The 54,468-nt window shown below is 69.6% G+C and carries 58 protein-coding genes and 2 tRNA genes (2 of these 60 running past the window's edge); 35 read left to right on the forward strand and 25 right to left on the reverse strand.

The window, feature by feature from the left end; genetic code table 11:
- Positions 1 to 80, forward strand: partial view of a GbsR/MarR family transcriptional regulator gene (locus tag ACFVTX_RS14660; RefSeq protein ID WP_386901337.1) — the final stretch only. The gene continues 397 nt to the left of window position 1, outside the view; 80 of the gene's 477 nt are visible here — the last part of the coding sequence; its start codon lies off the left edge, out of view; it ends in the stop codon at positions 78 to 80.
- On the opposite strand, the gene ACFVTX_RS14665 is transcribed toward ACFVTX_RS14660, so the two are convergent.
- Positions 77 to 622, reverse strand: coding sequence for a DUF6611 family protein (locus ACFVTX_RS14665; protein WP_386901338.1), 546 nt, complete (start codon positions 620 to 622; stop codon positions 77 to 79). The two genes, ACFVTX_RS14660 and ACFVTX_RS14665, sit on opposite strands and share 4 nt — an antisense overlap.
- Positions 623 to 763: 141 nt before the next feature.
- On the opposite strand from ACFVTX_RS14665, the gene ACFVTX_RS14670 reads away from it, so the two are divergent.
- The 9 genes from ACFVTX_RS14670 to ACFVTX_RS14710 all read left to right on the forward strand — a co-directional run bounded on the left by ACFVTX_RS14670 (position 764) and on the right by ACFVTX_RS14710 (position 10,268).
- Entirely contained in the window at positions 764 to 1,117 is a 354-nt protein-coding gene (locus tag ACFVTX_RS14670; RefSeq protein ID WP_386901340.1) for an ArsR/SmtB family transcription factor, read from the forward strand.
- Positions 1,114 to 1,785: a cation transporter gene (locus ACFVTX_RS14675; protein WP_386901342.1), complete on the forward strand. Its 672-nt coding sequence runs from the start codon at positions 1,114 to 1,116 to the stop codon at positions 1,783 to 1,785. Before ACFVTX_RS14670 ends, ACFVTX_RS14675 begins: the two co-directional genes overlap by 4 nt.
- Positions 1,782 to 2,135 carry a thioredoxin family protein gene (locus ACFVTX_RS14680; protein ID WP_386901344.1) on the forward strand — a complete coding sequence of 118 codons (354 nt, stop codon included), beginning with the start codon at positions 1,782 to 1,784 and terminating at the stop codon, positions 2,133 to 2,135. Before ACFVTX_RS14675 ends, ACFVTX_RS14680 begins: the two co-directional genes overlap by 4 nt.
- A 216-nt stretch (positions 2,136 to 2,351) precedes the next feature.
- A complete protein-coding gene (locus tag ACFVTX_RS14685; RefSeq protein WP_022889412.1) occupies positions 2,352 to 2,441 on the forward strand; it encodes a potassium-transporting ATPase subunit F in 90 nt (29 codons plus the stop codon).
- 17 nt (positions 2,442 to 2,458) lie between these two features.
- Positions 2,459 to 4,132 (forward strand): potassium-transporting ATPase subunit KdpA, encoded by a 1,674-nt coding sequence (gene kdpA, locus ACFVTX_RS14690; protein ID WP_386901346.1) that lies wholly within the window; start codon positions 2,459 to 2,461, stop codon positions 4,130 to 4,132.
- A 1-nt stretch (position 4,133) separates the two neighbouring features.
- Positions 4,134 to 6,326, forward strand: coding sequence for a potassium-transporting ATPase subunit KdpB (gene kdpB, locus ACFVTX_RS14695; protein ID WP_386901348.1), 2,193 nt, complete (start codon positions 4,134 to 4,136; stop codon positions 6,324 to 6,326).
- A gap of 69 nt (positions 6,327 to 6,395) precedes the next feature.
- Positions 6,396 to 7,001, forward strand: coding sequence for a potassium-transporting ATPase subunit KdpC (kdpC, locus tag ACFVTX_RS14700; protein WP_386901350.1), 606 nt, complete (start codon positions 6,396 to 6,398; stop codon positions 6,999 to 7,001).
- 91 nt (positions 7,002 to 7,092) lie between these two features.
- Positions 7,093 to 9,576, forward strand: a complete 2,484-nt coding sequence (locus ACFVTX_RS14705) for an ATP-binding protein (RefSeq protein ID WP_386901352.1) — start codon at positions 7,093 to 7,095, stop codon at positions 9,574 to 9,576.
- Positions 9,573 to 10,268 carry a response regulator transcription factor gene (locus ACFVTX_RS14710; RefSeq protein WP_386901354.1) on the forward strand — a complete coding sequence of 232 codons (696 nt, stop codon included), beginning with the start codon at positions 9,573 to 9,575 and terminating at the stop codon, positions 10,266 to 10,268. Before ACFVTX_RS14705 ends, ACFVTX_RS14710 begins: the two co-directional genes overlap by 4 nt.
- Before the next feature lie 43 nt (positions 10,269 to 10,311).
- On the opposite strand, the gene ACFVTX_RS14715 is transcribed toward ACFVTX_RS14710, so the two are convergent.
- Positions 10,312 to 10,866, reverse strand: a complete 555-nt coding sequence (locus ACFVTX_RS14715; protein ID WP_386901356.1) for a DUF402 domain-containing protein — start codon at positions 10,864 to 10,866, stop codon at positions 10,312 to 10,314.
- Between the two features lie 174 nt (positions 10,867 to 11,040).
- Here ACFVTX_RS14715 and ACFVTX_RS14720 point away from each other — a divergent pair, with 174 nt between their 5' ends.
- On the forward strand, positions 11,041 to 11,721 hold the full coding sequence (locus ACFVTX_RS14720; RefSeq protein WP_386901357.1) for a flavin reductase family protein: 681 nt from the start codon (positions 11,041 to 11,043) through the stop codon (positions 11,719 to 11,721).
- A 54-nt stretch (positions 11,722 to 11,775) separates the two neighbouring features.
- On the opposite strand, the gene ACFVTX_RS14725 is transcribed toward ACFVTX_RS14720, so the two are convergent.
- Positions 11,776 to 13,449, reverse strand: a complete 1,674-nt coding sequence (locus ACFVTX_RS14725; RefSeq protein WP_386901359.1) for a DHA2 family efflux MFS transporter permease subunit — start codon at positions 13,447 to 13,449, stop codon at positions 11,776 to 11,778.
- Positions 13,450 to 13,589: 140 nt separating this feature from the next.
- On the opposite strand from ACFVTX_RS14725, the gene rlmC reads away from it, so the two are divergent.
- Entirely contained in the window at positions 13,590 to 14,744 is a 1,155-nt protein-coding gene (gene rlmC / locus ACFVTX_RS14730; RefSeq protein ID WP_386901361.1) for a 23S rRNA (uracil(747)-C(5))-methyltransferase RlmC, read from the forward strand.
- 74 nt (positions 14,745 to 14,818) lie between these two features.
- On the opposite strand, the gene ACFVTX_RS14735 is transcribed toward rlmC, so the two are convergent.
- The 10 genes from ACFVTX_RS14735 to ACFVTX_RS14780 all read right to left on the reverse strand — a co-directional run bounded on the left by ACFVTX_RS14735 (position 14,819) and on the right by ACFVTX_RS14780 (position 24,683).
- Entirely contained in the window at positions 14,819 to 15,859 is a 1,041-nt protein-coding gene (locus ACFVTX_RS14735) for an agmatine/peptidylarginine deiminase (RefSeq protein ID WP_386901363.1), read from the reverse strand.
- A 207-nt stretch (positions 15,860 to 16,066) separates the two neighbouring features.
- Positions 16,067 to 16,672, reverse strand: a complete 606-nt coding sequence (locus ACFVTX_RS14740; protein ID WP_386901365.1) for a TetR/AcrR family transcriptional regulator — start codon at positions 16,670 to 16,672, stop codon at positions 16,067 to 16,069.
- 24 nt (positions 16,673 to 16,696) lie between these two features.
- Positions 16,697 to 17,512 carry an ATP-binding cassette domain-containing protein gene (locus ACFVTX_RS14745; RefSeq protein ID WP_386901367.1) on the reverse strand — a complete coding sequence of 272 codons (816 nt, stop codon included), beginning with the start codon at positions 17,510 to 17,512 and terminating at the stop codon, positions 16,697 to 16,699.
- Positions 17,509 to 18,528 (reverse strand): ABC transporter ATP-binding protein, encoded by a 1,020-nt coding sequence (locus ACFVTX_RS14750; RefSeq protein WP_386901369.1) that lies wholly within the window; start codon positions 18,526 to 18,528, stop codon positions 17,509 to 17,511. The genes ACFVTX_RS14745 and ACFVTX_RS14750 overlap by 4 nt, the downstream gene beginning before the upstream one ends.
- Positions 18,513 to 19,427, reverse strand: coding sequence for an ABC transporter permease (locus ACFVTX_RS14755; RefSeq protein ID WP_386901371.1), 915 nt, complete (start codon positions 19,425 to 19,427; stop codon positions 18,513 to 18,515). Before ACFVTX_RS14755 ends, ACFVTX_RS14750 begins: the two co-directional genes overlap by 16 nt.
- Entirely contained in the window at positions 19,424 to 20,368 is a 945-nt protein-coding gene (locus tag ACFVTX_RS14760; RefSeq protein ID WP_386901373.1) for an ABC transporter permease, read from the reverse strand. Before ACFVTX_RS14760 ends, ACFVTX_RS14755 begins: the two co-directional genes overlap by 4 nt.
- A 2-nt stretch (positions 20,369 to 20,370) precedes the next feature.
- A complete protein-coding gene (locus ACFVTX_RS14765; protein ID WP_386901375.1) occupies positions 20,371 to 21,894 on the reverse strand; it encodes an ABC transporter substrate-binding protein in 1,524 nt (507 codons plus the stop codon).
- 349 nt (positions 21,895 to 22,243) lie between these two features.
- Entirely contained in the window at positions 22,244 to 23,158 is a 915-nt protein-coding gene (locus tag ACFVTX_RS14770) for a DUF4436 domain-containing protein (RefSeq protein WP_386901377.1), read from the reverse strand.
- Between the two features lie 42 nt (positions 23,159 to 23,200).
- Complete coding sequence (locus ACFVTX_RS14775) at positions 23,201 to 24,355, reverse strand: agmatine deiminase family protein (RefSeq protein WP_386901379.1); 1,155 nt, start codon at positions 24,353 to 24,355, stop codon at positions 23,201 to 23,203.
- 205 nt (positions 24,356 to 24,560) lie between these two features.
- Positions 24,561 to 24,683, reverse strand: a complete 123-nt coding sequence (locus ACFVTX_RS14780; protein WP_386901381.1) for a hypothetical protein — start codon at positions 24,681 to 24,683, stop codon at positions 24,561 to 24,563.
- 149 nt (positions 24,684 to 24,832) lie between these two features.
- On the opposite strand from ACFVTX_RS14780, the gene ACFVTX_RS14785 reads away from it, so the two are divergent.
- Positions 24,833 to 25,063, forward strand: a complete 231-nt coding sequence (locus ACFVTX_RS14785; RefSeq protein WP_386901382.1) for a hypothetical protein — start codon at positions 24,833 to 24,835, stop codon at positions 25,061 to 25,063.
- A gap of 31 nt (positions 25,064 to 25,094) precedes the next feature.
- Here the strand turns inward: ACFVTX_RS14785 and ACFVTX_RS14790 are convergent, their stop codons facing one another.
- The 4 genes from ACFVTX_RS14790 to proC all read right to left on the reverse strand — a co-directional run bounded on the left by ACFVTX_RS14790 (position 25,095) and on the right by proC (position 29,110).
- On the reverse strand, positions 25,095 to 26,366 hold the full coding sequence (locus tag ACFVTX_RS14790; protein WP_386901384.1) for a DUF6596 domain-containing protein: 1,272 nt from the start codon (positions 26,364 to 26,366) through the stop codon (positions 25,095 to 25,097).
- The gene (locus ACFVTX_RS14795; protein WP_386901386.1) at positions 26,363 to 26,752 is read right to left on the reverse strand and encodes a YciI family protein; all 390 of its coding nucleotides are present in this window, start codon (positions 26,750 to 26,752) and stop codon (positions 26,363 to 26,365) included. Before ACFVTX_RS14795 ends, ACFVTX_RS14790 begins: the two co-directional genes overlap by 4 nt.
- Before the next feature lie 172 nt (positions 26,753 to 26,924).
- Positions 26,925 to 28,250, reverse strand: a complete 1,326-nt coding sequence (locus ACFVTX_RS14800; RefSeq protein ID WP_386901388.1) for a beta-N-acetylhexosaminidase — start codon at positions 28,248 to 28,250, stop codon at positions 26,925 to 26,927.
- Complete coding sequence (proC, locus tag ACFVTX_RS14805) at positions 28,247 to 29,110, reverse strand: pyrroline-5-carboxylate reductase (RefSeq protein ID WP_386901390.1); 864 nt, start codon at positions 29,108 to 29,110, stop codon at positions 28,247 to 28,249. The genes ACFVTX_RS14800 and proC overlap by 4 nt, the downstream gene beginning before the upstream one ends.
- Before the next feature lie 91 nt (positions 29,111 to 29,201).
- On the opposite strand from proC, the gene ACFVTX_RS14810 reads away from it, so the two are divergent.
- A complete protein-coding gene (locus ACFVTX_RS14810; protein ID WP_386901392.1) occupies positions 29,202 to 30,164 on the forward strand; it encodes a cation diffusion facilitator family transporter in 963 nt (320 codons plus the stop codon).
- Between the two features lie 79 nt (positions 30,165 to 30,243).
- Here the strand turns inward: ACFVTX_RS14810 and ACFVTX_RS14815 are convergent, their stop codons facing one another.
- Positions 30,244 to 31,029: an SDR family NAD(P)-dependent oxidoreductase gene (locus ACFVTX_RS14815; protein WP_386901394.1), complete on the reverse strand. Its 786-nt coding sequence runs from the start codon at positions 31,027 to 31,029 to the stop codon at positions 30,244 to 30,246.
- 112 nt (positions 31,030 to 31,141) lie between these two features.
- On the opposite strand from ACFVTX_RS14815, the gene ACFVTX_RS14820 reads away from it, so the two are divergent.
- Entirely contained in the window at positions 31,142 to 31,783 is a 642-nt protein-coding gene (locus ACFVTX_RS14820) for a TetR/AcrR family transcriptional regulator (protein ID WP_386901395.1), read from the forward strand.
- Between the two features lie 3 nt (positions 31,784 to 31,786).
- On the opposite strand, the gene ACFVTX_RS14825 is transcribed toward ACFVTX_RS14820, so the two are convergent.
- Entirely contained in the window at positions 31,787 to 32,263 is a 477-nt protein-coding gene (locus tag ACFVTX_RS14825) for a nucleoside deaminase (RefSeq protein WP_386901397.1), read from the reverse strand.
- A gap of 43 nt (positions 32,264 to 32,306) precedes the next feature.
- Here ACFVTX_RS14825 and upp point away from each other — a divergent pair, with 43 nt between their 5' ends.
- From upp to ACFVTX_RS14860, 7 genes are all read left to right on the forward strand, one after another.
- Positions 32,307 to 32,939 carry a uracil phosphoribosyltransferase gene (gene upp, locus ACFVTX_RS14830; RefSeq protein WP_386901398.1) on the forward strand — a complete coding sequence of 211 codons (633 nt, stop codon included), beginning with the start codon at positions 32,307 to 32,309 and terminating at the stop codon, positions 32,937 to 32,939.
- A 500-nt stretch (positions 32,940 to 33,439) separates the two neighbouring features.
- Complete coding sequence (locus tag ACFVTX_RS14835) at positions 33,440 to 34,243, forward strand: winged helix-turn-helix domain-containing protein (protein WP_386901400.1); 804 nt, start codon at positions 33,440 to 33,442, stop codon at positions 34,241 to 34,243.
- 257 nt (positions 34,244 to 34,500) lie between these two features.
- Complete coding sequence (locus ACFVTX_RS14840; protein WP_386901402.1) at positions 34,501 to 34,944, forward strand: MarR family winged helix-turn-helix transcriptional regulator; 444 nt, start codon at positions 34,501 to 34,503, stop codon at positions 34,942 to 34,944.
- 137 nt (positions 34,945 to 35,081) lie between these two features.
- Positions 35,082 to 36,533, forward strand: coding sequence for an anaerobic C4-dicarboxylate transporter family protein (locus tag ACFVTX_RS14845; RefSeq protein WP_386901404.1), 1,452 nt, complete (start codon positions 35,082 to 35,084; stop codon positions 36,531 to 36,533).
- Positions 36,534 to 36,613: 80 nt separating this feature from the next.
- Positions 36,614 to 37,963: a M20/M25/M40 family metallo-hydrolase gene (locus ACFVTX_RS14850; RefSeq protein ID WP_386901405.1), complete on the forward strand. Its 1,350-nt coding sequence runs from the start codon at positions 36,614 to 36,616 to the stop codon at positions 37,961 to 37,963.
- A gap of 34 nt (positions 37,964 to 37,997) precedes the next feature.
- Positions 37,998 to 39,035 (forward strand): glutaminase A, encoded by a 1,038-nt coding sequence (gene glsA, locus ACFVTX_RS14855; RefSeq protein ID WP_386901407.1) that lies wholly within the window; start codon positions 37,998 to 38,000, stop codon positions 39,033 to 39,035.
- The gene (locus tag ACFVTX_RS14860; RefSeq protein ID WP_386901409.1) at positions 39,032 to 40,705 is read left to right on the forward strand and encodes an MFS transporter; all 1,674 of its coding nucleotides are present in this window, start codon (positions 39,032 to 39,034) and stop codon (positions 40,703 to 40,705) included. The genes glsA and ACFVTX_RS14860 overlap by 4 nt, the downstream gene beginning before the upstream one ends.
- Before the next feature lie 291 nt (positions 40,706 to 40,996).
- On the opposite strand, the gene ACFVTX_RS14865 is transcribed toward ACFVTX_RS14860, so the two are convergent.
- Positions 40,997 to 41,323 (reverse strand): GNAT family N-acetyltransferase, encoded by a 327-nt coding sequence (locus tag ACFVTX_RS14865; protein WP_386901411.1) that lies wholly within the window; start codon positions 41,321 to 41,323, stop codon positions 40,997 to 40,999.
- 281 nt (positions 41,324 to 41,604) lie between these two features.
- Between ACFVTX_RS14865 and ACFVTX_RS14870 the strand changes: the two genes are divergently transcribed.
- Positions 41,605 to 42,399 (forward strand): hypothetical protein, encoded by a 795-nt coding sequence (locus ACFVTX_RS14870; RefSeq protein ID WP_386901413.1) that lies wholly within the window; start codon positions 41,605 to 41,607, stop codon positions 42,397 to 42,399.
- Between the two features lie 373 nt (positions 42,400 to 42,772).
- On the opposite strand, the gene ACFVTX_RS14875 is transcribed toward ACFVTX_RS14870, so the two are convergent.
- Positions 42,773 to 42,843 (reverse strand) — tRNA-Ser (locus tag ACFVTX_RS14875).
- Positions 42,844 to 42,964: 121 nt separating this feature from the next.
- Here ACFVTX_RS14875 and ACFVTX_RS14880 point away from each other — a divergent pair.
- The 5 genes from ACFVTX_RS14880 (at position 42,965) to ACFVTX_RS14900 (ending at position 47,338) form a co-directional block, all read left to right on the forward strand.
- Positions 42,965 to 43,639 (forward strand): hypothetical protein, encoded by a 675-nt coding sequence (locus ACFVTX_RS14880; protein ID WP_386901415.1) that lies wholly within the window; start codon positions 42,965 to 42,967, stop codon positions 43,637 to 43,639.
- Between the two features lie 105 nt (positions 43,640 to 43,744).
- Entirely contained in the window at positions 43,745 to 44,044 is a 300-nt protein-coding gene (locus ACFVTX_RS14885; protein ID WP_386901417.1) for a hypothetical protein, read from the forward strand.
- A 324-nt stretch (positions 44,045 to 44,368) separates the two neighbouring features.
- Positions 44,369 to 45,340, forward strand: coding sequence for an ABC-three component system protein (locus ACFVTX_RS14890; RefSeq protein WP_386901419.1), 972 nt, complete (start codon positions 44,369 to 44,371; stop codon positions 45,338 to 45,340).
- Complete coding sequence (locus ACFVTX_RS14895; RefSeq protein ID WP_386901421.1) at positions 45,309 to 45,548, forward strand: ABC-three component system middle component 8; 240 nt, start codon at positions 45,309 to 45,311, stop codon at positions 45,546 to 45,548. The genes ACFVTX_RS14890 and ACFVTX_RS14895 overlap by 32 nt, the downstream gene beginning before the upstream one ends.
- 32 nt (positions 45,549 to 45,580) lie before the next feature.
- A complete protein-coding gene (locus ACFVTX_RS14900; RefSeq protein ID WP_386901422.1) occupies positions 45,581 to 47,338 on the forward strand; it encodes a DUF2326 domain-containing protein in 1,758 nt (585 codons plus the stop codon).
- A gap of 7 nt (positions 47,339 to 47,345) precedes the next feature.
- Here ACFVTX_RS14900 and ACFVTX_RS14905 read toward each other — a convergent pair whose 3' ends face one another.
- Positions 47,346 to 48,233, reverse strand: coding sequence for a hypothetical protein (locus ACFVTX_RS14905; RefSeq protein WP_386901424.1), 888 nt, complete (start codon positions 48,231 to 48,233; stop codon positions 47,346 to 47,348).
- A 113-nt stretch (positions 48,234 to 48,346) separates the two neighbouring features.
- Between ACFVTX_RS14905 and ACFVTX_RS14910 the strand changes: the two genes are divergently transcribed.
- The 7 genes from ACFVTX_RS14910 to ACFVTX_RS14940 are packed head-to-tail and all read left to right on the forward strand — an operon-like array spanning position 48,347 to position 53,632.
- Positions 48,347 to 48,745, forward strand: a complete 399-nt coding sequence (locus ACFVTX_RS14910) for a plasmid replication, integration and excision activator (protein WP_386901426.1) — start codon at positions 48,347 to 48,349, stop codon at positions 48,743 to 48,745.
- Positions 48,745 to 50,148 (forward strand): FtsK/SpoIIIE domain-containing protein, encoded by a 1,404-nt coding sequence (locus ACFVTX_RS14915; RefSeq protein ID WP_386901427.1) that lies wholly within the window; start codon positions 48,745 to 48,747, stop codon positions 50,146 to 50,148. The genes ACFVTX_RS14910 and ACFVTX_RS14915 overlap by 1 nt, the downstream gene beginning before the upstream one ends.
- Positions 50,145 to 50,540 carry a hypothetical protein gene (locus ACFVTX_RS14920; RefSeq protein ID WP_386901429.1) on the forward strand — a complete coding sequence of 132 codons (396 nt, stop codon included), beginning with the start codon at positions 50,145 to 50,147 and terminating at the stop codon, positions 50,538 to 50,540. The genes ACFVTX_RS14915 and ACFVTX_RS14920 overlap by 4 nt, the downstream gene beginning before the upstream one ends.
- 1 nt (position 50,541) lies before the next feature.
- A complete protein-coding gene (locus ACFVTX_RS14925; protein WP_386901431.1) occupies positions 50,542 to 51,951 on the forward strand; it encodes a replication initiator in 1,410 nt (469 codons plus the stop codon).
- A 4-nt stretch (positions 51,952 to 51,955) separates the two neighbouring features.
- Positions 51,956 to 52,141, forward strand: a complete 186-nt coding sequence (locus ACFVTX_RS14930; RefSeq protein ID WP_386901433.1) for a helix-turn-helix domain-containing protein — start codon at positions 51,956 to 51,958, stop codon at positions 52,139 to 52,141.
- Positions 52,138 to 53,304: a tyrosine-type recombinase/integrase gene (locus ACFVTX_RS14935; protein WP_386901434.1), complete on the forward strand. Its 1,167-nt coding sequence runs from the start codon at positions 52,138 to 52,140 to the stop codon at positions 53,302 to 53,304. Before ACFVTX_RS14930 ends, ACFVTX_RS14935 begins: the two co-directional genes overlap by 4 nt.
- Complete coding sequence (locus ACFVTX_RS14940) at positions 53,297 to 53,632, forward strand: hypothetical protein (protein ID WP_386901436.1); 336 nt, start codon at positions 53,297 to 53,299, stop codon at positions 53,630 to 53,632. The genes ACFVTX_RS14935 and ACFVTX_RS14940 overlap by 8 nt, the downstream gene beginning before the upstream one ends.
- A 168-nt stretch (positions 53,633 to 53,800) precedes the next feature.
- Here the strand turns inward: ACFVTX_RS14940 and ACFVTX_RS14945 are convergent.
- The 3 genes from ACFVTX_RS14945 to ACFVTX_RS14955 all read right to left on the reverse strand — a co-directional run.
- Positions 53,801 to 53,873 (reverse strand) — tRNA-Arg (locus ACFVTX_RS14945).
- A 93-nt stretch (positions 53,874 to 53,966) separates the two neighbouring features.
- Positions 53,967 to 54,365 carry an MmcQ/YjbR family DNA-binding protein gene (locus ACFVTX_RS14950; RefSeq protein WP_386901437.1) on the reverse strand — a complete coding sequence of 133 codons (399 nt, stop codon included), beginning with the start codon at positions 54,363 to 54,365 and terminating at the stop codon, positions 53,967 to 53,969.
- Between the two features lie 72 nt (positions 54,366 to 54,437).
- Positions 54,438 to 54,468, reverse strand: partial view of a carbohydrate ABC transporter permease gene (locus ACFVTX_RS14955; RefSeq protein WP_386901767.1) — the 3' portion only. The gene runs 881 nt beyond the window's last position; only the last 31 of its 912 coding nucleotides appear in the window; the start codon falls outside the window, past its right edge — the gene reads right to left on this strand; its stop codon occupies positions 54,438 to 54,440.

The following is a 54,468-nucleotide window of genomic DNA, read 5'->3' on the forward strand; positions in this document are numbered from 1 at the left end:
CGTTCTTCCGCTTCATCGAGGGCAAGATGCCCGAGCTCCTCGCCGAATGGGAGGCGCTGCGGGCCGGGGGCGGCGGCTAGCCGATCCCGAGGCGGCGGATCGCCTCGTCGTGGGCGAGGTGCCAGCGGTGCTGGAACTCGAGCTCGTCGATGCGGCCCTGCGCAAGCTGGGTCTCGGCGGTGTTCATCGTCGCGGCGAGGCGGTTGACCGCGGCACGGCGGGCGAGCAGCTGCTCGTCGACACTGCCGGGAGGCAGTTCGGTCGCGAGCTCCACGACGCCCCGACGGATCCGGCGAGCGCGGAATCCGAGCCCGACGAACAGCACGGCGATCAGCCCGAGCGTCGCCGCGAACGCGGCGCCGATCGGCATGGCGGTGCTGAACCCGGCGAGCCCCATCCAGAAGAGCACCACCGAGAACATCGGAGCCGAGCGCCATGCGCGAAGCCACCGCCGTTCGTGCGTCGAGGAGCCCGGCGGGTAGATCGCGACGGTGCGCACGACGACGCCGTACCGGCCGACGACGGCCGAGGTGGTCCCCCAGCGATGTCGCCCGTCGCGCAGCGCGCACCATTCGCGCCGGCACGCGGCCTGCAGGTTCGGGATCAGGACGGTCTGTGTCATGGATCCGGTTCTACGCCGGACGGAAACTCCACGCGTCGGGTCTCACCGTCTCCAGACGACCGGCGTCCGAATCCATACGCGTTCCTCATGTCATGCCCCCCGGGACTGCAATTGATACAGCAACCGCTGTATCGTTGTATCGTGCTCACCTCCGCCTCCCGACTCGACGTCATGCACCGGCTCGGTCGCGCAATGGCCGACCCCTCCCGCTCGCGCATCCTCCTCTCGCTGCTCGACGGCCCCGCCTACCCGGCCGCGCTCGCCGAGTCGCTGGAGCTGACGCGGCAGAACGTCTCGAACCACCTCGCGTGCCTCCGCGACTGCGGCATCGTCGTCGCCGAGCCCGAAGGCCGGCAGAACCGCTACGAGATCGCCGACCCGCACCTGACGGCCGCACTCGAGAAGCTCGTCAGCGTCACGCTCGCGGTCGACGAATCGGCCGGATGCCTCGACCCGTCGTGTCCCGTGCCGGGCTGCTGCGAGGCATCCGCATGACGACCTCGCTGACCGACGACCGCCGCGCGGTGCTGCACCGCCGGATCCGCCTCATCGTCGGCATCACCATCGGCTACAACCTCATCGAGGCGGGCGTGTCGATCGCCGCGGGCGCCGCGGCCTCCTCGGTCGCGCTCCTCGGGTTCGGCCTCGACTCCCTCGTCGAGGTGCTCTCGGCGGCGGCCGTCGCGTGGCAGTTCACCCGGCGCGAGCCCGAGAGGTACGAGCAGCCCGTGCTGCGGGTGATCGCGTTCGCGTTCTTCGCCCTCGCCGCGTACGTGAGCATCAACGCGATCCTCAGCCTCGCCGGCGTGCTGCCCGAGGCCGAGCACTCGACCCTCGGGCTCGTGATCACCGCGCTGAGCGTCGTCATCATGCCCTTCCTCTCGTTCGCCGAGCGCCGCACGGGCCGCGAACTCGGTTCGGCGACCGCCGTCGCCGACAGCAAGCAGACGCTCATCTGCACGTACCTCTCGGCGGCCGTGCTCGTCGGGCTCGTGCTGAACTCGCTCCTCGGGTGGGCCTGGGCCGACTCGATCGCGGCGCTCGTCATCGCCGTCTTCGCCGTGCGCGAGGGGCTCGAGGCATGGAAGGGCGACACCTGCGCCACGCCCATCGGGATGCTCCTCGAAGAACCCGAGGACCACGACCACGACCACGACCGATGAACGTCGAGCTCCTCTACATCGCGGGCTGCCCGGGCTGGCGGGTCGCCGACGAGCGCACCCGCCGAGCACTCGACGCGCTCGGCCTCCGCGACGTCGTCGTGCGGCACCGCGTCGTCGCCACCGCCGCCGAAGCCGGGGAGTCGGGCTTCGCGGGGTCGCCGACGATCCTCATCGACGGCGCCGACGCCTTCGCGAGCACCGAACGCGTGACCGAGCTGTCGTGCCGGCTCTACCCGACGCCCGAGGGGCTGCGCGGTTCGCCGACGGTCGAGCAGATCGGCGAGGCGCTCCGCGCGCGGCGCCCTGAGCTGTCACACGGCGGCATACGCGGCCGGATGAGGGCGCCGTGAGGATGCCGCGGGGCGGGCGTTAGGGGTCCGTGAGGATCGGCCACGTGGCATCCCGGCGGGTGTTGCATCGGAGACGCAGCGAGCCGCTGCCCGCCGCCGCGCCCGCGTCGACGGCCTCCGAATCCCTGGAGTCCCCGTGCTCGACCTCGTCTACGTCATCGGCATCATCGCCGTGTTCGTACTCGTCGGCCTCATCGCGAGAGGGGTCGAGAAGCTGTGATCTTCTTCGAACTCCTCGCCGCCGCGTTGGGTGTCGCCGCAGTGGTGTACCTGGTGGTCGCCCTCGTGAAACCCGAGCGCTTCTGATGGCCGGGACCGCTGGAATGGAACCGCTGTTCGCCGTCATGCAGGCGGCCACCCTCGCCCTGATCCTCGCGCTGCTGTACCGCCCCCTCGGCGACTACATGGCGCGCCTCTACTCGAGCGAGCGCGACTGGAGGCTCGAGCGGGGGCTCTACCGGCTCATCGGCGTCGACCCGCGCGCCGAGCAGTCGTGGCCCGCGTACCTGCGCGGGGTGCTCGCGTTCTCGGTCGTCGGCGTGCTGTTCGTGTACGTGCTGCAGCGCGCCCAGGCGGTGCTGCCGTACTCGCTCGGACTGCCGGCCGTGCCGGAGGGGCTGTCGTTCAACACGGCCGCGTCCTTCGTCGCGAACACGAACTGGCAGTCGTACTCCCCCGAGCTCACGGTGGGCTACACGGTGCAGCTCGCCGGCCTCGCCGTGCAGAACTTCGTGTCGGCCGCCGTCGGCATCGCCGTCGCCATCACCCTCGTGCGCGGCTTCGCACGCCGCGGTTCGTCGACGATCGGCAACTTCTGGGTCGACCTGTTCCGCGGCTCGTTCCGGCTGCTGCTCCCCCTGTCGGTGATCGGCGCGATCGTGCTCGTCATCGGCGGCGTGGTGCAGAACTTCAACGGGTTCACCGAGGTGACGACGCTCGCGGGCAACACGCAGAACCTGCCCGGCGGCCCGGTCGCCTCGCAGGAGGTCATCAAGCTGCTCGGCACGAACGGCGGCGGGTTCTTCAACGCGAACTCGGCCCACCCGTTCGAGAACCCGACCGCCTGGACGAACCTCTTCCAGAACGTGCTCATGCTCGCCATCCCGTTCGCGCTCCCCCGCACCTTCGGCAAGATGGTCGGCTCGAACAAGCAGGGCTACGCCATCCTCGCCGTCATGGCGACGCTCTACGTGATCTCGCTCACGGCGCTCAGCGCGCTTGAGGCCGCCGGCAACGGCACCGCGCCCGAGCTCGCGGGCGGCGCGATGGAGGGCAAGGAGCAGCGCTTCGGCATCTTCGGGTCCGCCCTGTTCGGGACGACGTCGACGCTCACCTCCACGGGTGCGGTCAACTCGATGCACGACTCGTACACCGCGCTCGGCGGCATGATGCCGATGCTCAACATGATGCTCGGCGAGGTCGCTCCCGGCGGCGTCGGCTCGGGTCTCTACGGCATGCTCGTGCTCGCGGTCATCGCGGTGTTCATCGCGGGCCTGCTCGTCGGCCGCACGCCCGAGTACCTCGGCAAGAAGATCGGGCCGCGCGAGATCAAGCTCGCGAGCCTCTACATTCTCGTCACGCCGACGCTCGTGCTCGCGGGAACCGCGCTGAGCTTCGCGATCCCCGGCGTCCGCGAAGACGTCACGACGACCTCGATCTGGAACCCCGGCATCCACGGCATGAGCGAAGTGCTCTACGCGTTCACGAGCGCGTCGAACAACAACGGCTCGGCGTTCGCCGGACTCACGGCGAACACCCCGTGGTTCAACACGGCGCTCGGCGTCGCGATGCTGCTCGGCCGGTTCATCCCGATCGCCCTCGTCCTCGCGCTCGCCGGCAGCCTCGCCGCGCAGGACAAGGTCCCGTCGACCGCCGGCACCCTGCCCACCCACCGGCCGCAGTTCGTCGGCCTCCTCGTGGGGGTCACGGTCATCGTGACCGCGCTCACCTACTTCCCCGTCCTCACGCTTGGCCCGTTGGCCGAAGGGTTGAACTGACATGTCGATCACCACAGCAACACACGAGCCGGATGCCACGGCGCCCGCGCCGCGGGATCCCCACCCGGGCTCGTCGAAGTCGGGCGGCACCAAGCGCTCGGCGAGCGCCTTCGGGCCTGCGCAGCTCGTCCAGGCGGTGCCCGGCGCGTTCCGCAAGCTCGACCCCAGGCAGATGTGGCGCAACCCCGTCATGTTCATCGTCGAGGTCGGCGCCGCGCTCACGACGGTGCTCGCGGTCGCCGAGCCGTTCCTCGGCGGGCCCGGCACCTCCGGCGGCACCGACGTCCCGGTGAGCTTCACCTGGGGCATCGCGGTCTGGCTCTGGCTGACCGTGCTCTTCGCGAACCTCGCCGAGTCGGTCGCCGAGGGCCGCGGCAAGGCGCAGGCCGACACCCTGCGCCAGACCCGCAGCTCGACGGTCGCGCACCTCGTCGTGAACTACGACGAGGTGTCGGACGCCCTCGCGGAGCGCACGCCGCTCACCGAGCTGTCCTCGGCCGAGCTGAAGCTCGGCGACCTCGTCGTCGTGACCGCGGGCCAGCTGATCCCGGGCGACGGCGACATCGTCCAGGGCATCGCCTCCGTCGACGAGTCGGCGATCACGGGCGAGTCGGCCCCGGTCGTGCGCGAGTCGGGCGGCGATCGCTCGGCGGTCACCGGCGGCACCCGGGTGCTCTCCGACCGCATCGTGGTGCGCATCACCTCGAAGCCGGGCGAGACCTTCGTCGACCGCATGATCGCGCTCGTCGAGGGCGCGTCCCGCCAGAAGACGCCGAACGAGATCGCGCTCAACATCCTGCTCGCGAGCCTCTCGATCGTCTTCGTCGTGGTCGCCCTCACGCTGAACCCGATCGCGTCGTACGCGGCGACGCCCGCGTCGATCCCGGTGCTCGTCGCGCTGCTCGTCTGCCTCATCCCGACGACGATCGGCGCGCTGCTCTCGGCGATCGGTATCGCCGGCATGGACCGGCTCGTGCAGCGCAACGTGCTCGCGATGTCGGGCCGTGCGGTCGAGGCGGCCGGCGACGTCACCACGCTGCTCCTCGACAAGACGGGCACGATCACGTACGGCAACCGCCGCGCGAGCGAGTTCGTGCCGATGCCGGGCGTCGCCGAGCACGAGCTCGTGCGCGCCGCGGCTCGTGCCTCGCTCGCCGACCCGACGCCCGAGGGTGCTTCGATCGTCGAGCTGGCGGGCACCCGCGGCATCCGTTTCGACGAGGCGCCGGCCGGCGAGATCGTGCCGTTCACCGCGCAGACCCGGATGTCGGGGCTCGACCTGCCCGACGGGTCGAGCATCCGCAAGGGCGCCGCCTCGGCGGTCATCGCCTGGGTCGAGGCCTCCGGCCGCATCCCCTCGTCGACGCTCGCCGAGCTCGAGGAGCGCGTCGAGGCGATCTCGACCGGCGGCGGCACGCCCCTCGTCGTGGCGTCGAAGGACGCTGCGGGCGAGGCGTGCCTGCTCGGCGTCGTCCACCTGAAGGACGTCGTCAAGGACGGCCTCACCGAGCGGTTCGCCGAGCTGCGCGCCATGGGCATCCGCACCGTGATGATCACGGGCGACAACCCGCTCACGGCGAAGGCCATCGCGGCCGAGGCCGGCGTCGACGACTACCTCGCCGAGGCCACCCCCGAAGACAAGATGGCGCTCATCAAGCGCGAGCAGGCGGGCGGCAACCTCGTCGCCATGACGGGCGACGGCACGAACGACGCCCCCGCGCTCGCGCAGGCCGACGTCGGCGTCGCGATGAACACGGGCACGTCGGCCGCGAAGGAGGCCGGCAACATGGTCGACCTCGACAGCGATCCGACGAAGCTCATCGAGATCGTGCGCATCGGCAAGCAGCTGCTCATCACGCGCGGCGCGCTCACGACGTTCTCGATCGCGAACGACATCGCGAAGTACTTCGCGATCATCCCGGCGATGTTCGCGGGGATCTTCCCGGGGCTGGCGGTGCTGAACATCATGCAGCTGCACTCGCCGGCCTCGGCGATCATGTCGGCGATCATCTTCAACGCGATCATCATCGTCGTCCTGATCCCGCTCGCGCTCCGCGGCGTGAAGTACAAGGCCGGCGGTGCGTCGTCGATCCTCAGCCGAAACCTGCTGGTCTACGGCCTCGGCGGCATCATCGCGCCCTTCATCGGCATCAAGCTGATCGACCTCGTCGTCAGCCTCATCCCCGGGTTCTAGGGGTTTCGAGACGCGTCCTCCTTCGTCGGGCGCTCCTCAACCAGCTGATTCGAAAGGAAACACATCACCATGAGCACGACTCGTACGACGGTGCGCACCCACTGGGTCGCAGTCCGCGCGATGCTCCTCTTCACCCTGGTGCTCGGGGTGGCCTACACGCTCGTCATCACCGGCATCGGCCAGCTCGCCGCGCCGGCGCAGGCGAACGGCTCGACGGTGCGCGATGCCGAAGGCGAGGTCGTCGGCTCGGCCCTGATCGGCCAGTCCTTCTCCGACGCCGACGGCAACGCGCTCCCCGAGTGGTTCCAGCCCCGGCCGTCGGCGGCCGGCGACGGCTACGACGGCGGCGCCTCGAGCGGCAGCAACCAGGGCCCCGAGAACGCCGACCTCATCGCGGCGATCGACGAGCGCCACGCGGCCATCGCCGAAGCCGACGGCGCCGCCGCCCACGAGGTGCCCGCCGACGCGGTGACCGCCTCGGCTTCGGGACTCGACCCGCACATCAGCCCTGACTACGCCCGGCTGCAGGTGGCGCGCGTCGCCGCAGAGCGAGGCCTCCCCGAGGCAGAGGTCGCCGAGCTCGTCCAATCGTTCGTGCAGGGTCGCGACCTCGGGTACCTCGGCGAGGAGACGGTCAACGTCCTCCGCCTGAACCTGGCCCTCGCCGAACTCTGAGCGAGAAGGAGCACCGGGATGCGCCGGGGTGCCCGACTTCTCGCGAGGTCGGGCACCCCGGTGCGTCGGCGTGAGATGGGAGACTGACGAGATGAGACGCGGACGGTTGCGGGTGCTGCTCGGCGCTGCCCCCGGAGTCGGCAAGACCTACACGATGCTCGAGGAGGGCAAACGGCTCGTCGGCGAGGGCCGCGACGTCGTCGTCGGCTTCGTCGAGACGCATGGGCGACGAGCGACCGCCGCGATGACGCTCGGTCTCGAGATCGTCCCCCGCCGTGCAGTCGTGCACCGCGGGATGACGATCGACGAGATGGACCTCGACGCGGTGCTCGCCCGCAAACCCGAGATCGCGCTCGTCGACGAGCTCGCGCACACGAACGCGCCCGGCTCGCGGCACGCGAAGCGCTGGCAGGACGTCGAGGAGCTGCTCGCGGCCGGCATCGACGTCATCTCCACCGTCAACACGCAGCACATCGAGTCGCTCGGCGACGTCGTGCTGCAGATCACCGGTGCCGAGCAGCGCGAGACGATCCCCGACCGGGTCCTGCGCGCCGCCGACCAGATCGAGGTCGTCGACCTCGCCCCGCAGGCGCTGCGCGATCGGCTCGCGGGCGGGCTCGTCTACCCCGCCGAACGCATCGACGCGGCGCTCTCCAACTACTTCCGCCTCGGCAATCTGACCGCGCTTCGCGAGCTCGCACTGCTCTGGCTCGCCGACGAGGTCGACCAGGCGCTCAAGAAGTACCGCGCCGAGCACGGCATCGACCGCAAGTGGGAGGCGCGCGAGCGCGTCGTCGTCGCCCTCACCGGCGGCCCCGAGGGCGAGACCCTGCTGCGTCGTGGCGCCCGCATCGCCGCGCGCGCCTCCGGGGGCGAGCTCATCGCGGTGCACGTCACGAATCCCGACGGGATGCGGGCGCGGCATCCCGGTGCGCTCGACCGGCAGCGCACCCTCGTCGAGCAGCTCGGCGGCACCTTCCACCAGGTCGTCGGCGAAGACGTGCCGCGGGCGCTCGTCGAGTTCGCGAAGGCGGCGGATGCCACGCAGCTGGTCATCGGCGTGAGCCGCCGCTCCCGTCTCGCGGCGGCCTTCTCGGGTCCCGGGATCGGGGCGACGGTCATCCGCGAGTCCGGCGACATCGACGTGCACATCGTGACGCACGCGGCTGCGGGTTCGGGGTTCTCGCTGCCCCGGCCGGGCGGCGCGCTGAGCCGCAAGCGCCTCGTCTGGGCGTTCGCCCTGGCGCTCGTCGCCGGCCCGGCGCTCAGCTGGCTGCTCACGCGGTTCCACACCGAGACCTCGATCACCAGCGACGTGCTCGCCTACCAGCTCCTCGTCATCGTCGTGACGCTCATCGGCGGCATCTGGCCGGGCCTGTTCGCGGCGGTGCTGTCGGGGCTCACCCTCAACTTCCTCTTCGTCGAACCGCTGTACACGCTCACGATCGCCGACGCCCGCCAGCTGCTCGCGCTCGTCTTCTACGTGGCCAACGCGCTGCTCGTGGCCTACGTCGTCGACCAGGCCGCTCGCCGCACCCGCGAGGCCCGGCGTGCGGCCGCGGAGTCGCAGCTGCTCGCGACCCTCGCCGGCAGCGTGCTGCGCGGCGAGGATGCGCTGCAGGCCATGGTGACCCGCACCCGCGAGGCCTTCGGGCTCACCGGGGTGCGCCTCCTCGTCGACGGCGAAACCCGGGTCGCCGACGGCGAACCGGCGCGCGACGACCGGGTGACCGAGGTGCCGATCGGTGCGCACGGTGTGCTCGAGCTGCACGGGGCCGACCTCGAGGCATCCGAACGCCGCCTGCTGCAGGTCATCGCGACGCAGCTCGACCAGGCCATCGAGCACGGTGCGCTCGCCCGCGCGGCCGAAGCCGCAGTGGGCCTCGCCGAGACCGACCGGGTGCGCTCGGCGCTGCTCGCCGCCGTCGGCCACGACCTGCGCCGCCCGCTCACCTCGGCGTCGGCCGCCGTGAGCGCGCTGCGCTCCCCCGATCTCGAGCTGCCTGCCGGCGAACGCGAGGAGCTGCTCGCCACCGCCGCAGAGAGCCTCGACTCGCTCGCCGAACTCGTCACGAACCTGCTCGACGTCAGCCGTGTGCAGGCGGGGGCGCTCGCGGTCACGCTCGCGGCGACCGAGGTCGCCGATGTCGTGTTCCCCGCCCTCGACGAGCTCGGCCTTGGACCGGGTGAGATCGAGCTCGACCTCGCCGACGAGCTGCGGCCGGTGCTCGCGGATGCGGTGTTGCTGCAGCGGGTCGTGGTGAACCTGCTCGCGAACGCGGTGCGTCACACGCCCGACGGCGAGCGCGTGCGACTCGCCGCCTCGACGTTCCAGGGGCGCGTCGAACTCCGCGTCGTCGACCGGGGACCCGGCATCCCGGCCGAACGACGCGACGAGGTGTTCACCCCGTTCCAGCGGCTCGGCGACACCGACAACGACACCGGCCTCGGGCTCGGCCTCGCCCTCTCGAAGGGGTTCGTCGAGGGGATGGACGGCACACTGGAAGTCGACGACACCCCCGGTGGCGGCCTCACGATGGTCGTCACCCTGCCGGCCGCCGAGGAGGCGCGATGAGGATCCTGCTCGCCGACGACGACAGCCAGCTGCAGCGCGCGTTGCGCATCACCCTGGGCGCGCGCGGCTACGAGGTCGTGTCGGCGCACGACGGCGCCGAGGCGATCGACCTCGCGGCGAGCGCCCACCCCGACCTCGTGCTGCTCGATCTCGGCATGCCGAAGGTCGACGGCCTCGACGTGATCCGGGCGGTCCGGGCCTGGTCGAGCGTGCCGATCCTCGTGCTCTCGGGCCGCACCGACTCGGCCGAGAAGGTCGAGGCGCTCGACGCCGGCGCCGACGACTACGTCACGAAGCCCTTCGCGATGGACGAGCTGCTCGCCCGCATCCGGGCCCGCTCGCGCCGTCCGGCCGGCGACGAGGACACGGCGGCCGTGCATCGCATCGGGGAGCTCGAGGTCGACCTCGCCGCGCGCGTCGTGCGACCCGTCGCGTCGGCGGGCGGCGGCCGCGAGGCATCCGTTCGCCTGACCCCGACCGAGTGGCGACTGCTCGAGCTCTTCCTCAAGCACCCGGGGCGCCTCCTCACCCGCGAGATGCTGCTGAGCGAGGTGTGGGGGCCGTTCCACGCGAACGACGCCGGCTACCTGCGGCTCTACGTCGCGCAGCTGCGGCGCAAGCTCGAGCCGGTGCCCGCAGAGCCCCGCCACTTCGTCAACGAACCGGGCATGGGCTACCGCTTCGAACCGTGACCGGCGGCGGCGCGCAGCGCCGACGGGCTGGCCGGGCTCGGCTTCAGGCGTCGAGCGCGGCGAGCTGCTCGAACCAGTGCGCCGCGGTCGTGCCGTCGAACGGGGCCCGCCCCTGCCGCACCGCGGCGAGCACCGCCTCGGCGTCGGCGCGCACGCGTGCGACGAGCTCTGCGGGGTACGAGAAGGCCACGGCGTGCGCGGCGAACTCGTCCTCGTCGTCGATGAACGCCGGCACGCCGTCGCGCGCGATGACGTCGAGATCGAGGTCGACGTACGAGACCGTCCAGCCCGAGGCATCCGCCCGCCATTCGGGCACGGTTGCGAGGTCGACGTAGATGCCGAGCCCGCGCGGATGCCCGAGGTTGAATGCCGGCAGCCATCCCGACGGGCCGACGAGCGTGAGCGACGGCCAGTCGGCCGTGAACTCGTTGCCCGGCCGTGCGAAGCGCGTGCCCGGCGGGAAGCCGATCCAGTCGCCGTGCTCGTCGGCGCCCAGCCAACGGCCGTCGAACGCCCAGTGCGGCGACTCGCCCCACTTGAGGGCGCGCATTCGAACGGGCTCGCCCGGGAGGATGCGGCGGGTCGGGAGGTCGCTCATCCGACCACCGTAGTCCGGGGCGCCTGCCGGCCGGCCTGCACGGTCCCGCCCGGGGATGCCTCGGGGATGCACCGAGGATGCACGCGGATGCGCCGTACGCGATGTCCGGAATCCGCCGGAGGCGCACCGGGCTCCCGGCGAGGCTGGAAGCCCCAGACCAGGAAGGCGACCCACGTGGGAACTCTGACCTCGCTCGACGCGCACACGCGCGGCACCCGGCACACGCCGATCTCACCCGCGATCCTCTACTTCGGCACCCAGGTTTCGCTGCTGTCGACGGTCGACGATTCGGGGCACCCGAACCTCGCCCCGAACTCCTCGGTGTGGTGGCTCGGCCAGACCGCGATGCTCGGCGTCGCCGCCCGCAGCCAGACCGGCCGCAACCTCATGTCCAGCGGCGAGGCCGTGATCAACCTGCCTTCGGTCGACCACGTCGACGCCGTCGACCGGCTCGCCCTCACGACCGGCCGCGACCCGGTGCCCGAGCGCAAGGCTGGGGCGGGCTACCGGCACGTGCGCGACAAGTTCGCCGCGGCCGGCCTCCGACCCCTGCCCGCCGAGACGGTCGCGCCTCCGCGTGTGGCCGAGTTCCCGGTGCACCTGGAGGGCCGCGTGGTCGCGATCCATCCGATGGGCGGGGCGCCGTCGGCGGCAGAGGCGAGCCTCCTCGCGGTCGAACTGGGCATCACCCGCGTGCACGTGGTCGACGCGCTGCGCATGGCGGGCCACTCCGACCGCATCGACCCGACGCGCTGGCGCCCGCTCATCATGAACTTCCAGCGCTTCTTCGGGCTCGGCGACGAGGCCATGCCCTCGCGCCTCGCGAGCATCGACGAGGAGTGGTACCGCGGCTGAGGCGCCGCCGCTGGAGACGGGAATGGTCAGGCCCTTTCGGGCACGGTCAGTCGGTCAGGCCCGATCGGGCGCGTCGACGTCGGGAGCGGCCGCCGCGCCGCGCACGCCCCGCGAGCGCGCCCGCAGCTGCACGGCGAATCCCGCGCCGAGCAGGAGGAACCCGGACGCGGCGAGGAGCGCCCAGCGCGAGGCATCCGCGAGCCCGAGCGACAGCGCGTCGGCGACCGCCGGACCCTGCTCGCCCAGCTGCCCCTCGGTGCCCTGCGCGCGCAGCGCGGGGATGTTCGCGCCCGCCGACTGCTCGGTCGCGTCGATCACCTGCTGCTCGGCGGCCGCGGGCAGGCCCTGCTGCCCGTCGAGCTGCGCGGGCAGCGCGACGGCGAGCCCCGCGGCGAGCACCGCGCCGATGATCGCGGTGCCGAGGGCCGAGCCCACCTGCCGCACGGTGCTCTGCGTCGCCGACCCCTGCCCGGACTGCTCGGGCGGGATGTCGGCGAGGACGGTCCCGGTGAGCTGCGCCGAGGCGAGCCCGAGCCCGAGCCCATACAGCGCGAGCACCGCGGCGAGCCACCAGCCCGACATCTCGGGGCCGAGCAGGAGGGCGGCGATCACGGCGCCGGCGAACTCGATCGCGAGGCCGAGGAGCACGACGTTCGGCGCGCCGAACCGCTCGGAGAGGTGCCGCGCGGAGGCGCCGGACACGAAGGCGCCGAGCCCCATCGCGGCGAGCACGAAGCCCGCGGTGAGGGTCGAGAGGCCGAGCGCGTTGACGATGAACAGCGGCAGCACGAACAGGATGCCGAACTCGCCGACGGCGACGCAGAGGGCGACGAGGTTGCCCCAGGTGAACGTCGGCACGGAGAAGAGGCGCACGTCGAGGATCGCGGAGCGACCGTTGCGGGCGCGGTGCCGCTCCCACAGCACGAAGAGGGTGAGCGAGACGACGCCGACGGCGAGCGCGATCGGCACGGGCGAGACGGGCCAGTCGGCCGGCCACGTCCACCCGAAGATCTCGAAGGGCTGCTCGGGTGCCCACCAGCCGAGCGAACCGCCCTCGATGAGGCCGAACACGAGTGCGCCGAAACCGATCGCGGAGAGCAGGAGCCCGTCGATGTCGAGACCGGGGCTCGTGACGTGCGCGCGGGTCTCGTCGACGGTGAAGATCGCCATGACGATGATCAGGATGCCGAACGGCAGGTTCACGAGGAAGATCCACGGCCAGCCGAACGACTCGGTGAGCCAGCCGCCGAGGAGCGGCCCGAGGGCCGCGACGCCCGAGATGACGGCGCCCCAGACGCCGAATGCGACGGCCCGGTCGCGCCCGCGGAAGGTCGCGTTGACGGTCGACAGGGTCGCCGGGAGGATGAACGCGCCGCCGATGCCCTGCACGAGCCGGGCGAGGATGAGCGAGTCGCCGTTGGAGGCGAGCGCCGCGAACAGGCTGCCGACGAGGAACACGACGATGCCCGCGAACATCGCCCCGCGCCGCCCGAGCCGGTCTCCGAGGCGGCCCGCCGTGAGCAGCAGCGCCGCGAACACGACCGAGTAGATGCCGTTGACCCACTGCGCCTCGCTGAAGTCGAGGTCGAGTTCGGTGATGAGGGTCGGCAGTGCGACGCCGACGATGGTGCCGTCGAGCACGATCATCGAGAGGGCGGCGGCGAGGACGCCGAGCCCCACCCAGCGCCGTGCGCCGGTCTTGCCCTGCGCCGCTTCGGTCTCCGTCATCGCGTTCCCCCTTCGCGGGTCCAGCCTGCCTGCCTGCCCGGCCGGCCGGCGATGCCCCACCTGCCAACGATATTGGCGCAGGTGGTCACGACGAATCCATCGAACGGCGGAATCGGCTGCAGCCGCCTACGCTTGAAGCCGTGGACTGCGCGTACTTCGACGCGGGGCGCTGCACCTCGTGCGCCCTCATGGGTCGGCCGTACCCCGAGCAGCTCGCGGGCAAGCAGGCGCACGCCGAGGCGCTGCTCGCCCCGTTCGACGTGCCCGTGTGGATGCCCGCGGTCGCGAGCCGCGAGGACGGCTACCGCAACAAGGCGAAGATGGTCGTCGGCGGCACGGTGGATGCCCCGACGATCGGCATCCTCGACGCCGACGGGCACGGCGTCGACCTCGAGGCGTGCGGCATCTGCTCGCCCGGGCATCGGGCCGCCTTCCCCGTGCTGGCGCGGTTCATCACCCTCGCCGGCCTCACTCCGTACGACGTACGCCGTCGCACGGGCGAGCTCAAGCACCTCATCGTCACCGAGTCGCCCGACGGCGAACTCATGATCCGCTTCGTGCTGCGCTCGACCGAACCGGTGCCGCGCCTGCGCAAGCACCTGCCGACGCTCCTCGCCGAGCTGCCGCACGCGCGCGTCGTGACGGCGAACGTGCTGCCCGAGCACAAGGCGGTGCTCGAGGGCGAGCACGAGATCGTGCTGACCGAGGCCGCGACCCTGCCGATGCGCCTCAACGACGTGACGATGCACCTGCGCCCGCAGAGCTTCTTCCAGACGAACACCGAGATCGCCGCCGCCCTCTACGCGGAGGCCCGCGACTGGATCCGCGACCTCGCACCCGACACCGCCTGGGACCTCTACTCGGGCGTCGGCGGCTTCGCCCTGCACCTCGCCGACGCCGACGGCGCGGGGCCCGAGGTCACCGGCATCGAGACGAGCGTCGAGGCGGTCGCGAGCGCCGAGCTCTCACGGTCGGATGCCGCGCTCTCGCACCTGCGGTTCGCCTCGGGCGATGCCACGGCCTTCGCCCTCGGCGCCGCGGCCGGGGAGGCCCCCGATCTCGTGATCGTGAACCCGCCCCGGCGCGGCATCGGCGCCGAGCTCGCCGGCTGGCTCGAGGCATCCGAGGTCTCGCACGTGCTCTACTCGAGCTGCAACGCGGCCTCGCTCGCGAAGGATCTCGCGGCGATGCCGTCGCTGAAGCCGGTGCGGGCGCGCGTGTTCGACATGTTCCCGCAGACGACGCACTTCGAGGTGATGGTGCTGCTCGAGCGGCGCACGCTGTCGGTCGAGTAGCGACGAAGGAGCGTATCGAGACCGCGGTGGCCTCGATACGGCGCCGGCGCGCCTCCTCGACCGACGAGGCGCGGCTACGCCCCCGCCGGCACCTGCTGCGTGATGCAGTGCGGTCCGCCGCCGCCGAAGGCGATGGTCTCGCCGGGCACGCCCACGATCTCGCGGTCGGGGTGCACGCCCGCGAGGAACTCGAGGACCCGCTCGTCGCGCTCGTCGCCACCGACGGGCACGATGACGGCGCCGTTCGCGAGGTAGTGGTTGGCGTACGACACCTCGACGTCGGGGTCGGGGTCGAGCCGATCGATCTGCAGCGTGCGACCTGCGGCGTCGGGTGAGGCCTGCAGACGGGCGAGGTTCGCCTGCGCCCGCTCGAACTCGGTCGACCGGGGGTCCGTCGGCACCTCGAGCAGCACGCGCCCGGGGGCGACGTACTGGGCGACGCCGTCGACGTGCCCGTCGGTGCCGGCGGGGCCGGTGTCGAGGCTGTGGCCGAAGGGCAGCCAGGTGACGGTCGTGACGCCGAGGTAGTCGCGCAGGCCCTGTTCGATCTCGGCCTTCGTGAGGTGCGGGTTGCGGTTGGGGTTGAGCAGGCACTGCTCGGTCGTGAGGAGCGACCCCTCGCCGTCGACGAAGAACGCCCCGCCCTCGAGCACGAAGGGCGCGGTGAACAGCGGCACGCCGAAGTGGGCGGCGAGGCGGTCGGGCACGAGCTGGTCGCTGTCGTGCGGGTGCCAGCGCTCGCCCCACGCGTTGAAGCGGAACTTCACGGCGGCGAGCCCGCCCGCCTCGTTCGTGACGAACGCGGGGCCGCTGTCGCGCGCCCAGGAGTCGTCGACGGGCACCTCGAGCGGCTCGACGCCCGAGCCGCAGAGGCTCCGAACCTCGGCGGAGAGGCCGGGGTTGCAGAGCATGACGACGGGCTCGAACGCGGCGATCGCGCGGGCGACGGCGGCGTAGTCGCGCTTGGCGTCCTCGAAGCGGTCGCGCCAGAGTTCGCGGCGGGCGGGCCAGATCATCACGCACGCGGAGTGCGGCCCCCATTCGGCGGGCATCGAGTAGCCGGCCTCGGCCGGGGTCGGCTCGGTTCGGGTCGGGGTGGGAGTCGTCTGAGTCACGGCGGACCTCCAGTGATCACGCGTCGGTGCGGAATGCGATATCCGACTATTTTGGATGAGAACAAAGAATCTGGCAAGTGCGCCCGCCGGGGCGCGCGGGATGCCACGCGACACGCTCACGGCACGGCGAAACGCCCCCGGATGGCGCGGCGGACGCCGCAGGGCAGCGCGAAGCATCCCCGCCGAAACGGGTCATGGGCGAGCGCGTCAGCGGCGCGCGGGCTCCCCGAGGAACGCCGCCGCGCTCTGCAGGCAGAGCGCGAGCAGCCGCTCGTGGTCGACGCCCGTCGCGCCGACCGTCAGCTGGATCGACAAGCCGTCGATCGTGGCCGAGAGGATCTGCGCGACCTCGTCGAGGTCGTCGAAGGCGAAGGCGCCGCGCTCGCGCCCGTACTCGAGCACGTCGCGGAGGATCTGCCGCCAGCCCTCGTCGAGCTCGTTGTGCACCTCGGAGACGACGTCGTCGGTCGCCGCGTCGGACCACACCTGGAACCAGAGGATCCAGCCGGGGTCGCCGCGACCGTTCGACGCCGACAGCTCGATCAGCCGTTCGAGGCGCGCCCACGGCTCCTCGATGCCGCCGAGCTCGGCCTCGGCCTGCTCGACGAGCGACTCCTCGCTCTGACGGATCGCGAGCATCAGCAACTCGGTCTTCGACGGGAAGTAGTAGGTGATGTGCCCCGGGCGCATGCCCGCGCGCTCGGCGATGTCGGAGACGCGCACGTTCGCGAGCCCCAGTTCGGCGATCGCCTTCGCCGCCGCCTCGACGACGAGCTCTTCGCGGGCCCTGCCCTTGGCACGCCGGTCGGTCACCACGTCACACCGCCGCCCTCTCGCTCATCGCGTCACCATCCTAGCCAGCGCCCCCATGCGCGGCGCCGCCGCGAGCAGCGTCGCCGTGTACGGGTGGTGCGGGTCGCGGAACAGCTCCTCGGTGGGGCGATCCTCGACGATGCGGCCGCCCGTCATCACGACGACCCGCTCGGTGAGGTGCCGCACGACGGCGAGGTCGTGCGAGATGAACAGCAGCGTCAGGCCGAGCTCGGCGCGCAGCCGCTCGAGCAGGTTGAGGATGGCGGCCTGCACCGAGACGTCCAGGGCTGCGACCGACTCGTCGGCGATGAGGATCTCGGGTTCGAGGGCGAGCGCCCGCGCGATGCCCACCCGCTGCCGTTGCCCGCCCGACAGCCGGCGCGGGTACGCGGCGAGGAGCGAGGTCGGCAGTTCGACGAGTTCGAGGAGCTCGGCCGAGCGGCGCGGCACCTCGGCGGCGGGCACCATGCGGTGCACCTTGAGCAGTTCGCCGAGCGTCTGCCCGATCGTCATCGACGGGTTGAGCGACGCGCTCGGGTCTTGGAAGACCATCTGGATGCGCCGCGTCTCGGCCTTGCTGCGGTGCTTCGCGAGCGGCGCTCCGTCGAGCTCGATCGAGCCGGCGTCGAGCTCGACGAGCCCGACGATCGCACGGGCGAGGGTCGATTTGCCGCACCCCGACTCCCCCACGATGCCGACCGCCGAGCCGCGTTCGACGACGAGGTCGACCCCGTCGAGGGCGTGCAGCACGGGCACGGGTCTCCCCTGCAACCGCGCGGCGAACGCCGAACCGGTGCGGTAGCTCACCCTGAGTCCACGGGCCTCGAGATGCGCGGTCATGCGACGACCTCCAATCGGGTCTGCGATACCCGAGGCTGCGGCGCGGGCAGCGACTCGGGGTGGATGCACGCCGTGGCGCGCAGTCCGTCGACGCCGACGAGCACGTGGGCGGCGGTCAGGCAGTCGTCCTGCGCGAACGCGCAGCGGGCGGCGAAGCGGCACCCCTCGGGGAAGCGCCGCGGGTCGGGCGGCGAGCCCGGGATCGTCGCGAGGGCCTCGCCACCGCCGGCGAACGACGGCGCCGAGGCCAGCAGGGCCGCGGTGTACGGATGCCTCGGCGAGCGCAGCACGTCATCGACCGGGCCGACCTCCACGAGACGCCCCGCGTACATCACGGCGACCCGGTCGCACACCTCGGCGACGACCGCGAGGTCGTGCGAGACGAACACCATGGCGAGGCCGCGCTCCTCGCGCAGGCGCCGCAGCAGCTCGAGGATCTGCGCCTGCACCGTCACGTCGAGCGCCGTGGTGGGCTCGTCGCAGAGCAGCAGCTCGGGTTCGGTGGCGAGGGCGGCCGCGATCATGACGCGCTGGCGCAGCCCTCCCGAGAGTTCGTGCGGCCACATGCGGGCGCGCCGCGCGGGCTCGGGGATCCCGACGTCGGCCATGAGCTCGAGCACCCGTGCGCGCACCTCGCGACGTGGCATCCGGCCCCTCGCCCTGACCGCCTCGCCGATGAGGTCGCCGACCCGCATCGTCGGGTTGAGCGCCGTCATCGGCTCCTGGAACACCATCGCGACCCCGTGCCCGCGCACCCGCTCGGCGTCGCGGACGACGTCGCCGCCGAGCGCGAAGCGCAGGTCTCCCGCGGCGGTCGCCCCAGGGGGCAGGAGGCCGAGGACGGCCTTCAACGAGAGGCTCTTCCCCGAGCCCGACTCACCGACGATGCCGAGCGACTCACCGGCGGCGACCTCGAACGAGACGCCGTCGACGGGATGCATCGTGCCGCCGCCGACCGGGAGGTCGACGCGGAGCCCGCTCACGCTGAGCACGGTGCGGCTCACTTCCTGGTCCATTCTTCGATCCCCTCTCCGATGAGGCTGAGGCCGAGGCCGAAACCCACGACGAGCAGGCCCGGCACCGTCGACAGCCACCACTGCTCGCGGATGTACGGCTGCCCGGCGGCGATCATCGCGCCCCACTCGGGCGTCGGCGCCTGGATGCCGAGGCCGAGGAAGGACAGCGCAGCGAGGCCGAGGGTCGCGCCGACGATGTCGCTCGGCAGGTAGACGAGCGTCTGCCCCACCGAGTTCGGGAACACGTGCCGCCACAGCACCCGCCGCGGCGACAGGCCGGAGGCGCGGGCGGCCGAGACGTACTCGAGGCCGCGCGTGCGCAGCACCTCGGTGCGGATGAGCCTCGCGTACGCCACCCACGCGATGAGCGTGAACGCGACGAGGATCGATGGCACGCCCGGCCCGAGCACGAAGACGAGGGCGATGATGAGGATGTACGTCGGGAACGCCTGCACCACGTCGGAGATGCGCATGATGACGCCGTCGACCCAGCCGCCGCGGAACCCCGCGATCGCACCGAGCACCGTGCCGAGCACCGCGGGCAGCGCCGCCCCGAGGAACCCGACGAGGAGGTCGATGCGCGAGGCGTACACGAGTCGCGAGACGACGTCGCGGCCGAGCTCGTCGGTGCCGAGCCAGTGCGCCGGGCTCGGGTCGGCGAGCGCGTTCGCGATGTCCTGCTCGAGCGGGTCGTACGGCGCGATGAGCGGAGCGAGCACCGCGACGAGCACGTAGGCCGTGACGATGCCGGTGCCGACCCAGACCCGGCGCGGCAGGCGAACCCGCTCGGCGCCGTTCCCTGTTCCGTTCCCTGAGCCGTTCCCAGCGCCGGGCACGGCACGCTCGGGCAGCACACCGACGGCCGCGGCGGTGACGGTGGTCACTGGGCCGGCGTTCATGATTCGACCTCCAGTCGAGGATCGGCCATCGAGGTGACGATGTCGGCGATGAGGAACACGAGCACCACGGCGACGGCGAACAACAGGGTGTAGCCCTGGATCGAGGGGATGTCGCGCTGCCGGGCCGCGAGCACGATGCCCTGGCCGATGCCGGGCAGGGCGAACGTCGTCTCGACGACGACGGCCCCGAACAGCAGGTAGCCGAGGTTCAGCGCGAAGATCGACACCGTCGGAGGCGCGGCGTTCCGCAGCACGAAGCGCGACATGATGCGCGAACGGCCGATGCCGAGCGAACGCGCGGTCGTGACGTGCTCGGCGCCGAGCACCGTGATCATGCTCGCCCGGAGGCTCCGCACCTGGAGGGGCGCGATCGAGAGGGCGAGCGTGAGCGCGGGCAGCACGATCGACCGCAGATGCTCGGCCGGGGTGTCGCCGAACCCGCCCACCGGGAACCACCCCGTCGGCAGCGCCACCGTGAGGATGAGGATGATGCCCACCCAGAACGACGGCATCGAGAGGGCGACGAGCCCGAACGCGCGCGTCGCGTGGTCGAAGGCGCGGTCGGGGCGGCGCGCCGAGAACATCGCGAGCGGCACCGAGATCGCGAGCGAGAGCAGCGTGCCGACGCCGAGCAGCCACACCGTGACCGGCAGCCGCTCGGCGATGAGGCTCGACACCGGCTCGTTCGACTTGAACGAGTAGCCGAGGTTGCCGGTGAGCACCTCGCCGACGTAGCGGAAATACTGCACGATCGCCGGGTCGTCGAGCCCGAGCTGCGTGCGCACGAGCGCGAGCTCGGCGTCGGAGGCGCGGAGCCCCACGATGAGCCGGGCGGGGTCGCCCGGCGTCACCTTGAGGATGAGGAAGACGAGCAGCACGATCGCGAAGAGCAGCGGGATCGCGAACACCAGCCGCTTCGCGATGAACAGATAGCGGCCCATGGCTACTCGCCGAGCTCGATCGCGTCCCACGCGTACATGCCCCACGGCGCGGGGGCGAAGCCCGAGACCCGGTCGGAGACGCCGTGCAGCACCTGGAACTCGGCGAGGCTGATCGCCTGCGCGTTCGCGATGGCGTCGTTCTGCACGGCCTCGACGATCGCCTGCTTCTCCTCGGGCGACTCGGTCGCGGTGTAGGCGAAGAACTGCTGCTCGACCGTCTCGCCCTCGAAGCCCGAGAACAGCCACGAGGTGCCGTGGATCCAGCCGAGCGGGTCGACGACGTCGGGCGAGACCGCACCGTACGACCACAGCACCAGGTCGGCGTCGAGCCCGTACGCCCGGCTGAGGAACGCACCCGTCTCCAGCGCCGAGAGCGTCACCTCGACGTCGATCTCGGCGAGGTTCGCGGCGACGACCTGCGCCACGAGGTGGTCAGTGGGGTTCGCGGCGTCGTAGATGAGCTCGAGCGGGCCGGGCTCGGGCGTCGCCGAGGCGGCCAGGAGCTCGCGCGCCTCGTCGAGATCGAGCGAGAAGGGCACGGCGCTCGGCGCCGCCCAGTTCTCGAGATTCGGGGGGATGATCCCGCGGGGCGCCGAACCGTAGCCGCGGAACGCACCCTCGACGATCGAGTCGTAGTCGATGGCATTGGCGATCGCGCGGCGCAGCTGCGGGTCATCCAGCGGTGCGCGCGTCGTGTTGAAGCTCAGGTGCTCGACCTGCCCGACCGGCAGCGCGACGAGCCCGTCGCCGTACTGCTTCGCGTCGATCGCCGAGACGTACTCGGCGATGTCGATCTGCCCCGCCTGGAACTGGGCGCCGCGCTCGGTCGCGTCGGGGATGACCTCGATCTCGACGCGCTCGACGTGCGGGCGTCCCTCGAGGTAGTAGTGAGGGTTCTTCTCGAGCACGATGCGGCCGCCCGGCGACCAGTCGGCCACGACGAAGGCGCCCGCGCCGGTCGGCTTCGCGAAGTACTCGTCCTTCGAGAGGCCGCCGAAGTCGACCGGGAAGATCGCCGACGACGACCACGTCATGAGCACCGGCAGCGTCGAGTCGGGGGCGGCGAGCGAGAAGACGGCGGTGCGCTCGTCGGGGGTGGTGACGCCCGCGAGGTTCGCGTACAGGGCGCCGTAGTTCGGGCCCTCGGCCCAGACGCCGGCCGAGAAGGCGACGTCCGACGAGGTGAGCGGGGTGCCGTCACTGAAGCTCGTGCCCTCGCGGAGCACGAAGGTCCAGGTGAGGGCGGCGGGGTCGTACGTCCACGACTCGGCGAGACCCGCTTCGACGCCGAGGCCGTCGGGGGCGACGCGCAGCAGCGGCTCGAGCACGCCCTGCAGGGTCTGGTAGGTGGAGTAGGCGGCGGCCTTGTCGGGGTCCCACCCGTCGAACGACTCGGAGCGGGCGACGTGCAGGGTGTCGGCGTCGGCCGGGTCGGCGGCGCCGCCGGTCGGGCTGCAGGCGGCGAGCGCGGCGACCGCGAACGCACCGGCGAGTGCGGCGAACGCCTTCGTCATGGAGGGGGCCATGAGGGGCTCCTGTCCCCGGCGACGACGTCGTCACCGGTCGAATTTGGATGGTATCCAAATATCATCGACGGCGACCGCCCGCTTGTCAAACGTCGCGGCGCCCGAGTCTCGGCACAGCCCCGAAGGAGGTCCCGATGCGCGGCGGAGGACCGTGGCATCCCGTCTTGAATCGCGGGCGCACGCAGATCGGGTACTCGGGCGCGCTCGCGCAGCACCCTCTCACGATCGAGTGGGCAATGGTTGCTCCAAGATCACGCGGGAACGTTCATATCCGCCCACTCGATCGCGTGGGGACGGCGGAGGGGCGACGCAGGAGCGGCGCCGGCCCGCGGCATCCCGACGCTCGCGCTCAGCGCGACTGCGCGCGCTCCGCCCGCACCCCGCCGACCACGGTCGCGAACAGGCAGACGGCGATGATCGCCTCGGCCCAGAAGAACGCGAGGTAGTCGATGAGCGAGCCGATCGGCGGCGCACCGGGCGCGGCGTTGCGGAACCCCGCGATCGCGAACAATGTCGCCGCCATCCAGCCGAGGGCGGGCCAGACGAGCCCGCGCCGCTCCGACACGACCACCCACGCGCCGATCGCGACGGCGATCGCGAGCGCCCACATCGCGAGGATCATGAAGATCGCGAAGGTCATGACGCTCACCGAACGCGCGAGCCCGAGCTCGACGACGGCCGCATTCGACTCCTCGAAGCCCTCCGCCGTCATCCCGAAGAGCGCGTCGCGGTTCGTGAGCTCGAGGTGCACCGGCACGATGCTGCCGCCCTGCCGGGCGGTGAACTCGAGCGTCGCGTCGTACCGGTCGAACGGGTAGGCGGTGATGGCGCCGCCGCCGAGCGCGACGGGCACATCGACCGAGGCGATCCGCTCGTTCGCGGGGAAGAAGGGGTCGGTCTTCATCGCCGCCGAGGTGAGGATCTCGAGGTCCTCCGCGGGCGACAGTCCGCCCTCCGTCGTGAGCGAGCCGCGCGGCACGACGAGCATCCGCAGCACCAATTCGCCGCTCGCCGCGTCGACGCGCACGATCGTGGCGGTGATGTCCACCCGGTCCTCGGCATCGGCCGAGCCGACCTCGACCGGCCGCGCGCCCGCCGCGCCACCGAGCTGCGACCACGCGGCACCCGCGCCGACGAGCAGCACGACGACGAGCACGGCCGCCCACGGCAGCCAGGGTCGGCGCTTCGCCGTCGACTCGGCCGCCGCATCCGCATCCGCCCTCGGATCCGCCTCGCTCGCCTCCGCCGCCGTCACGTCGGTCACCGCGCCCCCCTTGATCGCCTCAGCTCGCCGCTGCCCGCCGGCTCACTCGTCGGGCTCACCCGGCAGGTCGTGCGTCGCGCAGTGGATGCCTCCGCCCCCTGAGGCGACCGTGTCGATCGCGAGCGGCACGATGTCGCGGTCGGGGAAGTGCTCCTGCAGGATGTCCTGCGCGCGACGGTCGGCGCTCGCGTCGCCGAACTCGGGGAGGAACACCGCGCCGTTCGCGATGTAGAAGTTGACGTACGAGGCGAGGAAGTCGTCGCCCTCGCCCCGGATCTTCGCGAAGTCGGGCTGCGGCAGCTCGATGACCTCGAAGCCGCGCCCCGTGGCATCCGTCGCCGATGAGAGCACCTTGCGCGCCTGCGCGCTCGACTGCGCCCAGACGTCGTCGGGCGCCCCCGGCCCCGGCACGTCGAGGAGGACGACCCCCGGCGCGACGAAGCGCACGAGGGAGTCGACGTGGGCGTCGGTGATGTCCTCGCCGTAGACGCCGTCGAACCAGACCACCTTCTGCATGCCGAGGAGCCGCATGAGCTCAGCCTCGACGTCGTCGCGCGAGAAGCCGGGGTTGCGGTTGTCGTTGACGATCGAGCTCTCGGTGACGAACAGGGTGCCCTGCCCGTCGGTCTCGAACGAGCCGCCCTCGGCGACGAGGGAGGCGACGATGCGCGGGATCTCGAACTCGGCGAGCACGGCCGCACCGACCCGCGCGTCGTTGACGTGGACCTGCTTGTCGCCCCAGCCGTTGAAGTTGAAGTCGACGCCCTCGACGCCGTCGGGCCCCTCGACGAAGACGGGCACGGTGTCGCGCGCCCACAGGTCGTCGACGGCGACGGTCAGGATCTCGACGTCGTCACCGGCCTCGTACTGCGCGTCCTCCTCATCGCCGGGCGAGGCGAGGAGCACGACCGGCTCATAGGCGGCGATCGCCGCGGCGACCGAGGCGATGTCGTCGCGCACGTACTGGAGGTCTTCGCCCCAGATCGTCTCGGTCGGCCATGACATGACCGTGAGTTCGTGCGACTCCCACTCTGCGCCGAGCCTGCGGTCCATGGCGGCCTGCCCTTCGGTGCTCGCCTCGCCGGCGCCCGACTGGGCACCACCGTTCGCGGGGGTGCAGCCGGCTGCGCCGACGCCGATCAGGCCGAGTCCGGCCGCGGTGAGCACCCCTCGTCGAGAGATCTGGAATCCCGACATCGCTCCACCTCCTGTGAATTGGATTTCATCCAATATAGGTGGATGCCTCGGCACCGCCCGCATCGAACGATCCGCTCCATGGCGCATTCACAGGGTGGCACACGAGCCCGCCGCGCGACAGCCATCCGCCCGGAACACCCGACGGAGACGGACGCTCGCGACCTGCGCCCGCGTCGACCGGACCCCCCGATCGACGCGGCGCGGGTCACCGCTTGCGCGACTTGATCACGCCCTCCTCGAGCTTCTCGCGCTTCTGCGCGCGCTTCTCCTTGAGTGAGAGTTGGGCGGTCTTCTTCTCGCCGTTTCCACGCGGGGATTTCTTCGACATTCGAGCTCGCTTCCCTTCATCAGCTGGCGGGCTTCCGAAGACCATAGCCCGGTTCCACGCGGAAGTCACTTCGTGCAGGAAATCACACCTGTTCAGGAAATTTCCCGAGCCGCGGGCTATGCTGGAAGGTCATGCGAAAGGAGGTGGACATGCGAAAGATCCCATTGATCCCCGCAATCCTGATCGTCGCGACCTGGTTGTTCGCGGTCGGTTTCGCGCTCGCGTACGAGCTGCGTCAGGGCGAGTGGCTCGAGGCCGACGCCGTGGCCGACGCCGTCGGCATCGGTGCCGCCACGGTCGGCGTCGTCGGCGTCGTCACGGGCGTCGCGTGGCTTGCCGCCGGGCCCGCACGCCGCCGGCTCGCCGCAGCCCGCGGCTGACCCCACCGCGTGCCGACCGAACCGGGGCGGCCTACCGGGCCGGGTCCGCACCGGCCCGGGCGAGGCAGAACCGCCGCACCGGTTCGGTCGGCACGAGCTCGGCGAGTCGCGAGTACTCCGACGAGGCTTCGTCGCGACGGCCGGTGCGCCAGGCGAGGTCGGCGAGGGCGAGGCGGGCGTCGAGCGCCGCGTACGGCGCCGCCCCCTCGGCGAGCGCGCCCAGCTCGCGTTCGACCGAGCGCAGCCGCGCCGTGCGCTCCCCCGACGGCGGCGCGAGCAGCGCGCGGTGCATCTCGGCCGACAGCCGCGCGACCGCGACCGACGGCGCACCCCACACCCGCTCGAGCGCGCGGTAGAACTCGACGACCCGGTTCCAGTCGGTCGCGGCGAAGCTCGGCGCCGAGCTGTGCAGGCCCGCGATCGCCGCCTCGAGCACGAAGCGGCCGTCGCCGCGCTCGGCTGCGGCCGCCGCGTCGTCGAGCCCCGCCTCGATGAGACGGCGATCCCAGCGACGGCGGTCGACCTCGTCGAGGGGCACGGCGGCACCGGTCTCGTCGAGGCGCCCGGGGCGGCGCGCCAGCCCGAGCCGGATCACGGCTCGGAGACCGCGCACCTCGGCATCGTCGGGATACTCGGCGACGAGCGCGTCGGCGATCGACAACGACTGCCGTCCGAGGTCGTCGAGCGGGGTGCGCGGGTCGAGCACGTCGCGGTGCGCCACCGTGAACATGCCGGCGACGCTCGCGAGCACGACGGGCAGTCGCACCCGCCGTTCGGGCGCCTCCGGCACGTGGAACCGACCGCGCGCCTCGGCGAGCGCGCGCTTCGCCCGCGTCAGCCGGGCCGCGGCCGCCGAGGGCTGCACGCCGAGGTGGGCGGCGATGCGCGGCACGTCGAGCCCGCACACGAGGCGCAGCGCGAGCACGAGCCGCGCCTGTTCGGTGAGCGCGGGATCGCACGCGACGAAGAGCAGGGCGACCCGGTCGTCGAGCGAGGATGCCACGACCGCGGCATCCTCGTCGGTCGCCGTCGCGAGCTCTGCTGCGAGCTGCTGTGCGTGCCGCTGCTCGGTGGCGGCCCTGCGCCGGTCGTCGATGAAGGCCCGCTTGCCGACCGCGATGCACCAGGCCGCGAGCGAGCCGAGCGGCGGGCCGTCGCCGGCCTGGGCGACGGCCCGCGCGACGGCCTCGGCCGCGTACTCCTGCGCGTCGTCGACGCTGCCCGTGTAGGCGGCGAGCGCGCGCACGATCCGCGGCCAGGCGTCGACGAAGTCCTCGCCCAGGTCGGCGATCGGATCGGTCACGAGATCGGGAACACCTTGCGCCACTCGATGTGCCCGCCCGTGGGCACGAGTGCCGCGATCCGCTTGGCGAGCTCCTCGTCGTCGGTCTCGACGAGGTAGTAGCCCGACACCACCTCGCTCGTGTCGGGGTACGGCCCGTCGGAGTAGACGGCGTCGTCGAGCGCACGGTCGCCGGCGCCGGGGGTGACCTGCCCGCCGTGCCGCGCGTTCTGCAGCGCGGCACCGCCGACGAGCCTCGCCCCGAGCCTCACGACGGCGTCCTGGAAGGCCTGGTGGGCCGGGAAGTTGCTCTCGGGCGCACCGCCCGGGACCCCGTCGCGCTCGCCCAGGAACGCGTCCGAGTCCCAGTCGGGCTCGTGGATCAGGTACATGTACGTGTCGGTCATGGCGTCTCCTTCGTCGGGCCCGTCATGGGCCTGTGACGACGTTCGTCACACCATGGTGACGAAATCGACCGGTCGAAATCGACACCGTTCCCGAAATCGTCCGTCGGTCGAGGAGCGCGCAGCGCGTATCGAGACCACGGTGGTCTCGATGCGCGTGCTCCTTCGTCGCGCGCTACTCGACCGGCTGACTGCGCAGCGACGCCGTCAACCGCGAGAGCTCGGCGAGCCGGTCGGCGCGATCGCGCGGCACGCCGGGAACGCCGGACCGCTGCTGCTCGGGACGCGGGCCGTCGAGCGGCCGGTAGCCGACGCCCTGCGCGTCGAGCCAGCCGAGGTAGGCGGGCAGCCGCTCCGCGAACGAGGCCCAGTCGAGCGGCCCGCCGTTCCAGGCGACCTCGGCGAACGCCCCGAGCCGCGGGAAGACGGCGTAGTCGAGCCGGTCGCGGGTGTCGAGGTGCTCGGTCCATATGTTCGCCTGCACCCCGGCGATGCGGGACGCGTACCAGTCGGGCGCCTCCGCCGGTACGGGGTCGAACGTCGCGACGTCCTCGAGCGAGAGCACGGTGCCGACCGGGATCGGCTCCTCCGGGGCATCCGACTGGCGGTAGTCGAAGTAGGTCCAGAGGTCGGGGCAGAGCACGACCTCGTGCCCGAGCCGCGCGCCGAGCTCGGCGCCGACGGGGCCGCGCCAGGAGGCGACGACCGCGTCGGGGGCCGGGTCGCGACCCTCGAGCATCTCGTCCCAACCGACGACGCGACGACCGTGCCCGCGCAGGCGATCGGCGATCGTGGCGAGGAACCACGACTGCAGCTCCTCCTCGTCGGCCAGGCCGCGCTCGGCCATGAGCTCCTGCGTGCGCGCGTCCTCGTGCCAGAGGCGCTTTCGCGCCTCGTCGCCGCCGATGCCGATGAGCTCCGAGTCGAACACCTCGCACAGCTCATCGAACACGGTGCCGACGAACTCGAGGGTGGCCTCCTCGACGTTCAGCACCTCGTCGCTGATCCCGTAGCGCGTCCACGGCTCCGCGACCCGGGCGCGCACCGCGTCGGCCCCGCCGACGCCGAACTCGGGATACGCGGCGAGGATCGCCTGCGCGTGCCCGGGCACGTCGATCTCGGGCACGATGCGGATGCCGCGAGCCGCCGCGAACCGCACGAGCCCCCGCAGTTCGTGCTGCGCGTAGAACCCCTCGTGCGGCACCCCGTCGAGGGTCGAGCGCGGCCCGTGGCCGAGCTGCGACTGCGAGCGCCGCCCGCCGACCTCGGTGAGGCGCGGGTACGCGCGCACCTCGAAACGCCAGCCCTGGTCGTCGGTGAGGTGGAGCTGCAGCACGTTGATGCGGTGCGCCGCGAGCAGGTCGATGAACCGTTCGAGCTCGGCGACCGGGCGGAACCTGCGGGCGACGTCGAGCATGACGCCGCGCCAGGCGAAGCGCGGCTCGCCCTCGAGGCGGAGGCCGGCGGCGTGGGCGACGGGCGCGGCGGCGGCGCCGCTCATGCCCCGGCCGCCATCTCGCGGGCACGGGCGAGCGCCGCGTCGGTGGCGCGATCGAAGGTCTCCTTGAGCGCGGCCTCCTCGAGCACGGCGACGGCCCGCTCGGTGGTGCCCTTCGGGCTCGTCACCCGGCGGCGCAGTTCAGCCGGCTCCTCCCCCGAGGCCGCGAGGAGCTCGCTCGCTCCGCGGAAGGTGCCCTGCACCATGGTCGCCGCCTGCTCGGGCGTGAAGCCCTTGTCGATCGCCGTGGCGGTGAGCTGCTCGATCAGGTAGAAGACGTAGGCCGGCCCCGATCCCGAGATCGTCGAGAGCGCGTCGAGCTGCGACTCGGGCACGACGAGCACCTCGCCGACGGTCTCGAAGAGAGCCACCGCGAGCGCGAGGTCGTCGTCGCTCGACCGGGTGCCGGCGGAGACGCCCGTGACGGCGCGGCCGACGACGGCGGGCGTGTTCGGCATCGAGCGGATCACCGGGACCGACTCGGGAAGCAGCGACTCGAACGTCGCGACGGTGACGCCCGCGGCGACCGAGACGACGACGGTGCCGGGTTCGAGCGCGTCGGCGATCTCGCGGAGGAGGTCGGGCACCATCGCGGGCTTCACCGCGACGACCACGAGCTTCGCGCCGGCGACCGCGCGGCGGTTCGCCGTGGCATCCGATTCGGTGGCGTAGGCGGTGATGCCCTCGACGCCGTCGAACGCGGCCGCCTTCTCGGCGGTGCGGTTGGTGGTGCGGATGCCGCCGTCGACGACGACGCCCGGCTGCAGCAGCCCCGAGATCACAGCGCCGGCCATCGATCCGGCTCCGAGGAAGGCGATGGGGGGAAGGGTCACGGTCGCTGACTCGGATGCTTCGGTGCTCATGGCGACCATCCTAGGTTCGTCACCGTGAGCGCTTCCGACGCGATCAGCAGAGCCAATCCCGTGCCGGCCGGAGCATCCTAGGATTGTCGCCATGAGTGCTTCCGGCGGTACCAAGGCAATCCTCGCGGCCTTCCTGGCGAACACGGGCATCGCCCTGACGAAGTTCATCGCCTGGTTCTTCTCGGGCTCCGCGTCGATGCTCGCCGAGGCCGTGCACTCCGTCGCCGACGCCGGCAACCAGCTCCTGCTCATCCTCGGCGGGCGCCAGGCGCGCAAGGCCGCCGACAAGGAGCACCCCTTCGGCTACGGCCGCGAGCGCTACGTGTACGCCTTCGTCGTCTCGATCATCCTCTTCTCGGTCGGCGGCATCTTCTCGATCTACGAGGGCGTCGAGAAGCTGCAGCACCCGCACGAGCTCGAGAACGCGTGGCTGCCGCTGCTCGTGCTCGCCATCGCGATCGTGCTCGAGTCGTTCTCGCTGCGCACCGCGGTGAAGGAGTCGAACCACGTGCGCGGCAGGCAGAGCTGGGTGCAGTTCGTGCGGCGCGCGAAGGCGCCCGAGCTGCCGGTCGTCCTCCTCGAGGACATCGCCGCCCTGACGGGTCTCGTGTTCGCCATGCTCGGCGTGGGCCTCACCGTCATCACGGGCAACTCGGTGTTCGACGCGATCGGCACGCTCATGATCGGCACCCTCCTCGTGCTCGTCGCCGTCATCCTCGGCATCGAGACGAAGTCGCTGCTCGTCGGCGAGGGCGCGAACGACGACGACGTGCAGAAGATCGAGCAGGCGATCTCGGCCGGCCCCGAGGTCGAGCGCATCATCCACATGAAGACCCTGTACCTCGGCCCCGACGAGCTGCTCGTCGCCGCGAAGCTCGGCTTCGCCGCCGATCAGCGCCTGCTCGAGGTCGCGGCCGCGACGAACGTCATCGAGGAGCGCATCCGCAAGGCGGTGCCCGCGGCGCGCGTCATCTACATCGAGCCCGACGTGTACGTCGACCCGAACCTCGTCGCCCCGCCGACCGACGCGATCGTCATCAAGGGCCTCGAGTAGGCCGCCGCAGCCGCAACGCACGACGCGTCCCGGGCCCTCCAGGGCACGGGACGCGTCGTCGTTCGGCCGCGGGGTCGGCTCAGAAGTGGGTGCCGCCGTCGATGCGCACCTCGGTGCCGGTGACGAACGCGCCGTCGTCGCTCGCGAGCATGGCGACGACCGAGGCGACCGTCTCGGGCCCGGCGAAGCCCTGGCCGAGCGCGGGCTGCAGCTTCATGAAGAGCATCATGTCGGCGTCCTCCGGCAGGCCGGGGCCCTGGCTCTGCTTCGACTGGCCCGAGCCGTCGGTCATGCCCGACGAGATGGAGCCGGGCTGGACGGCGTTGAAGCGGATGCCCTGCTTCGCGTACTCGGCGGCGAGCGCGTGCGTCATCGACTGGACGCCGCCCTTGCTCGCGGCGTAGGCCGCCATGTACGGGTGGGCGAAGTTCGCCGACGTCGAGCTGAAGTTCACGACCGCCGCGCCGTCACCCTCCAGGAGCGCGGGGATCGCCTCGCGGATGACGAGGAACGTGCCGACGAGGTTCACGCGGATCACCTGTTCGAAGGCGTCGAGCGTGGTCTCGTGGGTGTGCGAGGAGCGCAGGATGCCGGCGGCGTTGACCAGTGCGTCGAGTCCGCCGAGGGCGGCGACCGCGGCGGCCACGCCATCGCGAACGGATGCCTCGTCGGCGATGTTCATGGTGACGGTGGTCAGCCGCTCGGCGGCGTCGCCGGCCTTCGCGACGGTGTCGGCGAGTCCGGCCTCGCTGACGTCGGCGGCGACGACGCGGCCGCCTTCGGCGAGCATGCGCAGCACGGTGGCCTGGCCGATGCCCGAGCCTCCCCCGGTGATGAGTGCGCGACGACCTTCATAACGGTTCATGTTTCGACCTTTCAGTGTCGGGTTGTCCTATCGTTCACGTTACGCCTATGTGGCACAACGTGCCACTATGTCAACTCGCGCATCTTCCGCGGTGTTCCCGTACGCTGCGAATGTGGAACCCAAGGCACCGACGACGCTCACGGCACGCCGCAAGCAGGCGACCCAGCTCGAGATCGCGCGAGTCGCCGCCGTGCTGTTCGCCGAGCACGGGGCCGACCAGGTGACCGCCGAGTCGATCGCCACTGCCGCCGGGGTGTCGCTTCGCACCTTCTACCGCTACTTCCGCACGAAGGAGGACGCGGTCGGACCGCTCCTCACCGTGGGCGCCGACGAGTGGCAGGCGGCACTCGCGGCGACGCAGCCGGGCGATCCCGCGAGTGCGATCCCCGCGATCATCGCCAGGCTCCTGACGCCCGTCGACGCCGAGGGGCACGAGGGGCTCCGCTGGATCCGCGGCCTGCTCCGGGCGGGCGCCGACGATCCCGCCCTGATGACCGTCTGGTACCGCGTGAATCACGACTCCGAGGCGCGACTCCTCGACATCATCGGCGAGTTGCTCGGCGCGGACGCCGACCCGTTCGACGCCCGGGTGCTCGCCGCCGCCGCGACCGACGCGATCCGGGTCGGCCTCGAGGCATGGGCGGTCGGCGACGGCCCCGACACCGGACCGGGCTCGCCCGCCGACCTCGCAGGGCGGGCGTTCGCCGCGCTCGCGGCGACTCGGCCGGCGGCCGGGCGACGCACCCCGGCCTGACGATCAGGGACGTCGCAGCGGGTCCTCGAAGAAGTCGAGCAGCAACCGGGCGGATGCCTCGGCCTCGACCCCCGGGTAGACCTCGACCCGGTGCGGCAGCCGACGGTCGCGCAGCACGTCGTAGAGCGAGCCCGCGGCGCCGGCCTTCTCGTCCCACGCGCCGAACACGACGGTCGGCACGCGTGCGGCGAGGATGGCGCCGGCGCACATGACGCAGGGTTCGAGGGTGACGACGAGGGTGCAGCCCTCGAGCCGCCACTCGCCGACGGCCTCGGCGGCGCGGCGCAGGGCGAGCACCTCGGCGTGGGCGGTGGGGTCGCCGGTGAGTTCGCGTTCGTTGCGGGCGAGGGCGATGACCGCACCCGCGGCGTCGACGACGATCGCGCCGACGGGCACGTCGCGGGCCGCGGGCGCCAGGGCGGCCTCGGCGAGCGCGAGGCGCATCCATTCGCGGTGGTGCGCGGGCGCCGAAGCATCCATTCCGCTCTCCCCTCGCCAGACCCGCCGAACTAGAATCGAGCCTATGCGAGTCCACGTTGCCGATCACCCGCTCATCACCCACAAACTGACGGTGCTCCGCGACGAAAGCACCTCGTCGCCCGTGTTCCGTGCGCTCGTCGAGGAGCTCATGACCCTCCTCGCCTATGAGGGCACGCGCAACGTGCGGGTCGCGCCGGTCGAGATCCAGACGCCGGTCGCGACGACGACGGGTGTGCGAATCGCCGACCCGCGTCCGATCGTGGTGCCGATCCTGCGAGCGGGCCTCGGCATGCTCGAGGGCATGGTGAAGCTCGTGCCGACGGCCGAGGTCGGGTTCCTCGGCATGGCGCGCAACGAAGAGACGCTCGAACCGACGACGTACGCCGAGCGCCTCCCCGAAGACCTGTCGGGGCGTCAGTGCTTCGTGCTCGACCCGATGCTCGCGACGGGCGGCTCGCTCGCGGCGGCGATGGAGTACCTCTTCGCGCGCGGCGCCGACGACGTGACCGCGATCTGCATCCTCGGCACGCCCGAGGGGCTCGAAGCGGTCGAGAAGGCGATGCACGGCCGCGAGGTGACGATCGTGCTCGGCGCGCTCGACGAGCGTCTCAACGAGCACGGCTTCATCGTGCCGGGCCTCGGCGACGCGGGCGACCGCCTCTACGGCACGGTATAAGCGCCACCCCGAGGCATCCCCTTCGCAGGATCTTCGGCTCTCGACACGCCGAGGCGCAGATCGACTGCGGAAGATTTTTGAGATTCGCGTTTCATCGCAGAATCTTTCACGCGAGGCATCCGGTCGTCTGATTCTTCCGGATGCCTCGCGCTGACGCGCACCCACTGCGACGTCACACCCCGTCATCGGGCGGTCATGAATTGACACATGCTCGACCGTCGGATTTACTCGCACCCATGACTGACAACGCACGCACCCTGACCGCCCACGGCGCTCTCAGGACGAACGACATGATGATGTCGTCGCGTGCACCCATGTGTTGTCGAATGTGCCGCTGACCGCGACCCCTCCGCCGAGTCACGCAGCCGATCAGCATCCCGATCGGCACGTGCTCCACTGAACCCACCGAGTCTCGGGGGTTCGCCCGGCCGATCGGCCAGTTCTCGCCGACCCCGCAGATCGGGGTCTCCTGCTGCACCCTCGACACAAGGATCTCCGTCATGTCTCTCGCTCTCGCTCCCGTCCGCACCGCCCCCGTCCGCCCCGTCCAGGCCCGCACCGCGCCGTCGCTGACGGCGGCCCCGTCCGCCGCCCCGCTCCGCTCGCTCTCGAACGCCGCCGCGGCCGACCTCGCCGCGCCGGCCGCCCCGGCCGCGTCGGCCGCCCGCCCCGCCGCACCCCGCGTCCGTGCCGTGCCCGAGGGCACCGAGGCCCGCGGCTTCGTGCTCTACGTCGGCATCGACGAGGCCAAGGCCGCCGAAGACGGCACCACCCTGCACCGCATCGTCGAGGCGCTGCGCGCCCTGACCGCCGAGATCTCGCCCTCCTCCGAGACGTACGCCGCCGTGGCGCTCGCCCCCGAGGGCGCCGGCGGCCGCGACGTCGACGTCGTGCGCCTCGCCCTCCAGGACCCGTCGGCGCTCGCGAAGCAGCGCGACGGCCAGGGCACCCGCGACGACGCCGACCGCCACCCCAACGGCGTCATCATCGACATCTCGCGCAAGCGGGTGCTCCTCGACGGCGAGGCCGCCGGCCTCACCTACAAGGAGTTCGAGCTGCTGCAGTATCTCGTGCTGCGCGAGGGCCGCACGATCGACCGCCACGAGCTCATCGACAGCCTGTGGAGCGCCGACGACGAGGCCCCGAGCGAGCGCACCATCGACGTGCACGTGCGTCGCCTGCGCTCGAAGCTCGCCCACTACCAGGACATCGTGCGCACGGTGCGCGGCGTCGGCTACCGCTTCGACCGTCACGCCGACGTCTCGATCCGCCAGGCCTCGACGCCCTCGCCCGACCTGTACTGACGCACCGGTCGCCGCCGCGACGAACGCCGTCGGCGGCAGTTCCGAAAAATCACGAAACGATAACTAGCGCCTGTTACCGATCCGTTATATATTCGGAAGTGCGCCGAACGTTTGCTGTGGCGGACGGCGCGGAATGTGATTGCAGGACACTCTTGGTGCAAGGGAGAGGGCCGGTCGTCAGCCTCTACGACCGGCCCTCAACCGTTTCCTCCGTCGGTTCTCTAATGTTGGAAGCAACGACATCGAAGGGAGCCCCGATGGTGGAACGCGCGATCACGGTCGCCGCCTGGGAGGCGCTCTTCCGTACCCAGGTGATGACGATGCGCGAACTCTCCGCCGAGTTCCCGACCGAGCTCATGTCGCTCAACGAGTACGACGTGCTGTTCAACATCTCGCGCGCGCCAGGCCGCCGGCTCCGCCTGAAAGAGCTCAACCGCAACTCGCTCATCACGCAGCCGAGCATCAGCCGGCTCATCGACCGTCTCACCGCTCGGGGCCTCGTCGTGAAGGAGCCCGACCCCGATGACGGGCGCGGCACGATCGTCGGCATCACCGATGCAGGTTTCGCGCTGTTCCGCCGGGTCGCGATCCAGCACATGGAGGCCATCCACCGGCACTTCGGGGCCACCCTGACCGAGGAGGAGCTGCACCTGCTCGGCGAACTCAGCGCACGGGCGCGGCCCGACACCGCGCGCGAATAGCGTTCCCCGAACGGGTACGGTCGCGCCTCAGCGAGCCACTGGACGAGCGCGAGGAAATCGCAGTACTGTCGGCTCAAACGGGTACGCATCCGCGCTCCCGACAGTGGTGAGTTCGGTCCATCCTGTGGGGGGATTCCATGGACATTCTGCTCGTCGTACTGCAAGCCGCCGTCGTGATCGGCGCCATCGTCATGGGTGTGCGCACCGGCGGCCTCGGCCTCGGCCTCTGGGGTGTCGTCGGCACGGTGATCCTCGTGTTCGGCTTCCAACTGCCGCCGGGCTCCATCCCGATCGACGCCTTCTTCATCATCATCGCGGTGATCACGGCGTCGTCGGCGATGCAGGCCGCGGGCGGCATCGACTACCTCGTGTCGATCGCGTCGAAGATCATCCAACGCAACCCGAAGCGGCTCACCTACGTCGCGCCGGTCGTCGCGTTCGTGTTCACGGTGCTCTCGGGCACCTCGAACATCTTCTTCGCCCTCATCCCGGTGATCTACGAGACGGCGTACCGCAACGGGCAGCGCCCCGAGCGCGCGCTGGCCTCGTCGACGGTCACCTCGGGCCTCGGCATCACCGCGAGCCCGGTCTCGGCGGCGATGGCCGCATACCTCGTGCTGATGGAGGGCACCGGCTACGGGCTGCCGCAGATCCTGCTCATCACGGTCCCCGCGGCGCTCGTCGCGTGCGTCGCCACCTCGGCGGTGCAGCAGCGCATCGGCAAGGACCTCCTCGACGACCCGGTGTTCATGAAGCGGGTCGCCGACGGCACCGTCGAGGTGCCCGCATCGCTCAAGGCGCGCTACGAGGCCAAGATCGGCGGCACCGCGGTGGCCGCAGGCACCGGAGCCACTGCGACCGCGAGCGAGGGGTCGGGCGGTTCCGTGACGGCGACCGACGTGCCGCCCGCCCGCATCGAGCACCCGGTTCCCCCGGGCGGCGCCACCGCGGCGTGGATCTTCGTGACCGGCACGCTGCTCATCGTGGTCCTCGGCCTCTTCCCGGGGCTGCGGCCGGCCTTCCCCGACGAGGAGGGCGAGCTCGTGCCGCTCGGCATGTCGACCCTCATCGAGATGGTCATGTTCACGGTCGCACTCGTCATCATCCTCGTGCGCAAGGTGAAGCCCTCGGTCGTCGTCGAGCAGCCGCTGCTCAAGGCCGGGTTCGTGGCGGCGGTCGCGCTGTTCGGCATCGCGTGGATGGCCGACACCTTCATCTCCGCGAACCAGGAGACCATCATCGAGCCGCTCGGCGCGATGATCGAGGCGAACCCGCTCCTGCTGGCCGTCGCCCTCTTCGTCGTCTGCGGTCTCACCACGAGCCAGTCGGCAACGACGAACACGATGATCCCGATCGCCCTCGCCGCGGGGCTCGCCCCGGGCGTGATCACGGCCATGTGGCCCTCGCTCATCGGCGTCTGGCTGTTCCCGGCGAACGGCTCGCAGATCGCCGCCGTCGAGACCGACCTCACCGGGTCGACGAAGCTCACCCAGGTGCCGGTGTGGCACTCGTTCACGATCCCGATGCTCGTGTCGTGGGTCGCGGTCGTGGCATCCGGTCTGCTGTTCCAGCTCGTCGTCCCCGTCTGATCGTCGCGGCGCCGCACGGCACCGCCGACCGCCCTCGCCGTGCCCTCCGGGCATCGCACCGACCATCCGAGGAGGAACCAATGAACGATGTCGGAAACGTCTCGGCCGCGGCGGCCGCGCTGATGCCCGAGGTGATCGAGCGTCTCGAGACGCTCGTGCGCATCCCGTCGATCGCCTTTCCGGGCTTCGACCCCGAGCCGGTGCACCGCATGGGTCAGGCCGTGGTCGAGCTCTTCGAGGCGGCCGGCGCCGAGGGTGTGAAGCTGCTCGACGTGCCGGGCGGCTACCCGTGCGTCTACGCCGACCTGCCCGGGCCCGAGGGTTCGCCGACGGTCCTGCTCTACGCGCACTACGACGTGCAGCCGGCGCCCGAGAGCCAGGGGTGGTCGAGCTCGCCGTTCGAGCCGGTGACGAAGGCCGACGGGCGCATCTACGGCCGTGGCGCGGCCGACGACAAGTCGGGTCTCGTGATCCACTACGGCACGCTGAAGCTCATCGGACCCGACCGGCCGTGCCGGATCAAGATCCTCGTCGAGGGCGAGGAGGAGACGATCTCGCACCTCGAGGGCTTCGTCGAGGCGAACCCCGAGCTGTTCGCGGCCGACGCCTACGTCATCGGCGACATCGGCCCGCAGCGAGTGGGCCGCCCGGGCCTCACGACCGCGCTCCGCGGCGACGTCGCGTGCACGGTGACGGTGCGGACCCTCGCGAACCCCGTGCACTCGGGCATGTTCGGCGGGGCCGCCCCCGACGCGATGACGGCGATGATCCGGATCCTCGACACGCTCCACGACGAGCACGGCGACACCGTGATCCCCGGGGTCGACAGCTCGGCCTGGAGCGGTGCCGACATGGACGAGGACGTGTATCGCGAGGGTTCGGCGATCCTGCCTGGCGTCGAGTTCCTCGGCACGGGTTCGCTGTCGGACCGCATCTGGGCGAAGCCCTCGGTGACCGTGCTCGGCATGGACCTGCCGAACACCGCCGAGGCGTCGAACGTGCTGCTGCCCTCGGTGACGGCGAAGCTGTCGATGCGAATCGTGCCCGGCTCCGACGGCGACGCCCAGCTCGAGGCGCTGATGTCGCACCTGCGGTCGCAGAAGCCGTGGAACTGCGAGGTCGAGGTCGAGAAGGTGAAGGTGGGGCACGCGTTCGCGGTGGATGCCTCGCAGTCGGCCGTCATCGCGGCCGAGCAGGCACTTGAGCAGGCCTACGGCGCACCGGTCGAGAACATCGGCAGCGGGGCGTCGATCCCGCTCGTGGCGTCGCTCCAGAAGGTGTCTCCGGGTTCGGCGATCATCCTCTGGGGTGCGGAGGACACGGCGCAGTCGCGCATCCACGCCTCCGACGAGTCGGTCGACCCGGGCGAGATCGAGCGCATGATCGCGGCGCAGACGCTGTTCATCCGCGGGGTGGCCGAATCGGCGTGAAGCACATCCCGACGAAAGGGTCCGAGTAGCGACGATGTTCGAATTCGATGCCGACGACATCGCGCAGCGCAGCTCGACCGGAACGCTGCCGACGAAGACGCAGGTCGACGAGCTCGTCGCGGCGGCGCATGCACGGTACGCCACGCTCGAGGAGGGCGTCGTCGCCGACTACATCCCGATCCTCGCTGAGGCCGATCCGGCCTGGTTCGGCCTCAGCGTCGTCGGGGTGGACGGGACGGCGCACGAGGCCGGCGACACCGGGATCGCCTTCTCGATCCAGTCGATCTCGAAGGCCTTCGTCTTCGCGCTCGTCTGCGACGAGCTCGGTCACACGGTGGTACATGAGGCCGTCGGGGTGAACAACACGGGGCTGCCCTTCAACTCCGTCGTCGCGGTCGAGCTGAACGACGGCAGCCCGATGAACCCGATGGTCAACGCCGGCGCGATCGCCACGACCGCACTGCTGCCCGCCGGCCATGCCGACGAGCGCTGGCAGCGCATCCGCGACGGACTCAGCCGCTTCGCGGGTCGCCAACTCGCCCTCGACGGCGAGGTGTACCGGTCGGAGTCGTTCACGAACCACCGGAACCAGGCGCTCGCACGCCTCCTGCAGAGCTACGACCGGCTCGCGATCGACCCGGTCGAAGCGGTCGACCTCTACACCCGGCAGTGCTCGCTCGCGGTCACCGCGCACGACCTCGCCGTCATGGGGTCGACCCTCGCCGACGGCGGCGTCAACCCCGTCACCGGCGAGCGCGTCATCTCCCCCGAGTCTGCCCGGGACACGCTCGCGCTGCTCGCCTCCTGCGGCATGTACGAACGCTCCGGCGAATGGCTCTTCGAGATCGGCCTCCCGGCCAAGTCCGGAGTCTCCGGCGGCATCGTCGCGATCTCGCCCGGCAAGGGCGCGGTCGGCGCCTTCTCGCCGAGGCTCGACCCCGCGGGCAACAGCATCCGCGGGCAGCGCGCCTGCGCCTACCTGTCGCGGGCGCTCGGCCTGAACCTCTTCGCCTCCGACCCGCAACCGCTCGTCTCGCCGTCCGCCCTCGCGCACGAAGGAGTCCGATCATGACCGACGACACCACCGGTGACACAAGCGTGACGGATGCCACGGCACCGGCGACGCCCGACACGGAACGCCGTTCGTGGGCCCCCATGGTGGGCCTCTTCCTGGCCCAGGTGCTGATGTCGTTCAACGTCGCCGCGTTGCCGATCTCGCTCGGCGGCATGGTCGAGGACTTCGGGGTGCCGCCGACGGTCGCGAGCACGACGATCGTCGTCTACGGCCTCGCGGTCGCCGCCCTCGTCATGACCGGCGCGAAGCTCGGCCAGCGCATCGGCTGGGTGCTCATCTTCCGATTCGTCCTCGTGGTGTTCGCCCTCTCCTCGGTCATGATGATCCTCTCTCCCACCGTGGGATGGGCGATCGGCGGGCAGGTGCTCGCCGGCGCCGCGGCCGCGATCATCGTTCCCGCCCTCGTCGCGCTCATCGCCGAGAACTACCGCGGCGACCAGCAGGCGACGGCGGTCGGCTCGCTCGGCTCGGCGCGCGCGTTCTCGGGCATCAGCGCGTTCCTGATCGGCGGCACACTCGGCACCCTCGTCGGCTGGCGGCCGATCTTCTTCATCACCCTCGGACTGGCGGTGGCGGTCTTCGCCCTCAGCTTCACGCTGCGCAGCGACCGCGGCAACCCGGGCATCCGCATCGACCTGGTCGCATCGGCGCTGATCGGTTCCGCGATCGTCCTCCTGACCCTCGGGTTCAACAATCTGAACTCCTGGGGAATCCTCCTCGCCGAACCGGGCGCCCCGTTCTCGATCCTCGGTCTCTCACCGGCACCGGTGTTCGTCCTGCTCGGCGTGATCCTGGGTCAGGCCTTCTTCATGTGGACGCGTCGACGCATGCGGCTCGGCAAGGTGCCGCTCGTCGACCTCGGAGTCCTCGCGCAGCCCACCGAGCGGGCGGCGGTCTACGCGATGTTCATCATCGTCGCCATGGAGGCCGCCGTGAACTTCACGGTGCCCACCTACATCCAGGTCGTGCAGGGCCGGACGCCGTTCGACACCTCGCTCGCGATGATGCCCTTCAACCTCACCGTGTTCGTCACCGCCACCCTGATCGTCCGCTTCTACCGTCGCCACAGCCCGCGCACCATCGCACTCTTCGCGTTCGCGCTGACGACGGTCGCGCTCGTGTGGCTCGCATTCGTCGTCACGAACAACTGGGAGACCGTGCCGACGATCCTGGGGCTCGTCGTGTTCGGCATCGGCCAGGGCGCACTCGTGACGCTCGTGTTCAACGTGCTCGTCACCGCCGCGCCCAAGGAGCTCGCCGGCGATGTCGGATCGATCCGCGGCACCACCCAGAACCTCGCCTCGGCCGTCGGCACCGCGGTCATGGGCGCCCTGCTCGTCACGATCCTGAGCCTGAACTTCACCCAGGCGGTGACCGAGCACCCCGACCTGCCCGAGGCGCTCATCGCCGAGGTCGAACTCGACCAGATGAACTTCGTCAGCAACGACGACCTGCGCGCGAAGTTCGAGGAGACGAGCGCCACCCCAGAGCAGATCGACGCGGCCGTCGCGATCAACGAGGAGGAACGCCTGCATACGCTCCGCCTCGGGTTCCTCGTGCTCGCCGGGCTCAGCGCGATCGCGGCGCTGCCCGCGTCGCGCCTCCCGCGCTACCGCCCCGAAGAGATCCCCGACCCGTCCGCTCCCGCCGCCGAAGGATCGGCATGAGGTGCACGGAGGGACGGGTACACCCGATCGGCGCGTGACGATGGGGTGGGAACCCTACCTCCCACCCCATCGCGGTCTCCTTGGGAGACCACCTCGCCGAGCGACCCGAACTGAGCTCGGCGAGCCTGACCCGAGCGATCGATAGGGACATTCCCGATCGCTCGGCCGTCGAGGCATGATAGGCCGGTCCGGTCGGGTCGGACTCGGGTTCTGATCGAAATGCTATTCCGCTGCGGAACGGTTCGCACCGCCCCCAACCGGGGGTAGTACTCCGCTCGAAGGGCCGCCGGTTCAGTGCCAGTCGACGGATGCTTCGTACTCGCCGTGCCGGCGGAGGTAGGCCGCGATGAACGGGCACTCTGGCACGATCCGTTCGCCGCGCGCGACGGCGTCGTCGAGCACGAACCTCGCGAGGCGACTGCCGAGGCCGCGACCCTCGTACTCGGGCTTGATCACGGTGTGCGTGAACACGATGCGTCCCGGCTCGAGGCGGTACTGCGCGAAGCCGGCGCGCGCCCCGTCGACGAGGAGTTGGTATCGGCTCCGCTCGTCGAGGCGAGCGATCTCGACGGACGCGACCAGTTCGGGGTCCTGCGACGAGTCGTGGATGGTGGCCATCTTTCCTCCTGAGCGGTGGTCGCGAGCCGGTGCGGCGCGAGTCCCCACCGACGATAACGTCGAACCCGGCCGAGGATTCCGGTTCGACCTGCGCCGACAGCGAACGCGGCCGATGACGCCCGGCCGTCGTGGAGACGAGGGCGATGAGCCACGCGAACACGAGCGCGAAGCCGATGATCTCGAACACGGTCAGGTTGAACCAGCCGAGCGCGTCGTAGCCCGCCATCGCCAGCGCCTCGAGCGCGAGCGCCGCGTATGAGAAGACGAGGAGCCGTCGCGGCATGCGCCGCGCGTACCAGGGCGCGCCGATGCAGAGCAGGGCGAAGGCGACGACGACCCCGAGCGCGAAGGCGTTGTGCAGCTCGGTCGCGCGATCGATCGGCACCGCGCCGACCCCCATCAGTCCGAGCCCGACGAGCCCGATGAACACGCGCATTACCGGCCGCGCACCGCGCCGGATCGCGAACCGGCGGTCGTTCGCGAGCGCGCCCGTGAGCGCCCCCGACAGGCCCGCCATGCCCGCCCCCGACACGATGACCGCGACGTTGAAGCACGCGGCGGCGAGATCGTTCGAGGTTCCGAGCGTGCTGAAGTTGTGCACCCACCACTCGCCCGTCGGGGTGATGCTCATGCTCGCGAGACTGCCGGCGGCGAGCAGCATCGCGACGAGGTTGAATGCCCGGTACGCCTCGTGGTCGAGCGTCTGCCGGTGCAGCCGGTACGTGCCGAACCCGAACGCCGCGGCCAGCAGGCTGCCGAACACGCGGTGGCCGCCCGGCAGCGGCTCGAACGCCTCCGCGGTGAAGTGCACGGCGAGCAGCGCGAGCGTCGCCCACGCGAGCCCGTTCGCGGCCGCTCGCGGCCCGGGCCCGAGCCCGGGCAGTCGCAGGTGCGCGATCGAGGCGAGCCCCGCGTGCGAGGCCGACACGGCGACGAGCACGAGACAGACGGCCGCTCCCCCGGCGAGCGCCGGCACGAGCCCGACGACGTCGAGCGCGCTCGCGGGGTCGAGCGCCGCCGGCGCGAGGACGCGGGCGAGGACCACCGAGATCGCGGCGGCGATGAGCACCGCGTAGACGCGGCGCACGAGCGAGCTGAGCGGGCCCGGATGCCGCGGCGCCGGCCCCGTGAGCTCGATGACGGGCCGACCGTGCCCCTCACGGTCGGCTGCGACCCGGAACGCCGCACGGAACCGCGACGCGAGCCCCGAGTCGAACGTGACGGGGGCGACCCCCGCCCAGACGCCCATCATCGGTCGAACCCCCATCAACGGGAATCAGGCTTGGGCCGAGCCTAGTGACGGCCTCGGACTTCTGTCACATCGGAGCGGTCGCGCACGTCATGATGCGCGGCGGATTCTCAGGCGATGGCGAGGGCGATGGCGAGGGCGCGCACCCGGCCCCGGAAACGACTGAAGGCGGCTCGCATGTCGCGAACCGCCTTCTTCCGTGCGCCCGGAGGGACTCGAACCCCCAACCTTCTGATCCGTAGTCAGATTCGGGGTGTCCAGGGAGGTCCGCGAAGTGCCGTGGTTCAATCAAGCTACCCCGGCGCGACACGATCGGACGATCACGGATCAACTCGGGTTGCTGGCACTGTTGCTGTCACTCCCGCCGCTCCCTCGCGCTCGGCGGTGGCGCGATGACCGCGTCGGATACCGGCCTCGACAAGCACGACTGGCAGCTCCTCAGCGTACTCACGCTGAATCCGGACGCCACCCCCGGCGAGGTGCGGATGCGCGCCGACATGCTGCCGCCCTCGACTTGGGGCTCGAACCTGCGCGGCATGCTGACGAACGCTGCGTGGCGGAAGCTGAGCCGCGAGACGAGCGAGGCAGCTGGCCGCCGCTGCGTGATCTGCGGCTCCGAGTCGTTCGGGCCGAACCACACGCCGCAGAATCCCGACTGCCACGAGATGTGGGTGTTCGAAGTCGTCGATGGCGTGCTCGTTCAGCGCCTCGAGCGGCTCGTCGCCCTCTGCAAGGCCTGCCACAACGTGCAGCACGCCGGCCGCGCCGAAAAACTCGGCCTCACGGGCGATGTTGTCGACACGCTGTGCCGGGTGAATCGCTGGGTACCCGCCGAAGCCGAAGACGACATCGACCGCGCGTGGGATCGCTATGAGCTGATGAGCGGCCTCGAGTTCGACCTCGATCTCCGTGCGCTCGTCGGTCGGATTCAGGTGGGCGATGGCGTTGACCTCTACTTCCAGGCCGACGAGCGCGAAAAGCTGGGCAACAGTTGGCTCAAGGGACCCAACGGGCCGATCGCACCGACCCTCTTCGATTTGCCGACGGAAGGCGAGGAACGACGGTGAGCCTGCGCTCCTGCGGCTTCGCAAACGAAGGGCGCATGATCGAGATCTCGCTCGAGAGCCTGCAGCGCCCGGCAGCATCGGATCGACCCGAAGGAGCTTCAAGAGATGAGTCTGTACCTGGTCAGGACGAGGGGCAGGGCCGATGAGCTGTGGCTCGCGTATGAGGCCAGCGAGGGCGTGCTCTACGTATACGTCCCGAACACGGGCAAGTTCCACCGCAACTCGTCGCTGTCGCGCGACTTCTACGTTGATCAAGAGTTGTCCTACGAGCCGATCGCGGCGGAGTTCGCTCTGCGCATCATCGCGGCAGGCCGCGTAGGCCGACTCGACTCCCGCTCCAACGCGCAGCTAGTCGGCTACGCGACCGACCCGAACGCTCTCGACCCGACAGTTCTGCTCGCGTAGCGGCAGAGCACCCACGGAAGGGCCGCCCATCTCCTCGAGCCGCCAAAGTCTAGGAAATCGCTAGACCCGGCTAGATCTCGGTAGATATGGACGGTCCTTCTGTATGTCGTCCTCTTCGTAGGCCGCTGCCCACTTCGTCGAGCCGGTGGGTGAGGAGCGCCCGGACCGCAGCGGAGCGAGGACCGGACGCACCGCAACCCGCCGGGCCCGCCGGCCGCTTGCGGCCGGCGCTTGAACGAGTAGAGAAAGTTCTCACGAGCCCGCATTCTGGGGGTATCGCCAGGCCAGCACCGCCCCGAACGGGTGCCATAGGCTACATCAACGATGGCATACGCATTTGAGGACCTCTCGGACGACCAGTTCGAACGATTGGTCGTCCAGTGCGCTCGCAAGCTTTTCGGCGCAGGCGTCCAAGGGTTCGCCACCGGACCCGACGGGGGTCGCGATGCTCGGTTTCACGGGACTGCTGAGCGTTTCCCAAGCACAACTGCCCCCTGGCAAGGAATCACGGTCTTCCAAGCGAAGCACACCAACGCAATCAACGCCCACTTCGGAGACGGATCGTTTAGCGGAGACTCTGACTCTTCCGTTCTGACAGAGGAAATCGTTCGCATCAAACGGCTGGTCGCGAAGAAGGAAGTCGACAACTACATTCTCTTCGCCAATCGACGCCTCGGGGCCAACGCTTCAGCTGACATCGTCAAACGCATCGCGTCGGAGTGTCGCATCGACCCAAGCCGTCTCTTCTTGGTGGGAATTGAACACCTAGGCGAACTGATGCATGAGTTCCCGGATCTCCCGCGTCTCGCAAAGATCGATCCATTCGAAGGGCCGCTCATCGTTTCGAGCTACGAGATCGCAGAAGTGATCTACGCGGTTTCGAAGGAGCTCGGAAAGGTCACCGGATCCGCTGCGATGGCTCCTGTGCATCGAACGAGTTACGCCCGCAAGAACGAGATCAACAAGATGTCGACCGAGTTTGCCGCACTGCTTAGCAAGAGGTACCTCGTCTTCACGAGGAAGATCGACGAATTTCTAGCGGACCCGTCCAACGCGACCGAGCAGGAGCTCTATGAGAGCGCGGTCGAGGAGTTCCAACTAAAGATCGTCGCGAAGCGCGGTGAATTCCAAAAGTTCGATGATGTCTATAACCACCTGGTGGACCTTCTCATCGCGCGTGACGGTGTGCTTGCCCGCAACAAGCGACTGTTGCGGGCGCTCGTCTTTTACATGTATTGGCACTGTGACATTGGGGAGGGCGACGATGTTGAAGCCGACGAAGCACTCTCATCCTGACAAGACCGTTCTCGCAGCGGCGACAATCGCTCTTCGTGAGCTACGCAAGCAGCGGGCTGTCTCATTCGACGATCTGCGGGATCGACTCGATTCCCGAGGGTCCGACGGCAACTACCTTCTCGTTCCGGCGATCAGCCTGTTGTTCCTCCTTGGCCTGGTCGAGTACTTGCCCAAGATCGACTCATTCGAATACGTCGGTGAACTATGAGACTCTCCCGCCTGTACTCAAACCGTCCAGACGTGTTTGATCCGATCGTGTTTCGTCCTGGCGTATCGGTGGTCGTCGCCGAAATTCGACTTCCCGAGAACAAGGGACTGGACACGCACAATCTCGGGAAGACAACAGTCGGTCAGCTGATCGACTATTGCCTCCTGAAAGGCAAGTCACAGGAGTTCTTCCTTTTCAAGCACGCACAGTTCAGCGAGTTCACCTTCTATCTCGAACTTGAGCTGCTCGACGGAACCTACGTCACGATCTGCCGTCCGGTGACACCGGGCTCAAAGGTCTACATCAAGCGGAGCATTAGCTCGCTTCCAGACGCTTCACTGATTCCGCTCGAGGAGTGGGAATTCCAGAAGCTCTCTTTTGAACGTGCAAAGACAGTTCTCGACGGGATCTTGGATCTCACCGCGCTAAGCCCATGGTCGTATCGAAAGCTGATCGGCTATCTGATCCGAACGCAAAAGGACTATCTTGATGTTTTCCAACTGGGCAAGTTCTCGGGAAAACACCAGGACTGGAAGCCATTCGTCGCCCACCTATTGGGCGTCGCATCCGGCAATGTAACCAGACTCTACGATCAGCGCGAGAAGGTCGCTCAGATCGAGGGGCACCTCCGTTCTGTAAGCAAGGAATGGGGCGGTGACGACTCCGACCCATCCATCCTTGACGGCTTGATCGCCGTGAAGCGTTCGGAACTTGCATCGCGTCAGCGCGTGCTCGACACGTTGAATTTCAGGACAGACGACGCACGCGTAAACGGGGAGCTCGTCGATCGAATCGAATCGGAAATTGTCGAGCTCAACGAGCAGCTGTACACATCCACACAGCTAATCGCCCGATTGAAGGAATCACTCGAGCAAGAGCAGATCATCTTCCGACCGGCAGAAGCTGAGAAGCTGTTTGCTGAGGCCGGCATCTACTTCTCTGCCGAACTCATGAAGGACTACCAGCAGCTCGTTACGTTCAACCGCTCCATAACATCAGAGCGTCGTGAAGCACTGGAATATCAGCTTGCTGAAACCGAGTCGCTTGTAGAGCGTCTGGGGAACCGGCTGAGCGAGCTAAACGCGGAGCGTGAAAAGTCACTCGCATTTCTCCTCGAGTCGGAATCGATGCAGAAATTCCGAAGTGTGTCGCGCGAGGTCTCCGGAATCGAAGCCGAATTGGCGGTGTTAGAGGCGCGCCACCAGAGTGCCATGCGCTTGGTCGAACTCCGTCGCGAGCAGCGGGAGGCCGCCGAGGAGTTGGGCAAACTGCAGACCTCCGTCGAGGCGGAGATCGTAGAGCTAAGCCAGGATCCAGAGAGCCGATTTGCCAAGATGCGCGGCTATTTCAACGAAATTATCTCCGCAGTTGTTGGGCAGAATGCGATTCTCGCCATGAAGCTCAACGGCGAGGGCGGCCTCGATTTCACCGCCGAGTTCGTGAGCGACACCGGTACGGCAACCAGCGGCGATCGCGGTACTTCTTATAAGAAGTTGCTCTGCATCGCATTCGATCTAGCGCTCCTCCGGGCACACCTCGACGTGAAGTTTGCGCGTTTCGTTTACCACGATGGAGCACTTGAGCAGCTGGAAGCCCGAAAACGAGAGAAGCTAGTCGGAGTGTTCCACGAGTACGCAGAGCTGGGAATCCAGCCTGTGTTCTCAACGCTCGACGAGGCTCTACCGGGACCCGACGCACCGTCCAACGAGCGCATTCCCACCAATGAAGTGATCCTCACCCTCCATGACGAGAATGATCTAGGCCGGCTCTTCAAGATGCCGTCGTGGTAATTACCACCTAGCTGGCGGGATAGCGGCGAAGAATGAGTTTGATCTCATGATCGTTGGCAAACCAGACGAGCTCCGCGTGGTTCTCTCGAGCCTCGACCAGACGGAGACCGAAGATCCCGGACTCGGGATGTTCAGAGGGCTTCGTTCCGGGCGCTCGCTGGGGAAGGATGCTCGCGAGCACCTGTGAGATGTGTGCACCGCCCGCCCACTCGTACTTGACGACGCTCTGAGAAGGATCCACCCAGCCATCTGTCCAACTGCTCGACGACAGCAGACCTCTCAGAGTTGCCACCAGCCGACCAAGCAGCATTGTCGCGTCGTTCTGAAGGTGATCTCGCCAGTAGCCCTCGTCTTCACCTACCGGTCCCTGCGCAACCAACGCTTCTACGTCGCCCAAGAACGGTGCCGCAGGGATATCGATCGCGATGGATTCTTCGAGTGACCCCGTTGGACGATCAACACCAGCCTCGAGCAGGATCTCATCGAGCTCCCGCGACACTCCAAAGAGCTCGCGGTCATCTAGGCCGCGGGTCGACTTGCGAACTGCTTCAAGGTTTGGGCGCGCTTCCAGCAGACCTCTGATCGCCTCAACCGTGGCTTCGTCGTATCGCCGACGGAGACCTGAAGGCGAAACTTCTTGCGCTGTAGCAAGCACTGTCAGATTCGGCCTGGGCGTCTGAACGGCGTGGGCATACGCGGTCAGGATGGCGCGCGTCGACTGGCCAAGATCCACCAGTCGCTGCGCCGCCTTCAACGCAAGAACGCCTTGATCGTTCGGGCGAAAGGCTGACGCGGTGATCACGTTCTCCGCCGTCACCTTCGAGCGGTACTGAAGCCGGGCTATGAGCCGCTGGATTACTTCAGGGAGCGCTTGGGACTCGGGGTTCTCCGCCATGAGCAGCAGCCTACCTCGACAGTTGTCAAAAGAACACTTGACATTCATCCACCCTCCGTTCTAGCGTGACACTTGCCAAATGGCTAGACAAACGTCAATGAATGGAGATGGACATGGCAATTCAGTCAGCGATCCCGGTGGACTTCGGGGCATACTTCCCCGCCGGCGCCTACATGGTCGGCGAGGTCGAGCGGGTCATCGAGTGGACCGCCGATGGGCAGCAGGCCGGCCAGCAGCACGACAAGGCGACCGGCAAGCCCGTCTGGACGGTACGCGTCATCGACGCCGACCCGAACGGCCGCAAGGGTCAGGGTGAGGTCAGCGTGAAGATCGCGTCCGCAATCGAGCCGACGCCGCCGCCGGAGATGCCGGGCCTCCCCTTCCGCCCCGTTCTCTTCGAGGGGCTCACCGTGACCCCATACGTGAAGGAGGGCGGAGGTCGTCCCCGCGTGGCCTTCTCGCTGCGCGCGAGCGACATGAAGCCGGCCGCGCCGAACAAGCGGGGCGACTGATGGCAGTCGACCTCGGGGGCGAGCTGCGCTGGTGGGGACTCGCGCTCACTGACTGCTGGACGCGCCACCGAGCTCTCGCGGTGCTCTTCCTGATCGCGGTCGTCACGCTCAGCTGGGTGCAGCCGATTGCACTCGCCCTCGGGGTCGTCGCCTTTGTGTGGCTCGCGGTCAGCATCGTGCGCCGATACCGGCATGGCATGACTCTCGACGATCATTCGATCCAACGCCGTCGCGACGCCTACGTGAACTGGCTCGGACAGGCGTGGCCAGAGCTGATGCTCCGACTCGGGTGTTCAGTGCAGGTCACGAACGGTCCGCGCGTTGTGCCGACTTTCGTCGGTTACACGTGGGGATCCGGAGCTCTCTGGATGACGATCTCACTGCCGCTCGGTATGACGCGCGAACAGCTCGCACTCAGGGCCGACGCCATCGCCGAAAGCCTCGGTGCGCATCGCGTGGCGATTGCGGCATCAGACGTCGGCATCAGCGCGATGATCGCATTCACCGATCCGCTCGAAGAGCCCTTCACGCTGGAGCCAGCCGAGGCCGTTGACCTCCGCGCGGTACCGCTCGGCCTGACTGAGGCCGGCACACTCTGGACCATGCGGCTCGGCCCGCAAACGCTCGTCGCCGGATCATCCGGATCGGGCAAGGCCTCGCTGGTCTGGGGTCTGATTCTCGGCCTCACGCCCGCGATCAAGTCAGGCCTCGTTCAGGTGCACGGCATCGACCTCAAGTCGGCCATGGAACTCGGCATGGGCACGGAACTGCTGACTCGCTTCGCGCACACCCCCGAGGCTGCGGTCCAGCTTCTCGAAGAGGCGGTCTCAGCGATGCAGGCTCGTGCCCTCGAACTATCAGGCTCGACCCGACAGCACATCGCCTCGCCCGAGAGCCCTCATGTCGTCGTTCTGATTGACGAGATGGCGGCACTCACGGCGTACCAAGTCGACCGGGATCTGATGCGCCGCGCGAACAACGCGATTGCGCTGCTGTGCTCGCAAGGTCGGGCCGTCGGCTACACGGTATTCGCCTGTCTGCAGGATCCCCGCAAGGAGACGCTCCCGGCCCGCGGCCTGTTCACGCAGACGATCGGCCTCCGCCTGCGAGACGCGATCGAGACCTCGATGGTGCTCGGCGAGGGCATGCGAGAGAAGGGCGCACTCTGCCACCACATTCCGCCAACCCTTCCCGGTGTCGGCTTCGTGGTCCCAGACGACGGGAGCGACCCGGTCAGAGTCCGAGCGGCAGTCGTGACCGACGAGATGATCCGCGCTGCAGCTCGTGATTTTCCTGCACCGGCACAGATCCCGATCGTCCTGCCCCAGCCCGCCGAAGCGAACCCCGCAACGGCAACACGGTCGCGCCGAACCCGGCGCACCCCGAAAGGAGAAGAAGAATGATCACCAAGCGACAGCTCGCCATCCTCGCCGCTCCCACCGCCGCCATCGCCCTTGCTGCCGGCCTGTTCGGCGTGGGGCACCTTGCGGGCCGCACCACGTACGACGCACGATCGGTCGCGTACGAGGCCGGCTACGACATGGCGCGCGAGAACTACTGCAACCTCGAGCTGAACTCCGACCTCTACGCGAGCACGCTCGACACCCGTCGTGTCGAGAGTCTCGAATCCAACCTCGTCGTCGCGGATGCGAGCTGCATGGACTGGCAGATCGAGGCTTGGAACAACGCACAGGAGCGCCAGGGCGGAGATCTTCGCGGTTGCCGCCCCGACGACAGCGAGGTGCTGCTTGCGGGTGCGCTCCTCACCTGTACCGCGACGGTCAACCTCAACTGACATGTCCTACATCGACGAGGCGACTAACCGGCTGCGCCGGCCTGACTTCGAGCGCTGGATGGACCAGGCTTCGAGCACAGGCTTCTGCGCGCAGCCGGTGCGTCTCGTCGGCTCCACTTCGACGTTCGACGCACGAACCGGCGACCAGCTCGCTCACTACTGCTCGTCCAATGAGCCCGACGGTGTGACGTATGTGCGCTGCGGCAACCGTCGTGCGGTCCGGTGCCCGTCGTGCAGCTATGAGTACAAGGCCGACATGTGGCATCTCGTCGTTGCGGGTGCGGCGGGTGGCTCCAAGGGCGTCCCGAATTCGGTGGCGACGCATCCCCTCGTGTTCGCGACACTGACCGCTCCCTCGTTCGGCGCGGTGCATGCCGCACGAACCTCGAGCCACGGTGCTGCTCGGTGCCGTCCGCGCGCTCGCAGGCTCTGCCCCCACGGCCGCCCGACCTGGTGCATGGCCACGCACGACCCCGACTCCCCCGCCGTCGGCGAACCGATCTGCATGGACTGCTACGACTACGAAACGCACATTGCTTGGCAATGGCATGCGCCCGAGCTGTGGCGTCGCTTCGTCATCCGCCTCCGCCGCGAACTCGCCGCCTCACTCGGAGTCTGCGAGACCGCGGCTCGAAAACTGGTTCGCGTGCAGTTCGCCAAGGTTGCCGAATTCCAGCGGCGCGGGGCAGTCCACTTTCATGCGCTCATTCGACTCGACGGAGACGGCAGCGACGCCGATCCGTTCCCCGCTCCGCTCGTTCCGACGACGGCAGCTGATCTCGCAGCCCTCATCCAGAAGGCCGCCGCTGCCGTCGAAGTGATCGCTGGCCCGCTGCCTGGCGAACACACGTCGCGCCGACTCGTGTGGGGCCGGCAGTGCGATGCTCGTCCGGTTTACCGACACGTCGAGACCGAGGATGGCCGACTGACTGATCGAGCCGTTGCCGCATACATCGCCAAGTACGCAACGAAGGCGACCGAGGATCTCGCGACGACGAGCTCGGGTAGTGCTCGACCCCACATCTCCACCATCCGCCGGCTCGTCGCCGAGGCCGGCCGCGCTGCCGCGCTCGACGACCTCAGCCCGTATCGGCTGCTCGGACGGTGGGAATCGATGCTCGGATTCCGAGGTCACTTCTCGACGAAGTCGCGTCGCTACTCGACCACGCTCGGGCGGCTGCGCTCAGCCCGGCGTGACTGGCAGCGCAAGCAGGCACGCCCGCCCGTCGCGGCTGATCAGAACACGGACGACAGCGAAGAGACCACCCTCGTGGTCGGCTCTTGGTCATTCGTCGGCATGGGCTGGCTCACGGCCGGCGACACAGCTCTCGCGGCCGAATCTGCGGCCGCCGCCCGCGAGTGGCGAAGCAATCGACACTCTGCGAACCGAACCAACAACGAAGAGAGGTGAAGAGATGGAAAAGCTGATGCTGACCCCAGAGGAGGTCGCCGACGCTCTCGGCATCGGGCGGTCGACCGTGTACGACCTGCTGCGGCTCAATGCGATCGTGAGCGTGAAGATCGGTCGTTCGCGACGAGTGCCCGTAACCGCCGTTCGTGAGTACGCGGAACGCCTGACGCAAGCGAGTCTCACCCGATGAGCAAGCGGGCCAACGGCGAAGGCAGCGTCTACCAACGCAAGGACGGTCGCTGGGTCGGCTCGACGTACGTGCTACGCCCCGACGGGGCTCGACAGCGAAAGGAGGTCTACGGCCGCACACGATCCGAGGTCAACTCCAAGCTCCGCGAGCTGATCACGAACACCGAGCGCGGAGTCCCGATGGCTGGCAAATCGTGGACTGTGGGCGCCTACGCTGAGCACTGGCTCGCAAACGGAGTCAGCGCACTGCGGCCAGCCACGCAGTCGAACTACGCATGGGTGCTCCGCAAGTACGTCGTTCCGACAGTCGGCGACATCCGGCTCGAGCGACTGACGCCCGCACACGTGCGCAAGCTGCATGGCGCCGTGCTGTCGATGGGCGTCTCGGTGCGGACGACGCAGCTCGCCCACGCTGTGCTCCGATCGATGCTCGCAGAGGCGGTCCGTGAGGAGCTGATCACGCGAAACGTCGGCACCCTCGTACGGCAGCCGAAGCTCGAGAAGGTCGAACAGCTGGCTTGGTCACCTGAAGAGGCCGCTCGGTTCGGTCTCGCGTCGAAACCTCATCGGCTCCACGCGCTCTTCGAACTCGCCTACTCGGTCGGGCTTCGTCGCGGTGAGCTGCTCGGCCTCCGCTGGTCGGACGTCGATCTCGAGACCAACATGATCCACGTTCGACAGACGATGCAACGACTCGGCGCGGGTCACGGTCGAGTCTTCGGGCCTCCCAAGACCGCCAGGTCACGCCGTAGCGTTCCGATCCCGGTCGGTATCGCTCGTTCACTCCGTGCGCATCGCGCGGCCCAGGCAGCCGAGCTGCGCGGCTCGAACCGCTCGAACCCGCTGGATCTCGTGTTCACGACATCGCTCGGAACGCCGATCGAACCGAGTAACCTGCGGCGCGACTTCGAGACGCTGATCTCTGCGGCCGGCGTCCCGAGGATTCGCTTCCATGACCTCCGGCACACCTGCGCATCACTGCTCTTCGCCAAAGGTGTCCCGCCTCGGGTGGTCATGGATCTGCTCGGGCACTCGACGATGAGCATCACGACGGATCTCTACGCGCACGTGATGCCGACCGCACTGGCCGAGGCAGCCTCGGCGATGGACGACCTCCTGTCGGAGGCCGCCGACAGGATGCAAGAGGAGGCAAACGATGAATGACAGCAGCAAGAAGTTCGACCCGGCCGAGTTCGCGAAGCTCCAGCTAGACGACTTCCGCGGCACCGGCCCGGTCGTCGAGATCTCGACCGACTACTTCAACGAGATCATGCTCAAGATGTTCTGGTCGGCGGCGACCTTTGTCATGTTCGCCCTGCAGTCGCTCCACCTGTCGATGCGTCTGCAGGATCCGACGCTCGACGCTGACGGCAACCTCGTGATGATCGTTAGTCGGCTCGACCGGTCGCCTGTCGATGCTGAGGCAGTCCGAAAGCAGCTCCTCGAGATGGGCTTTCAGGTCGGGGAGATCGACACTCCCCCGCCTTTTTAGCTCGACGTTGCTGTCACGGTTGCTGTCACCGTGACGAACGAACCAGTGCAACGGCCCGTTGCACAAATGGTCCAACGGCTCGTTGGACGAACACGAAGAAGGAGAAGGCCTGATGTACCAGCAGAAAACAGCGAAGGCGGCTCGCATGTCGCGAACCGCCTTCTTCCGTGCGCCCGGAGGGACTCGAACCCCCAACCTTCTGATCCGTAGTCAGATGCTCTATCCATTGAGCTACGGGCGCATGACGCTTGCCTGCCGCATCGTCTGCGATCAGGCAACCCGATTACTCTAACGCAACGATCGCGTTCGCGCCAATCGAGCGCCCTGCCCCTGCTCAACCGCCCGCGTGCTCGGGTCGTTGGAGATCGAGCGCGGTGAGCTGGCGACGGTTCGCGACCTGCCGGTACGAGGTCTCGATGAGCTCGGCGATCAGCTCCCAGTCGGTCGCGGCACCGTCGAGATCGGTCGCGACCCAGCGGTCGCGGTCGTAGTACGGCGGCCCGAAGAAGCGATCGTCCTGCACGAGGGCGAGGTGCTCGTCGGGGTCGGTCTTCACGACGATCGAGAGCGGCCGCTCCATGCTCGCCGACACGTGCACGAAGATCGGCTTCGCCGCGCGGAAGGTGGGTCTCCCCCACGCCTCGACCTCGACCGCCTCGGGCAGGGCGAGGCAGAGCGCCCGCACCCGCTCGACGAGCGGATGCGCGGGATCGACCACGCGGGGGTGCTCCATGCGGGTCACCCTACCCGGGGGCGCCGACGCTCACCACGGCGGGCGCCCGGGCGGCGCCCCGCCGTGGCATCCTCAGCCCTTGACCGCGCCGCCGAGCCCGGCG

This window comes from Agromyces sp. NPDC058136, assembly GCF_042884375.1.
GTDB lineage: Bacteria > Actinomycetota > Actinomycetes > Actinomycetales > Microbacteriaceae > Agromyces.

Bases quoted from the DNA above. Each gene is read 5' to 3' on its own strand.
- ACFVTX_RS14710 (WP_386901354.1), top strand. From the start codon at position 9,573: ATGAGGATCCTGCTCGCCGACGACGACAGCCAGCTGCAGCGCGCGTTG.
- ACFVTX_RS14785 (WP_386901382.1), top strand. From the start codon at position 24,833: ATGCGAAAGATCCCATTGATCCCCGCAATCCTGATCGTCGCGACCTGG.
- ACFVTX_RS14920 (WP_386901429.1), top strand. From the start codon at position 50,145: ATGATCACCAAGCGACAGCTCGCCATCCTCGCCGCTCCCACCGCCGCC.
- ACFVTX_RS14895 (WP_386901421.1), top strand. From the start codon at position 45,309: ATGTTGAAGCCGACGAAGCACTCTCATCCTGACAAGACCGTTCTCGCA.
- ACFVTX_RS14835 (WP_386901400.1), top strand. From the start codon at position 33,440: ATGTCTCTCGCTCTCGCTCCCGTCCGCACCGCCCCCGTCCGCCCCGTC.
- ACFVTX_RS14860 (WP_386901409.1), top strand. From the start codon at position 39,032: ATGACCGACGACACCACCGGTGACACAAGCGTGACGGATGCCACGGCA.
- ACFVTX_RS14765 (WP_386901375.1), bottom strand. From the start codon at position 21,894: ATGGCCCCCTCCATGACGAAGGCGTTCGCCGCACTCGCCGGTGCGTTC.
- ACFVTX_RS14755 (WP_386901371.1), bottom strand. From the start codon at position 19,427: ATGAACGCCGGCCCAGTGACCACCGTCACCGCCGCGGCCGTCGGTGTG.
- ACFVTX_RS14750 (WP_386901369.1), bottom strand. From the start codon at position 18,528: ATGGACCAGGAAGTGAGCCGCACCGTGCTCAGCGTGAGCGGGCTCCGC.
- ACFVTX_RS14870 (WP_386901413.1), top strand. From the start codon at position 41,605: ATGCGCCGCGCGTACCAGGGCGCGCCGATGCAGAGCAGGGCGAAGGCG.
- ACFVTX_RS14850 (WP_386901405.1), top strand. From the start codon at position 36,614: ATGAACGATGTCGGAAACGTCTCGGCCGCGGCGGCCGCGCTGATGCCC.
- ACFVTX_RS14825 (WP_386901397.1), bottom strand. From the start codon at position 32,263: ATGGATGCTTCGGCGCCCGCGCACCACCGCGAATGGATGCGCCTCGCG.
- ACFVTX_RS14950 (WP_386901437.1), bottom strand. From the start codon at position 54,365: ATGGAGCACCCCCGCGTGGTCGATCCCGCGCATCCGCTCGTCGAGCGG.
- ACFVTX_RS14705 (WP_386901352.1), top strand. From the start codon at position 7,093: ATGAGACGCGGACGGTTGCGGGTGCTGCTCGGCGCTGCCCCCGGAGTC.
- ACFVTX_RS14675 (WP_386901342.1), top strand. From the start codon at position 1,114: ATGACGACCTCGCTGACCGACGACCGCCGCGCGGTGCTGCACCGCCGG.
- ACFVTX_RS14885 (WP_386901417.1), top strand. From the start codon at position 43,745: ATGAGTCTGTACCTGGTCAGGACGAGGGGCAGGGCCGATGAGCTGTGG.
- glsA (WP_386901407.1), top strand. From the start codon at position 37,998: ATGTTCGAATTCGATGCCGACGACATCGCGCAGCGCAGCTCGACCGGA.
- ACFVTX_RS14865 (WP_386901411.1), bottom strand. From the start codon at position 41,323: ATGGCCACCATCCACGACTCGTCGCAGGACCCCGAACTGGTCGCGTCC.
- kdpA (WP_386901346.1), top strand. From the start codon at position 2,459: ATGGAACCGCTGTTCGCCGTCATGCAGGCGGCCACCCTCGCCCTGATC.
- ACFVTX_RS14760 (WP_386901373.1), bottom strand. From the start codon at position 20,368: ATGGGCCGCTATCTGTTCATCGCGAAGCGGCTGGTGTTCGCGATCCCG.
- ACFVTX_RS14810 (WP_386901392.1), top strand. From the start codon at position 29,202: ATGAGTGCTTCCGGCGGTACCAAGGCAATCCTCGCGGCCTTCCTGGCG.
- ACFVTX_RS14780 (WP_386901381.1), bottom strand. From the start codon at position 24,683: ATGTCGAAGAAATCCCCGCGTGGAAACGGCGAGAAGAAGACCGCCCAA.
- ACFVTX_RS14905 (WP_386901424.1), bottom strand. From the start codon at position 48,233: ATGGCGGAGAACCCCGAGTCCCAAGCGCTCCCTGAAGTAATCCAGCGG.
- ACFVTX_RS14890 (WP_386901419.1), top strand. From the start codon at position 44,369: ATGGCATACGCATTTGAGGACCTCTCGGACGACCAGTTCGAACGATTG.
- ACFVTX_RS14845 (WP_386901404.1), top strand. From the start codon at position 35,082: ATGGACATTCTGCTCGTCGTACTGCAAGCCGCCGTCGTGATCGGCGCC.
- ACFVTX_RS14840 (WP_386901402.1), top strand. From the start codon at position 34,501: ATGGTGGAACGCGCGATCACGGTCGCCGCCTGGGAGGCGCTCTTCCGT.
- ACFVTX_RS14940 (WP_386901436.1), top strand. From the start codon at position 53,297: ATGAATGACAGCAGCAAGAAGTTCGACCCGGCCGAGTTCGCGAAGCTC.
- ACFVTX_RS14880 (WP_386901415.1), top strand. From the start codon at position 42,965: ATGACCGCGTCGGATACCGGCCTCGACAAGCACGACTGGCAGCTCCTC.
- ACFVTX_RS14725 (WP_386901359.1), bottom strand. From the start codon at position 13,449: ATGACGGAGACCGAAGCGGCGCAGGGCAAGACCGGCGCACGGCGCTGG.
- ACFVTX_RS14665 (WP_386901338.1), bottom strand. From the start codon at position 622: ATGACACAGACCGTCCTGATCCCGAACCTGCAGGCCGCGTGCCGGCGC.
- proC (WP_386901390.1), bottom strand. From the start codon at position 29,110: ATGAGCACCGAAGCATCCGAGTCAGCGACCGTGACCCTTCCCCCCATC.
- ACFVTX_RS14930 (WP_386901433.1), top strand. From the start codon at position 51,956: ATGGAAAAGCTGATGCTGACCCCAGAGGAGGTCGCCGACGCTCTCGGC.
- ACFVTX_RS14745 (WP_386901367.1), bottom strand. From the start codon at position 17,512: ATGACCGCGCATCTCGAGGCCCGTGGACTCAGGGTGAGCTACCGCACC.
- ACFVTX_RS14715 (WP_386901356.1), bottom strand. From the start codon at position 10,866: ATGAGCGACCTCCCGACCCGCCGCATCCTCCCGGGCGAGCCCGTTCGA.
- ACFVTX_RS14815 (WP_386901394.1), bottom strand. From the start codon at position 31,029: ATGAACCGTTATGAAGGTCGTCGCGCACTCATCACCGGGGGAGGCTCG.
- kdpC (WP_386901350.1), top strand. From the start codon at position 6,396: ATGAGCACGACTCGTACGACGGTGCGCACCCACTGGGTCGCAGTCCGC.
- kdpB (WP_386901348.1), top strand. From the start codon at position 4,134: ATGTCGATCACCACAGCAACACACGAGCCGGATGCCACGGCGCCCGCG.
- ACFVTX_RS14680 (WP_386901344.1), top strand. From the start codon at position 1,782: ATGAACGTCGAGCTCCTCTACATCGCGGGCTGCCCGGGCTGGCGGGTC.
- ACFVTX_RS14935 (WP_386901434.1), top strand. From the start codon at position 52,138: ATGAGCAAGCGGGCCAACGGCGAAGGCAGCGTCTACCAACGCAAGGAC.
- ACFVTX_RS14915 (WP_386901427.1), top strand. From the start codon at position 48,745: ATGGCAGTCGACCTCGGGGGCGAGCTGCGCTGGTGGGGACTCGCGCTC.
- ACFVTX_RS14795 (WP_386901386.1), bottom strand. From the start codon at position 26,752: ATGACCGACACGTACATGTACCTGATCCACGAGCCCGACTGGGACTCG.
- upp (WP_386901398.1), top strand. From the start codon at position 32,307: ATGCGAGTCCACGTTGCCGATCACCCGCTCATCACCCACAAACTGACG.
- ACFVTX_RS14925 (WP_386901431.1), top strand. From the start codon at position 50,542: ATGTCCTACATCGACGAGGCGACTAACCGGCTGCGCCGGCCTGACTTC.
- ACFVTX_RS14775 (WP_386901379.1), bottom strand. From the start codon at position 24,355: ATGTCGGGATTCCAGATCTCTCGACGAGGGGTGCTCACCGCGGCCGGA.
- ACFVTX_RS14800 (WP_386901388.1), bottom strand. From the start codon at position 28,250: ATGAGCGGCGCCGCCGCCGCGCCCGTCGCCCACGCCGCCGGCCTCCGC.
- ACFVTX_RS14910 (WP_386901426.1), top strand. From the start codon at position 48,347: ATGGCAATTCAGTCAGCGATCCCGGTGGACTTCGGGGCATACTTCCCC.